46 protein-coding genes (1 of these 46 cut by a window edge) are annotated in these 56,467 nt (G+C 67.9%); 20 read left to right on the top strand and 26 right to left on the bottom strand.

Going from position 1 to position 56,467, the window contains the following annotated elements; translation table 11 throughout:
* The 3 genes from fnr to P3W75_RS13690 all read left to right on the top strand — a co-directional run.
* On the top strand, positions 1–441 hold the 3' portion of the coding sequence (gene fnr / locus P3W75_RS13700; protein ID WP_276227899.1) for a fumarate/nitrate reduction transcriptional regulator Fnr. It extends 285 nt beyond the left edge of the window; 441 of the gene's 726 nt are visible here — the last part of the coding sequence; its start codon lies off the left edge, out of view; its stop codon occupies positions 439–441.
* A gap of 159 nt (positions 442–600) precedes the next feature.
* Positions 601–1,161 (top strand): GNAT family N-acetyltransferase, encoded by a 561-nt coding sequence (locus tag P3W75_RS13695; RefSeq protein WP_276227898.1) that lies wholly within the window; start codon positions 601–603, stop codon positions 1,159–1,161.
* A 14-nt stretch (positions 1,162–1,175) separates the two neighbouring features.
* Positions 1,176–1,373 carry a hypothetical protein gene (locus P3W75_RS13690; protein ID WP_276227897.1) on the top strand — a complete coding sequence of 66 codons (198 nt, stop codon included), beginning with the start codon at positions 1,176–1,178 and terminating at the stop codon, positions 1,371–1,373.
* 20 nt (positions 1,374–1,393) lie between these two features.
* On the opposite strand, the gene P3W75_RS13685 is transcribed toward P3W75_RS13690, so the two are convergent.
* The 3 genes from P3W75_RS13685 to P3W75_RS13675 form a co-directional block, all read right to left on the bottom strand.
* Positions 1,394–1,633, bottom strand: a complete 240-nt coding sequence (locus tag P3W75_RS13685; RefSeq protein WP_276227896.1) for a hypothetical protein — start codon at positions 1,631–1,633, stop codon at positions 1,394–1,396.
* A gap of 9 nt (positions 1,634–1,642) precedes the next feature.
* Positions 1,643–2,539, bottom strand: coding sequence for a universal stress protein (locus P3W75_RS13680; RefSeq protein WP_276227895.1), 897 nt, complete (start codon positions 2,537–2,539; stop codon positions 1,643–1,645).
* A gap of 76 nt (positions 2,540–2,615) precedes the next feature.
* Complete coding sequence (locus P3W75_RS13675) at positions 2,616–3,338, bottom strand: hypothetical protein (RefSeq protein WP_276227894.1); 723 nt, start codon at positions 3,336–3,338, stop codon at positions 2,616–2,618.
* Positions 3,339–3,558: 220 nt separating this feature from the next.
* Between P3W75_RS13675 and P3W75_RS13670 the strand changes: the two genes are divergently transcribed.
* Entirely contained in the window at positions 3,559–4,119 is a 561-nt protein-coding gene (locus P3W75_RS13670; protein WP_276227893.1) for an Hsp20/alpha crystallin family protein, read from the top strand.
* A 58-nt stretch (positions 4,120–4,177) separates the two neighbouring features.
* Here the strand turns inward: P3W75_RS13670 and P3W75_RS13665 are convergent, their stop codons facing one another.
* The 12 genes from P3W75_RS13665 to P3W75_RS13610 form a co-directional block, all read right to left on the bottom strand.
* Complete coding sequence (locus P3W75_RS13665) at positions 4,178–4,867, bottom strand: GNAT family N-acetyltransferase (RefSeq protein WP_276227892.1); 690 nt, start codon at positions 4,865–4,867, stop codon at positions 4,178–4,180.
* Positions 4,868–5,012: 145 nt separating this feature from the next.
* Positions 5,013–5,825, bottom strand: coding sequence for a peptidylprolyl isomerase (locus P3W75_RS13660; protein ID WP_276227891.1), 813 nt, complete (start codon positions 5,823–5,825; stop codon positions 5,013–5,015).
* Positions 5,826–5,836: 11 nt separating this feature from the next.
* Positions 5,837–6,520 carry a respiratory nitrate reductase subunit gamma gene (gene narI / locus P3W75_RS13655; protein WP_276227890.1) on the bottom strand — a complete coding sequence of 228 codons (684 nt, stop codon included), beginning with the start codon at positions 6,518–6,520 and terminating at the stop codon, positions 5,837–5,839.
* A 13-nt stretch (positions 6,521–6,533) separates the two neighbouring features.
* Positions 6,534–7,292, bottom strand: coding sequence for a nitrate reductase molybdenum cofactor assembly chaperone (gene narJ / locus P3W75_RS13650; protein ID WP_276227889.1), 759 nt, complete (start codon positions 7,290–7,292; stop codon positions 6,534–6,536).
* Positions 7,285–8,844 (bottom strand): nitrate reductase subunit beta, encoded by a 1,560-nt coding sequence (narH, locus tag P3W75_RS13645; protein WP_276227888.1) that lies wholly within the window; start codon positions 8,842–8,844, stop codon positions 7,285–7,287. The genes narJ and narH overlap by 8 nt, the downstream gene beginning before the upstream one ends.
* Positions 8,841–12,605 (bottom strand): nitrate reductase subunit alpha, encoded by a 3,765-nt coding sequence (locus P3W75_RS13640; protein WP_276227887.1) that lies wholly within the window; start codon positions 12,603–12,605, stop codon positions 8,841–8,843. Before P3W75_RS13640 ends, narH begins: the two co-directional genes overlap by 4 nt.
* Positions 12,606–12,638: 33 nt before the next feature.
* Positions 12,639–15,287, bottom strand: coding sequence for a nitrate/nitrite transporter (locus P3W75_RS13635; protein WP_276227886.1), 2,649 nt, complete (start codon positions 15,285–15,287; stop codon positions 12,639–12,641).
* A gap of 917 nt (positions 15,288–16,204) precedes the next feature.
* The gene (locus tag P3W75_RS13630; RefSeq protein WP_276227885.1) at positions 16,205–16,834 is read right to left on the bottom strand and encodes a transposase; all 630 of its coding nucleotides are present in this window, start codon (positions 16,832–16,834) and stop codon (positions 16,205–16,207) included.
* A 33-nt stretch (positions 16,835–16,867) separates the two neighbouring features.
* Entirely contained in the window at positions 16,868–17,218 is a 351-nt protein-coding gene (locus P3W75_RS13625) for an IS110 family transposase (RefSeq protein ID WP_276227924.1), read from the bottom strand.
* Positions 17,219–17,411: 193 nt separating this feature from the next.
* Entirely contained in the window at positions 17,412–17,753 is a 342-nt protein-coding gene (locus P3W75_RS13620) for a hypothetical protein (protein WP_276227884.1), read from the bottom strand.
* Positions 17,750–24,241: a DUF637 domain-containing protein gene (locus tag P3W75_RS13615; protein ID WP_276227883.1), complete on the bottom strand. Its 6,492-nt coding sequence runs from the start codon at positions 24,239–24,241 to the stop codon at positions 17,750–17,752. The genes P3W75_RS13620 and P3W75_RS13615 overlap by 4 nt, the downstream gene beginning before the upstream one ends.
* 227 nt (positions 24,242–24,468) lie before the next feature.
* Positions 24,469–25,212 carry a class I SAM-dependent DNA methyltransferase gene (locus tag P3W75_RS13610; protein WP_276227882.1) on the bottom strand — a complete coding sequence of 248 codons (744 nt, stop codon included), beginning with the start codon at positions 25,210–25,212 and terminating at the stop codon, positions 24,469–24,471.
* Between the two features lie 154 nt (positions 25,213–25,366).
* Between P3W75_RS13610 and P3W75_RS13605 the strand changes: the two genes are divergently transcribed.
* The 10 genes from P3W75_RS13605 to P3W75_RS13560 all read left to right on the top strand — a co-directional run bounded on the left by P3W75_RS13605 (position 25,367) and on the right by P3W75_RS13560 (position 35,072).
* Positions 25,367–26,377, top strand: a complete 1,011-nt coding sequence (locus P3W75_RS13605; protein WP_276227881.1) for a GlxA family transcriptional regulator — start codon at positions 25,367–25,369, stop codon at positions 26,375–26,377.
* A 231-nt stretch (positions 26,378–26,608) separates the two neighbouring features.
* Positions 26,609–27,751, top strand: coding sequence for an aromatic ring-hydroxylating oxygenase subunit alpha (locus tag P3W75_RS13600; RefSeq protein WP_276227880.1), 1,143 nt, complete (start codon positions 26,609–26,611; stop codon positions 27,749–27,751).
* Positions 27,748–28,503: an SDR family NAD(P)-dependent oxidoreductase gene (locus tag P3W75_RS13595; protein ID WP_276227879.1), complete on the top strand. Its 756-nt coding sequence runs from the start codon at positions 27,748–27,750 to the stop codon at positions 28,501–28,503. The genes P3W75_RS13600 and P3W75_RS13595 overlap by 4 nt, the downstream gene beginning before the upstream one ends.
* An 8-nt stretch (positions 28,504–28,511) precedes the next feature.
* Positions 28,512–29,441, top strand: coding sequence for a 3-keto-5-aminohexanoate cleavage protein (locus tag P3W75_RS13590; RefSeq protein WP_276227878.1), 930 nt, complete (start codon positions 28,512–28,514; stop codon positions 29,439–29,441).
* Between the two features lie 13 nt (positions 29,442–29,454).
* Positions 29,455–30,885 (top strand): aminobutyraldehyde dehydrogenase, encoded by a 1,431-nt coding sequence (locus P3W75_RS13585; protein WP_276227877.1) that lies wholly within the window; start codon positions 29,455–29,457, stop codon positions 30,883–30,885.
* Positions 30,882–31,631, top strand: a complete 750-nt coding sequence (locus P3W75_RS13580) for an SDR family NAD(P)-dependent oxidoreductase (protein WP_276227876.1) — start codon at positions 30,882–30,884, stop codon at positions 31,629–31,631. The genes P3W75_RS13585 and P3W75_RS13580 overlap by 4 nt, the downstream gene beginning before the upstream one ends.
* The gene (locus P3W75_RS13575) at positions 31,631–32,566 is read left to right on the top strand and encodes a 3-hydroxyacyl-CoA dehydrogenase NAD-binding domain-containing protein (protein WP_276227875.1); all 936 of its coding nucleotides are present in this window, start codon (positions 31,631–31,633) and stop codon (positions 32,564–32,566) included. The genes P3W75_RS13580 and P3W75_RS13575 overlap by 1 nt, the downstream gene beginning before the upstream one ends.
* A 65-nt stretch (positions 32,567–32,631) precedes the next feature.
* Positions 32,632–33,585 carry a PDR/VanB family oxidoreductase gene (locus P3W75_RS13570; RefSeq protein ID WP_276227874.1) on the top strand — a complete coding sequence of 318 codons (954 nt, stop codon included), beginning with the start codon at positions 32,632–32,634 and terminating at the stop codon, positions 33,583–33,585.
* 18 nt (positions 33,586–33,603) lie between these two features.
* Positions 33,604–34,065, top strand: a complete 462-nt coding sequence (locus tag P3W75_RS13565) for a thioesterase family protein (protein WP_276227873.1) — start codon at positions 33,604–33,606, stop codon at positions 34,063–34,065.
* A gap of 65 nt (positions 34,066–34,130) precedes the next feature.
* Positions 34,131–35,072 (top strand): choline ABC transporter substrate-binding protein, encoded by a 942-nt coding sequence (locus tag P3W75_RS13560; protein ID WP_276227872.1) that lies wholly within the window; start codon positions 34,131–34,133, stop codon positions 35,070–35,072.
* A gap of 91 nt (positions 35,073–35,163) precedes the next feature.
* Here P3W75_RS13560 and P3W75_RS13555 read toward each other — a convergent pair whose 3' ends face one another.
* The 3 genes from P3W75_RS13555 to P3W75_RS13545 are packed head-to-tail and all read right to left on the bottom strand — an operon-like array spanning position 35,164 to position 40,867.
* On the bottom strand, positions 35,164–36,540 hold the full coding sequence (locus tag P3W75_RS13555) for an efflux transporter outer membrane subunit (RefSeq protein WP_276227871.1): 1,377 nt from the start codon (positions 36,538–36,540) through the stop codon (positions 35,164–35,166).
* The gene (locus P3W75_RS13550; protein ID WP_276227870.1) at positions 36,540–39,668 is read right to left on the bottom strand and encodes an efflux RND transporter permease subunit; all 3,129 of its coding nucleotides are present in this window, start codon (positions 39,666–39,668) and stop codon (positions 36,540–36,542) included. Before P3W75_RS13550 ends, P3W75_RS13555 begins: the two co-directional genes overlap by 1 nt.
* 11 nt (positions 39,669–39,679) lie before the next feature.
* Positions 39,680–40,867, bottom strand: a complete 1,188-nt coding sequence (locus P3W75_RS13545) for an efflux RND transporter periplasmic adaptor subunit (protein ID WP_276227869.1) — start codon at positions 40,865–40,867, stop codon at positions 39,680–39,682.
* 154 nt (positions 40,868–41,021) lie between these two features.
* Between P3W75_RS13545 and P3W75_RS13540 the strand changes: the two genes are divergently transcribed.
* Both P3W75_RS13540 and P3W75_RS13535 read left to right on the top strand, forming a co-directional pair.
* Positions 41,022–42,416 (top strand): ATP-binding protein, encoded by a 1,395-nt coding sequence (locus P3W75_RS13540; RefSeq protein ID WP_276227868.1) that lies wholly within the window; start codon positions 41,022–41,024, stop codon positions 42,414–42,416.
* A complete protein-coding gene (locus P3W75_RS13535) occupies positions 42,413–43,081 on the top strand; it encodes a response regulator (RefSeq protein WP_276227867.1) in 669 nt (222 codons plus the stop codon). Before P3W75_RS13540 ends, P3W75_RS13535 begins: the two co-directional genes overlap by 4 nt.
* A 7-nt stretch (positions 43,082–43,088) precedes the next feature.
* On the opposite strand, the gene P3W75_RS13530 is transcribed toward P3W75_RS13535, so the two are convergent.
* From P3W75_RS13530 to P3W75_RS13495, 8 genes are all read right to left on the bottom strand, one after another.
* A complete protein-coding gene (locus P3W75_RS13530) occupies positions 43,089–43,844 on the bottom strand; it encodes an IclR family transcriptional regulator (RefSeq protein ID WP_276227866.1) in 756 nt (251 codons plus the stop codon).
* Between the two features lie 42 nt (positions 43,845–43,886).
* Positions 43,887–44,570, bottom strand: a complete 684-nt coding sequence (locus tag P3W75_RS13525; protein ID WP_276227865.1) for a sarcosine oxidase subunit gamma — start codon at positions 44,568–44,570, stop codon at positions 43,887–43,889.
* A 3-nt stretch (positions 44,571–44,573) separates the two neighbouring features.
* Positions 44,574–47,477: a 2Fe-2S iron-sulfur cluster-binding protein gene (locus P3W75_RS13520; protein ID WP_276227864.1), complete on the bottom strand. Its 2,904-nt coding sequence runs from the start codon at positions 47,475–47,477 to the stop codon at positions 44,574–44,576.
* On the bottom strand, positions 47,474–47,788 hold the full coding sequence (locus P3W75_RS13515) for a sarcosine oxidase subunit delta (RefSeq protein ID WP_276227863.1): 315 nt from the start codon (positions 47,786–47,788) through the stop codon (positions 47,474–47,476). Before P3W75_RS13515 ends, P3W75_RS13520 begins: the two co-directional genes overlap by 4 nt.
* Positions 47,789–47,798: 10 nt before the next feature.
* Entirely contained in the window at positions 47,799–49,040 is a 1,242-nt protein-coding gene (locus P3W75_RS13510) for an FAD-dependent oxidoreductase (RefSeq protein ID WP_276227862.1), read from the bottom strand.
* A 6-nt stretch (positions 49,041–49,046) separates the two neighbouring features.
* Positions 49,047–49,934: a bifunctional methylenetetrahydrofolate dehydrogenase/methenyltetrahydrofolate cyclohydrolase FolD gene (gene folD / locus P3W75_RS13505; RefSeq protein ID WP_276227861.1), complete on the bottom strand. Its 888-nt coding sequence runs from the start codon at positions 49,932–49,934 to the stop codon at positions 49,047–49,049.
* On the bottom strand, positions 49,931–50,797 hold the full coding sequence (gene purU / locus P3W75_RS13500) for a formyltetrahydrofolate deformylase (protein ID WP_276227860.1): 867 nt from the start codon (positions 50,795–50,797) through the stop codon (positions 49,931–49,933). The genes folD and purU overlap by 4 nt, the downstream gene beginning before the upstream one ends.
* A gap of 392 nt (positions 50,798–51,189) precedes the next feature.
* Positions 51,190–51,783 carry a helix-turn-helix domain-containing protein gene (locus tag P3W75_RS13495; protein WP_276227859.1) on the bottom strand — a complete coding sequence of 198 codons (594 nt, stop codon included), beginning with the start codon at positions 51,781–51,783 and terminating at the stop codon, positions 51,190–51,192.
* Positions 51,784–52,048: 265 nt separating this feature from the next.
* On the opposite strand from P3W75_RS13495, the gene glnT reads away from it, so the two are divergent.
* From glnT to P3W75_RS13475, 4 genes are all read left to right on the top strand, one after another.
* Complete coding sequence (gene glnT, locus P3W75_RS13490) at positions 52,049–53,383, top strand: type III glutamate--ammonia ligase (protein WP_276227858.1); 1,335 nt, start codon at positions 52,049–52,051, stop codon at positions 53,381–53,383.
* A gap of 88 nt (positions 53,384–53,471) precedes the next feature.
* Positions 53,472–54,377: a class II glutamine amidotransferase gene (locus P3W75_RS13485; protein WP_276227857.1), complete on the top strand. Its 906-nt coding sequence runs from the start codon at positions 53,472–53,474 to the stop codon at positions 54,375–54,377.
* Between the two features lie 11 nt (positions 54,378–54,388).
* Complete coding sequence (locus P3W75_RS13480; RefSeq protein ID WP_276227856.1) at positions 54,389–55,063, top strand: protein glxC; 675 nt, start codon at positions 54,389–54,391, stop codon at positions 55,061–55,063.
* 21 nt (positions 55,064–55,084) lie between these two features.
* Positions 55,085–56,410, top strand: a complete 1,326-nt coding sequence (locus P3W75_RS13475; RefSeq protein WP_276227855.1) for an FMN-binding glutamate synthase family protein — start codon at positions 55,085–55,087, stop codon at positions 56,408–56,410.
* Positions 56,411–56,467: the final 57 nt, after the last annotated feature.

Genomic DNA, 56,467 nt, shown 5'->3' with positions numbered 1-56,467 from the left:
CTGGATGCCATCGGTGCGGCGACCTTCCGTGGCTTCGCCCTGGCCCTGGAAACCTCCATGGTCTGCGCCATCGACCTGGAGCAACTGGAGGATCTCTCCGGGCGCATCCCCGGCCTGCGCCATCAGTTGCTGCACATCCTCAGCCAGGGAATCCATGGCGAGCACGAGCACATCCGCTGCAACCGCGAGCGGGCGGAACAGCGCCTGGCGCAGTTCCTGCTGGGCCTGTCGGTCCGCTACCAGCAGCGGGGCCTGCAGCAGGACCGGTTCTCGCTGCCGATGACCCGCGGCGACATCGGCAACTACCTCGACCTTACCCTGGAAACCATCAGTCGCCTGTTCGCGCGTTTCGTGCAGAACGGGCTGATCGAGTGCCAGGGCCGTGAAGTGCGCCTGCTGGATCGCGCGGCGCTGTGCCGCTTGAGCGGCGTCGAGGCCTAGCCTGCTGACAGGTCCGCCAGGCCGGGCGCGCGGACGCCGGTCGGCGGGCGGCCGCGGGCAGATGGCCGCGGTTTGATCGCGATCAAATCCGGGGGGCCCTCCCGGCGTACAAGTAAGGCAGCGGTTTCCCCGCTTACCGGCTTGCGCCAGGAGGTTTTCATGTCAATCCGTCCCGATGAAGCAGCGTGCGAAAATCCCGATGAACACTGGGTCGAAGCCCTGAACGATGGCAGCCATGTGCTGATCCGTCCCCTGCGTCCGGATGACCGCCAGCGGGAGGCCGATTTCATCGCACGGCTGTCGCCCGAGGCGCGGCATTTCCGCTTTCTCTGCACCCTGAAGGAAGCGACCCCATCCCTGCTCAACCAACTGATGGCGGTGGATTTCAAGGACAGCGTCGCCTATATCGCCCTGGTGCATGAAGACGGGGCGCTGGTCGAGGTTGGCGTCAGCCGCTATGCCCGGGGGCTCGATCCCCAGCAGTGCGAATGCGCGGTGACGGTGGCCGACGCCTGGCGCCATCGCGGGCTGGCGGTGGCCCTGATGCGACACCTGATCGAAACCGCCCGGCGCGAGGGATTTGGGCAGATGTATTCGGTAGACGCCGCGGCCAACAGCGCGATGCACGAGCTGGCGCGGTTCCTGGGCTTCAGCAGTCGCCAGGACCCGATGGACCCGACCCAGACCATCCATACCCTGCAACTGCAGCCGGCGTCGTAAGGCGCGGAGGCCCCATGCGCACGAAACTGCTCTGCACCAGCGATGGCCGTTGCTACGTACAACTCGACCAGTGGCGGGTTCCCTTCGCCGATGAGCGCCAGGCTCGCGAGTTCCTCGCGCGGCTCCGCGAGCGCCTGGCGGCGCCCCACCCGTTACCCAGGGACCTTCCCCTCACCGGCTGCGCCGAGCCGCAACGGCGGCGCGCCGGCTGAGCGCGCCTTCCGGGTCGCCGTCACGGCCTGCGGGCCGTGGGCCCGTCCCTGGGCGCCGATTCCACCCAGAGCGAACGAAGGTCGCAGATGACGCGTGACGGTTCGCCGATGGAAACCAGGCACACGCGATTTTCCCAGCGATCCCAGAGAAACACGTACTGGCTGTCACCACCGGCGGGCGTATAGCGCAGCCCCATCCAGGCGACGCAGGCGATCGCCCAGATGGAGAAGAACAGGAACAGGTACGCGACTATTTTCATGGCTCGGCCTCACGGGCGTACGGCCAGGATGCTGGAGTCGACGCGGTACAGCGCCTGTTCCGTGGTGCTGCCGATGATCTTGGCCAGCCCTGTGTGATAGAGCGTGCCCAGGACCACCACGTCGATGTGCTGCTGCGCGGCGAATTCGGCGATGACGCGCGTGGCCGGGCCCTTGATCCGGTGCTGGCAGGCCGGCTCCACGCCGAAATGCGCGGCGATGCGCTCCATGCGCTGGCGCGAGCGTCCCTCGGCCAGGTCGGCCAGTTCCGGGGTCCAGGCCACGGGGCTGGCGGCATAGGCCAGGAAACTCGCGCTCTCGTCGTAGGCCTGCAGCAGGTGCAGCTCGGCGTCGCATTGCTCCGCGAACTGCTGGGCCAGCCCGACGATCCGCTCGTTCAGGGCGTTCACCTCGGGGGCATCCTGGGACAGGTCGATCGCCGCCGCCACCTTGCGCGGCAGGGGATGCGTCGCGAGGCTGACCAGGTGCAGCGGTACCGGGCACTGGCGCAGCAGCTGCCAGTCCAGGGGGTGGACCAGTGCGCGGCGCAGGGCGGGCTCGTAGTGGGTGTCCTTGACCAGCAGATCGATGCGATGGGTGTTCACCAGGCGGATGATGTCGTCCAGCGGTTCCTCGCTCCAGATGGCTTCCGCGCTGGCGTCGATGCCGTGCCCGCGCAGCAGTTCGAGCTGGTCGTCGAGCCAGGAACGCTGGCGCTCCTGGATTTCATCGCGTACGCGTTGTCGCGTGTTGTAGTCGAGAAAACCCAGCCCGACCGGCAACCCGCCCAGCACCGCGATGTGCAGGCGGGCGCCGGACGAGCCGGCCAGGGCCTGGGCGCGGGCCATGGCGGGGGAATAATGCAGGTCGGGATCGCAGATCAGGAGCAGACGGGCATAGGCGTTCATGATGCCTCCGGCGCGGCGCGGGTGGACGTCCTGCACTGAGCCTGAGCCGCTCCGCCGCGGCGCACTTTGATGCCGATCAAATGCACTCGCGGAGGCGGTCCAGGCGCAGCACCGGCCCCGGCGACAGCGGCGTCGGCCCGGTGCCGGCGGCGGGCAGGCAGCGTTCGTCGCGCAACCAGATGCGGTACGCCGGAACGCCGTGCCACAGGCACATCCGCGCGGCGCGCTGGGCGAGCGCGGTCGGCGCGGCGCAATAGACCAGATCGGGCGGGGCGGCGTCCAGTTGGGCGCGCAGGCGTTCCAGCGGGCAGGTGTCGCGCCTCGTCGCGGCGAGCAAGCCCAGCGATTGCAGCCAGAGCCGGCAGTCCTCGGGAAGGCAGGCCTGACTCGCCGGATCGTGGACGAGGTCAAGGTGCACCCAGGGCATCCAGCAGGCGAATTCGTCGAGGGCCGCGGCCACCGCCAGGAGGCCGCCGTCGCAGGCGAACACCAGCAATCGCGAGGCGCCCAGCGGCAACGGCCAGCCCGCTCCGAACGGGCCGCGATAGCGCAGCCGCTGCCCCACGCCCGGCGACGGCCCCGGCTGGCTGCTGGCCACGATGAAGCGACGATCGCGCCCCGGCAGGCTCACATAGGTGAACGCCCGGGCGGGCTGCTCGTCGCTCTGGAGCAGGCAGTACTGCCCGGGAATGATCGCCGGGGCCTCGTCGCTCTCCAGCAATAGGCGCAGGCAGCGCGTGACGCCCGCCAGGGGCAGTTCCTCGAGTACCCGCACGCGGGAAACGCTCTGCCATTCCATGCCGCGCCTCCACGGCAAGCGCCGACGAAAAGCTTCGGCCATGGATCCAGGCTAAGAAGCGCAGCCACGGGCGTGTTGATCGCCGTCAACTTGCACTCGGGAAGAGGCGCGCCGGCCCTCGCAACGGCAGTTGATCGATATCAAGGCGGATGCTCGCGGCGGTCGCAGAATCGAATGGCCTCGCCAATGAGGCGACCTTCATCCTGCGGAGGAATTCATCATGTCCGAGCCCGCGAAAAAAGTCCCCGTCAGCGCCGTTCCAGGCCAGCCGGCCAAGGCCGGAGGGCAGGGCGCCAATCCCTTCCATCCCTGGCAACCCTTCGAGAGCCTGCGGCGGCAGATCGACAATCTCTTCGATGATTTCGGGCGCACCCCGTTGCGCCTGCCCTTCGGCCACAGCGCCCTGGACGTCGAGCCTTTCTGGCGTCGTGAGCCCTTCGGCCATGGCATGCCCGCGGTGGATGTCAGCGAGCAGGCCGACGCTTTCCGGATCAACGCCGAACTGCCCGGCATGGATGAAAAGGACATCGAGATCAAGCTGGCCAATGGCAACCTGATCATCAAGGGCGAGAAAAAGGAGGAAAAGGACGAGACGCGCAAGGAGTATCACGTCTGTGAACGGCGCTACGGCAGTTTCGAACGGGTGTTCCGAGTGCCCCGCGAAGTCGATCCGGACAAGATCCAGGCGCGGTTCAGCAAGGGCGTGCTGCAAGTGCAATTGCCCAAGCGCGCGGAAGCGGTCCATCCGGAGAAGGTGATTCCGGTCGAAGCCGCCAAGTGACACGGCGACGCGCGCTCCTCTTCGCCACGGAAGGCGGGGAGGGGCACCGCGCCGGCTGTCAGTGCAGCGTAGGGAAACGCTCTTTCAGCAGCGCCTGGGCCTGGTAGGCCAACTGGTCGAGCAGGCGGTCGCGTTTGTGCTCGGCTTCGCTCATGGCCTTGCGGCCGTTCTGTTTCAGCAGGTAGGCGTGGATCTGGCGGACTTCCTTGGACTGGTAGATCGGCGCCAGGTCCTGCACCGCCACCATGCCGTCGGAGCGATGGTCGCGGGTGTTCAGCAGCACCTGCGGCCCTTGCGCCGCCAGCACCCGGAAGCCCAGCGCCTCGAAGGTCGGCACCTTGCTCGCCGCGCAGGCCAGCTCGGCGTGCGGGCGCTGCTCGATCATGCGCTGCAGCAGGGCGCGGGCGATGCCGCGGCGGCGGTGGCTGGCCTGCACGGCCATATATGCCAGGGTGCAGGCCTCGGCGTCGTCCGGGCTCGGCAGGTACAGGGCGAAGCCCAGCACCCGGGACGGGTCTTCGTCGTCCAGGGCGAGGAGCAGCCGCGCGGGGCTTTGCGGCGAACCGTCCATGGCCTGCAGGTACAGGTGCACCTCGAAGCCGATCACGTACTGGTACAGCTGGTACAGCGGGTTGCTGGGCGTCAGCGGCACCGGGCTGAGGTCGCTGAAATAGTCCACCACCATCTGCAGCACCTGGCTCTTCAGGGATTCGGGGGGCGGGGTGTCCAGGGTGACGAGGGTGAACATCTGCGGCGGGCTCCGGGCGTGCCCGATCGGGGGATCGGCGCGGGCGCCATTGTAACGCCCATGGGCACCGAACGTTCGCACGGCCCCACCCGGCGACCGGGACGGGGGCCTGCGTGAAGGGGCGGGCGCCGGTGGCGGGCGATGCTCATGCCGCTGGCAGGCCGTGCTCCAGTTCGTCTTCCAGGCGTATGCCTTGCACACCGATTTCCGCCTCGAGGGCCAGCAGGTACTGGCGCAGCGCCTGGCGGGTGGCTTCTTCGCGCAGGTAGTGCCGCACCCGTTGCTCGACCTGCGCATAGGGCAGCGGCGTGCTTTCGTGGCGCTCGTCGACGGCGACCAGGTGCCAGCCATAGCGCGACGCCAATGGCCGCTCGTAGAGGCCGGTCGGCAGGCGCTGCAGGGCCTGGTCCAGTTCGCTGACGGTCTGCCCGGCGGCCAGCCAGCCGAGGTCGCCGCCCTGCTCGCGGGAGGGGCAGGCGGAATGGCGCTGGGCCAGTTCGTCGAAGCGCTCCGGGTGTTCCCGGAGTTCGTCCAGCAGGCGTTGCGCCAGGTGATAGTGGGCGTCGCGCGCCTTGGCGTCTTCCGGCGCCGCCGGCAGCAGGATGTGGCGGACCTTGACCCGGCCCGGCTCGCAGAAGCGTTCGCGGTGGGTGTCGAAGTAGCGGCGGCACGCGGCCGCGTCCGGTTCGGGGACGTTCAGTTCTTGCTCCAGCAGGGTCGCCAGTGTCTGGTCGGCGTCGGCGTCGCTTTGCATTCTCAGGCCGAGCATGGCCGCCCGTTGCGTCAGCAGCTCGCGTATGACCAGGGCGCGGGCGGCGTTGAGCTGCGCCTCGGCCAGCGACGAGGAGGGGTGGAACGGGGTTTCCCTGGCGATGTCCGCTTCGGTGAGCTGCGTATCGCCGATGCGGATCACCGGCAGCGGGGCGTCGGGCAGGTTCTCGACCGCGATCATGTCCATCTTCTCGCTCCTCAGCCGCGCCGGCGGACGATCTGGTAGTTGCGCCCGAAGTAGCCCAGCGGAATGCTCCACACGTGCACCAGGCGGGTGAAGGGGAACAGCAGGATGATGGTCAGGCCGATGAAGATGTGCAGCTTGAAGATCAGCGGCGCTTCCATCACGAAGCTGGCGGCGTTGCCGCGGAAGAACACGATGGCCTGCGCCCAGTCGGCCAGGGCCAGCATCATGCCGCCGTCCAGGTGGTGCAGCGAGGCGAAGATGGTGGTCAGGCCCAGGCATGCCTGCAGCAGGAGCAGGGCGATGATCAGGTTGTCCATCACGCTGGAGGAGGCGCGCACCCGTGGGTTGGTCAGCCGGCGCCAGAGCAGCATGGCGCCGCCGATCACGCAGAGCACCCCGGCGATGCCGCCGACGACGATGGCCATCAGTTGCTTGTGCCCGGCCGAGAGGAAGGGCGCGTAAACCCAGTGCGGGGTCAGCAGGCCGACCAGGTGGCCGCCGAAGATCGCCAGGATGCCGATGTGGAACAGGTTGCTCGCCAGGCGCATGTGCTTGCTGGAGAGCAGCTGGCTGGAGCCGGTCTTCCAGGTGTACTGGCCGTAGTCGTAGCGCATCAGGCTGCCGAGCAGGAACACGGCGCCGGCGAGGTAGGGGTAGATGCCGTAGATGAAGTTGAGCAGGTATTCCTCGAACATGATGGGCCTCCGTTCATTGGCCGGCTGAGGGCATGACCTGGATGACCTGGGGCAGCGCCTCGTACTTGCGCTCGGCCAGGCGCCGTCCTTCGGCCGATTGCAGGCTGCAGTCCTTGTCGGTCTCGGCGTTGAAGCGCACGGCTTCTTCTTCCCATACCGCGTCCAGTGCCTGGGGGGTGTTGTCCGGCTTTTCCTCTGCGACTACCGGGCGCTGTGCGTCGATGGCCTCGGTGGCGCCGATCAGCGCGAGCAGGGCGCGCGGCACCAGCGCGTAGCGAGTGTTGCGTTCCTCGAGTCGCGCGGTGAGCAGGGCGAGGATGTGCTGGATGTCGCCCAGCCACTGGCCGATCTCCCCGTGCTCGCGAGTGGACAGGTACTCCAGGAACAGCGGCAGGTAGTCGGGCAGCTCGCGGGCGTCGAGCTGGAAGCCCGCGGCCTCGTACTCGGCCAGCAGGTTGACCATGGCCTGGCCGCGGTCGCGGGATTCGCCGTGGACGTGCTCGAACAGCAGCAGCGAGGTGGCGCGGCCACGGTCGAACAGCTCGACATAGGCTTCCTCCAGGTCCAGCAGCGTGGCGCCGGCCAGTTCGCGGCACCACTGGGCGAGCTGTGCGCGCAGCGTCGCCGGCAGGCGTCCCTCGCCATCGAGAATGGCGATGGCCTCGGCGCTGGCGGCCTGCAGCTCGGCGGTTGGGTAGTCCAGCAGCCGCGCCAGCACGCGCAGGCTGAGCAGGCCCAGCTGCGGCCGGTCGTGGGGCTCGTAGTTACCCATGGCGGCTGTCCTCCAGCGGGTCGAAGGTCTCCACCGGCTTGACCAGCGTGGTGGTGTTCTTCCGCCCGCCGAACAGGCTGACCTGGTTGTTGCCGCCGCCGTTGCAGCCGTCGCCGAAGCTGAAGCCACAGCCGCTGCGCTCGGCATAGGCCTCGGGGATGTGCTCGCGGTGGCCGGTGGGGATGACGAAGCGGTCCTCGTAGTTGGCGATGGCCAGGTAGCGGTACATTTCCTCGACCTGGTTCTGGGTCAGGCCGACCTGCTCCAGCACCTCGGTGTTCAGCGTCTGGTCGACGTGCTTGGCGCGCATGTACACGCGCATCGCCATCAGCCGCTTGAGCGCCAGCACCACCGGCGCCTCTTCGCCGGCGGTGAGCATGTTGGCCAGGTAGCGTACCGGGATGCGCAGCGACTCCACTTTCGGCAGCACACCGTCGAACGCCACGTGCCCGGCCTCGGCGGCGGACTGGATGGGGGAGAGCGGCGGCACGTACCAGACCATCGGCAAGGTGCGGTACTCCGGGTGCAGCGGCAGGGCCAGCTGCCAGTCGATGGCCAGCTTGTACACCGGCGAGGCCTGGGCGGCGGCGATCACGTTGTCGGGCACGCCGTCCTTGCGGGCCTGGGCGATCACCTCCGGGTCGTGCGGGTCGAGGAAGATTTCGCATTGGCGGTGGTAGAGGTCGCGGTCGTCGGTGGAGGCGGCCACTTCCGCGATGCGGTCGGCGTCGTAGAGCAGCACGCCGAGGTAGCGGATGCGCCCCACGCAGGTTTCCGAGCAGACGGTGGGCTGGCCGGTCTCGATGCGCGGGTAGCAGAAGATGCACTTCTCCGACTTACCGCTTTTCCAGTTGTAGTAGATCTTCTTGTACGGGCAGCCGCTGATGCACATGCGCCAGCCGCGGCACTTGTCCTGGTCGATGAGGACGATGCCGTCCTCCTCGCGCTTGTAGATCGCGCCGCTCGGGCAGGAAGCCACGCACGCCGGGTTCAGGCAGTGCTCGCACAGGCGCGGCAGGTACATCATGAAGGTGTTTTCGAACTGCCCGTAGATGTCCGCCTGGACCTGGTCGAAGTTGATGTCCTTGCGCCGCTTGGCGAACTCGGTGCCCAGCAGTTCCTCCCAGTTCGGGCCCCACTCGATCTTGTCCATGCGCTGGCCGGATATCAGCGAGCGCGGCCGCGCCACCGGCTGGTGCTCACCCTGCTTGGCGGTGTGCAGGTGCTGGTAGTCGAAGGTGAAGGGCTCGTAGTAGTCGTCGATCTCCGGCAGGTCGGGGTTGGCGAAGATGTTCGCCAGCACTCGCCACTTGCCGCCGATGCGCGGGTTGATGGAGCCGTCGGCGTTGCGTACCCAGCCGCCGTTCCATTTCTTCTGGTTCTCCCACTCCTTGGGGTAGCCGATGCCGGGCTTGGTCTCGACGTTGTTGTACCAGGCGTACTCGATGCCTTCGCGGCTGGTCCAGACGTTCTTGCAGGTGACCGAGCAGGTGTGGCAGCCGATGCACTTGTCGAGGTTGAGGACCATGCCGACCTGGGAACGAATCTTCATTTCACGGCCTCCTGCTGATAGTCGTTGCCTTCGCCGTCCAGCCAGTCGATGTGGCGCATCTTGCGCACGATGACGAATTCGTCGCGGTTGGAACCCACGGTGCCGTAGTAGTTGAAGCCGTAGGAGAGCTGTGCGTAGCCGCCGATCATGTGGGTCGGCTTGGGGCAGACCCGGGTGACCGAGTTGTGGATGCCGCCGCGGGTGCCGGTCATCTCCGAGCCCGGGATGTTCAGGATGCGCTCCTGGGCGTGGTACATCATCGCCATGCCCGGCCGCACCCGCTGGCTCACCACCGCGCGGGCGGCGATGGCGCCGTTGGCGTTGTACAGCTCGATCCAGTCGTTGTCGGCCACGCCGATGGTCCGCGCGTCGTCCTCGGAGATCCACACGATGGGCCCGCCGCGCGACAGGGTCTGCATCAGCAGGTTGTCGCTGTAGGTGGAGTGGATGCCCCACTTCTGGTGCGGGGTCAGCCAGTTCAGGGCGATCTCCGGGTTGCCGTTGCTTTTCGGCGCGGCGACGCTGGCGGCGGCCTTGGTGTCGATGGGCGGCCGGTAGACCATCAGGCTCTCGCCGAAGGCGCGCATCCAGGGGTGGTCCTGGTAGAACTGCTGGCGGCCGGTGACGGTGCGCCAGGGAATCAGCTCATGCACGTTGGTGTAGCAGGCGTTGTAGCTCACGTGCTCGTCTTCCAGGCCCGACCAGGTGGGGCTGGAGATGATCTTGCGCGGCTGCGCGACCAGGTCGCGGAAGCGGATTTTCTCTTCTTCCTTGGGCCTGGCCAGGTGCGTGTGGTCGCGCCCGGTGATCTTCGACAGCGCCGCCCAGGCCTTCACCGCCACCTGGCCGTTGGTCTCCGGCGCCAGGGCGAGGATCATCTCGGCGGCGTCGATGGCCGAGGCGATCTTCGGCCGGCCTTCGGCGGAGCCATCGAGCTTGCGGTAGTTGAGCTTGCCGAGCAGGTCGACCTCGCTCTCGGTCTTCCAGGCGATGCCCTTGCCGCCGTTGCCGATGCTGTCCAGCAGCGGGCCGACGGAGCTGAAGCGCTCGTAGGTTTCCGGGTAATTGCGCTTGACCTCGATGAGCGAGGGCAGGGTCTTGCCGGGAATCGGCTCGCACTCGCCTTTCTTCCAGTCCAGCACCTGCGGCTGGGCCAGCTCGCCGGGGCTGTCGTGCTGCAGCGGCAGGGTGACCAGGTCGGTTTCCTCGCCCAGGTGGCCGACGCACAGACGCGAGAAGGCCTGGGCGATGCCGTCGTAGATCTGCCAGTCGCTGCGCGCTTCCCAGGCCGGGTCGGTGGCGGCGGTGAGCGGGTGGATGAAGGGGTGCATGTCGGACGTGTTGAGGTCGTCCTTCTCGTACCAGGTCGCAGTGGGCAGCACCACGTCCGAGTACAGGCAGGTGGTGGACATGCGGAAGTCCAGGGTCGTCAGCAGGTCGAGCTTGCCTTCGATGGGGTCATCCTTCCAGACGACTTCCTCAGGTTTCTGCTTGCCCGAATCGCCGAGGTCCTTGCCGAGCACGCCGTGCTTGGTGCCGAGCAAATACTTGAGCATGTACTCGTGGCCCTTGCCGGAGGAACCGAGCAGGTTGGAGCGCCAGACGAACAGGTTGCGCGGGTGGTTCTGCGGGTTGTCCGGGTCTTCGCTGGCGAACTTCAGCTGGCCGCTTTTCAGCTGCTCGACGGTGTAGTCCACCGTGCTCTTGCCGGCGGCCTGGGCGGCGGCGGCCAGGCGCAGCGGGTTGATCCCCAGCTGCGGCGCGGAGGGCAGCCAGCCCATGCGCTCGGCGCGCACGTTGAAGTCCACCAGGCTGCCGCTGAAGTCCTGCGGGCGGGCGAGTGGGGAGAGCAGTTCCTTCACTTCCAGCTTCTCGTAGCGCCACTGGCTGGAGTGGTTGTAGAAGAACGAGGTGCCGTTCATGTGCCGTGGCGGGCGGTGCCAGTCCAGTGCGAAGGCCAGCGGCGTCCAGCCGGTCTGCGGGCGCAGCTTCTCCTGGCCGACGTAGTGCGACCAGCCGCCACCGCTCTTGCCGATGCAACCGCAGAGGATGAGCATGTTGATCAGCCCGCGGTAGTTCATGTCCATGTGGTACCAGTGGTTCATCCCGGCGCCGACGATGATCATGGAACGGCCGTGGGTCTTGTCGGCGTTGTGGGCGAACTCGCGGGCGATGCGGATCATCTGCGCCGCCGGTACCCCGGTGATCGCTTCCTGCCACGCCGGGGTGTAGGGCTTGAGCTGGCCGTAGTCCTGGGCGCCGTCGTCCTCGCCGGAGCCGCCGGCCGTGGCTTTCAGGCCGCGGTCGATGCCGTAGTTGGCGGCGGTCAGGTCGAACACCGTGGCCGCCAGCACGTCGCGGCCATCGGCCAGTTTCAGGCGCTTGGCCGGCACGTGGTGGTAGATGACGTCGCGCAGCGGCACGTTGGGGAAGTGCTTGCGCTCGATGCCGCCGAAGTAGGGGAAGGCGACCCGCGCCACGTCGTCGTGGTGCCCGAGTTGCGACAGGCGCAGGCTGACTTCCTGGCCGTCGGCGTCCACCGGCTCCAGGTTCCAGTGCCCGTCCTCGCCCCAGCGGAAGCCGATGGAGCCGCGCGGCACCACCAGGCGCTCGCCGGTCTCGTCCCAGGCGACGGTTTTCCACTCGGGGTTGTTGGCCTGGGCGAGGTTGCCGGCGAAGTCGCTGGCGCGCAGCTGCTTGCCCGGTACCAGGCTGCCATCCTCGCGCGGCTCCAGTTCCACGAGAATCGGCATGTCGGTGTAGCGGCGGATGTAGTCGGTGAAGTAGGCGCTGGGCTGCTCCAGGTGGAATTCCTTGAAGATCACGTGGCCCATGGCGATGGCCAGCGCGGAATCGGTGCCCTGCTTGGCGCTCATCCACTCGTCGCAGAGCTTGGCGATTTCCGCGTAGTCGGGGGTGATGGCGATGGTCTTGGTGCCCTTGTAGCGCACCTCGGTGAAGAAGTGCGCGTCGGGGGTGCGGGTCTGCGGGACGTTGGAGCCCCAGGCGATGATGTAGCCGGAGTTGTACCAGTCGGCGGATTCCGGCACGTCGGTCTGCTCACCCCATACCTGGGGCGAGGCGGGCGGCAGGTCGCAGTACCAGTCGTAGAAGCTCAGGCACACCCCGCCGATCAGCGACAGGTAGCGGGTGCCCGAGGCGTAGGAGACCATCGACATCGCCGGGATCGGCGAGAAGCCGGCGACGCGGTCCGGGCCGTAGGTCTTCACGGTGTAGACGTTGGCGGCGGCGACCAGGGTCTGCATCTCGTCCCAGTCGGCGCGCACGAAGCCGCCACGGCCACGGATGGACTTGTACTGCTTCGCCTTCTGCGGGTCCTCGACGATGCTCGCCCAGGCCAGTACCGGGTCCTTGTGGGTGGCCAGCGCCTCGCGCCAGAGCTGCACCAGCGCCTTGCGCACCATCGGGTACTTCAGCCGGTTGGCGCTGTACAGGTACCAGGAATAGCTGGCGCCGCGCGGGCAGCCACGGGGTTCGTGGTTGGGCAGGTCGGGGCGGGTGCGCGGGTAGTCGGTCTGCTGGGTTTCCCAGGTCACCAGGCCGTTCTTCACGTAGATCTTCCAGCTGCACGAGCCGGTGCAGTTCACCCCGTGGGTGGAGCGGGCGATCTTGTCGAACTGCCAGCGCTGGCGGTAGCCGTCTTCCCAGTCGCGGCTCTCGTCGCGGGTTTCGCCGTGGCCGTCGGCGAACTCCGGTGGGCGTTTGACCAGGTAGCGCAGGCGGTCGATGAAGAAGCTCATGTCTCTCCTCCTTGTCTGGGCGCGCCGCCGGCTTTAGCAGCGCACCTCGGCATTGCCACGGGTGTAGTAGAACCAGGTCAGCGCGATACACAGCCCGTAGAACACGATGAACCCGTAGAGCGCCCACTCGGGGCCTCCAGTGAGGTCGAACGAACTGCCGAACGATTTCGGGATGAAGAAGCCGCCGTAGGCCGCTACCGCCGAGATGAAGCCCACCGCGGCGGCGGACTCCTTCTCGCTCTGCAGGCCCTGCTGCTCGGCGGGCAGGTCGGGGAACAGGCGCGGCGTCTGGATGCGGAAGATCGCCGGGATCATCTGCGTGGTGCTGGCGTTGCCCACCCCGGAGAAGAAGAACAGCAGCAGGAACATCGCCAGGAAGCCCCAGAAGGCGCCCGGCTGGTCCTTGCCGGCGATGAAGAACAGCACGCCGAATACGCAGCCGGCCATGGCGACGAACACCCAGAGGCTGATCCGCCCGCCGCCGAAGCGGTCCGCCAGGCCACCGGTGAAGGCGCGGGCCAGCGCGCCGATCAGCGGCCCGAGGAAGGCGAACTTGAGCACGTCGACACCGGGGAACAGGTGCCCGGCCAGCAGCGGGAAGCCGGCGGAGAAACCGATGAAGCTGCCGAAGGTGCCGGTGTAGAGCACGCTCATCAGCCAGGTGTGCTTGCGCTTGAAGATCGCCATCTGGTCGGCGAAGGACGACTTGGCGCTGGCGATATCGTTCATGCCGAACCAGGCCGCCACGGTGGCGAGGATGATGAAAGGCACCCAGATGAAGCCGGCGTTCTGCAGCCACAGCGGGGTGCCGGCGGCGGTCATCTGCGGCTCGCCGCCCAGGCTGCCGAACACCGCCAGGGTGATGCACAGCGGCACGGCGAACTGCATGACGCTCACGCCCAGGTTGCCCAGGCCGGCGTTCAGGCCCATCGCCGAGCCTTTTTCCTGTTTGGGGAAGAAGAACGAGATGTTCGCCATGCTCGAGGAGAAGTTGCCGCCGCCCAGGCCGCAGAGCAGGGCGAGGATCAACATCACCAGGTACGAGGTGTTGGGGTTCTGCACGGCAAAGCCGATCCACAGCGCCGGCAGCAGCAGCGAGGCGGTGGACAGCGCGGTCCAGCGCCGGCCGCCGAAGATCGGCACCATGAAGCTGTAGAAGATGCGCAGCGTGGCACCGGACAGGCCGGGCAGGGCGGCCAGCCAGAACAGCTGGTTGGCGCTGTACTCGAAACCGGCCAGCGGCAGCTTGGCCACCACCACCGACCAGACCATCCAGATGGCGAACGCCAACAGCAGGCAGGGAATCGAGATCCACAGGTTGCGCGTGGCGATGCGTTTGCCCTTGGCCTCCCAGAACGCCGGGTCCTGCGGATGCCAATCCTGCAGCACGAAGCTGCTGGGGGTGGAAAGCTCCGGCAGGTCCCGGGAGGGGGTGCTCTGGGTCCATTCCACGCGCTCGGCCATGCGGATCGCGTAGTGCATCCAGGCCAGGGCGCCGGCGGCGATCAGGAACAGCAGCATGAAGCAGCTCTGCCAGATGCCGACCACGTCGTTGAGCATCCCAAAGGTCAGCGGCAGCAGGAAACCGCCCAGGCCGCCCATCATCCCCACCAGGCCGCCGACCACGCCGACGTGCTGCGGGTAGTAGGTGGGGATGTGCTTGAACACCGCCGCCTTGCCCAGGGACATGAAGAAGCCCAGCACGATGATGATCGCGGCGAAGCCGACCAGCCCCAGGTGCATGGCGAATTCCACCTCGCCGCGCACACCGGTGACGATGTAGCGGGTGGGGGGATAGCTGAGCAGGAAGGTGCAGATCACCGACAGGCTGAGAGTCCAGTACATCACCCGGCGCGCGCCGTAGCGGTCCGACAGCCAGCCGCCGAGGATGCGGAACAGCGAGGCCGGCACCGTGTACAGCGCGGCGATGAAACCGGCGGCGGCCAGGCCCAGGCCATACACCTCCATCAGGTAGTGCGGCAGCCACAGGGCGAGGGCGACGAAGGCGCCGAAGACGAAGAAGTAGTACAGCGAGAAGCGCCACACGCGTAGCTCGGCCAGCGGCGCCAGTTGTTCGGCCAGCGGGATGGCCTTGGCCTGGCGGGTGGCGGCCTGCGGGTCGGTCTTGGCCAGCAGGATGAAGCCGATGCCCATCGCGCCGAGCACCGACGCGTACACCAGGGCGGCGCCGCGCCAGCCCAGGGCGAGCATCAGCAACGGCGCGGCGAGGTTGGTCAGGCCGGCGCCAACGTTGCCGGCGCCGAAGATGCCCAGCGCGGTGCCCTGGCGCCCCGGCTCGAACCAGGTGGCGGTGTAGGCGGTGCCGACGATGAAACCGCCGCCGGCCAGGCCCACGCCCAGCGCCGCGACCAGCAGCATCGGGAAGCTGTTGGCGAAGGTCAGCAGGTACACGCACACCGCGGAGGCCAGCATCAGGATGCCGAATACCCAGCGGCCGCCGTAGCGGTCGGTCCACAGGCCGAGGAAGATGCGTGAGATCGAGCCGGTCAGCACCGGCGTCGCCATCAGCAGGCCGAGCTGGGTGTCGGTCAGGCCGAATTCGGTCTTTATCTGCAGGCCGAGGATGGAGAACAGCGTCCAGACGGCAAAGCACAGCGTGAACGCCAGGGTCGACAGACCCAGGGCCCGGTACTGGTCCCGCGCGGGGATGGTCGAATTCATGAGCACGCTTTCCTGTAGGTGCGTCACGCGACTCTTGTTTCACCAGCCAGGTGTTACTTCCGCATCGACGATGCACTCCTTGGAAGGGGGGGCACTGGGCTGATCACGGTTGGGGTTGCGCTATCTCGTTATGTCGAAAGAGGCTAGACGGGAGACCGGCGAACCGCCAATTCCGTTTGGCGGCGGATCGGCAATCGGGCGCGAACGGTCAGCCGGGGGGCGAAGGCCACTGGCGAACACGCTGTCGCCAAGGGAGAAAGTCGTCAGGTTGGCGTGCCGTGGACGGCTGCGCCCGAAGAGCACCGGCCACTGTTCAATTCAGGACAGACCCGCCGGGCGGCGATGACCACGCCCATGTCGAGGGTGCTCCCACAGCACGCGGCTCACCCGCTGCAGGGTAGTCGGGCGACGCAGCGAGCGAGAACTGGCCGGGACGTTGCCGTCGCTGGGGTGGAAAGAAGAGGAGAGATCGCACCTGGTGTCAGCGAGCAGCATGAGAAAAAGAGGACACCCATTAGCCGGCCTGACGTCAAGACCCAAAGCCCACACGTCCCGCTTTTCTCTAGCGGAATGATCTGCACTTCCAACCCGGCCGACGGAACCGTCCGTACCCGTTTCCTCGTGTATGGCTACGACCGCGTCGTGCCAGTCACCCATCAGGTTCAAGTGGCGAAGCGTACGCCCTGCCACCCTGGCGCCGGAGCGCCCCAGAGAAACGTTGGTGCCGCCTTGATGTCCAGGGGGGGGCGCACAGAGCGCTGGCTCGCATCAAGACGCACGCGTCCAGTCTCACTGGGCTCATCTGGCGGACGACCCGGTTACCGCCACTCAGGCGGTGAGAGCAGACCTCCACTCAGATTTATGGGCTCTCGGCCCAGTCCCTTTGCGAGCGGATCTGTTCTCACCTTGACCATCACTCAGACGAAGCAGCGCTTGGCATCGAAGGGTTTGTGCGCCTTGAGGATGTGATAACTCGCGCGCGCCAACTTGTGCGCCAGCGCCTTGGTCGCTACCACGTTATTGGTTTTGGAGCGTTTCTTCTCGAAGAAGCGCTTGGCCTCCGTACTGAAGCGCCGTGCATAGTTCGCCGCCTCGATAAGGGCCCAGATCAGGTAGGCGTTGCCATTCTTGCTATTGCCTTCGCCCTTCTTCTTGCCATTCGAATAATGGGCGCTGGCCACGCAGCGGGCATAGGAGGCGAACGTGCCGGCATAGGCAAAACGCTCGATATCTCCCGTCTCGAGCATGATAACCGTGGCTAGCACTTCGCCAATACCCGGCATCGATTTCAACAGAGCGAACTCCTCCCGCAATTGGCTACGTTGCAGCAGATACCGCTCCAGAGCGTCAATTTGCACATTGAGCGTTTCGATGACCGCCACATTGGCCTTTATCGCCAAAGCGACCTCGGTTGGCAGGCTCAGCCGGTCAACCAAGGTCGCTGAAAGCTGTTTGATCAACGTGCCGCTGAACTGCTGTCCCGACTGGCGAGCCAGAATGTTCTCCACCGCCAGGACATGTTGCGTGCGGCTGCGCACCAACTGCATGCGTTTGCGTGCCAGATCCCGTAGCGCACGCTGCTACGGTAGATGGATGTAGCCGGTCGGCAGAATCCCCAGGCGCAGCAAGTGCGCCAGGAAGGCGGCATCGTCCTTGTCGTCGGAGTGCTTCAGACTGTCATAACGCTTCATGGCCACGGTGTTGGCCAGCTTTACCGGATAACCCGCCGCCATGAGCCCATTCACCAGCCAATACCCGTTGTAGGTCGACTCGACCACCACGCCGGCCAACTCGTCCCGATAGGGCGCCAGCACGTGAAGGATCTTCGCCCGTTCATTGGGGCAGCGCCGGCTGACCATGACCTGGTCCCCTTCGTCGGTAACCACTACGACACTGTTGTTCGAATGCAGATCGATGCCACAGAATTTCATCACGGCCTCCTCCTCGCAAAAGACAATGTTCGCACCTTGAATTTTGCGCCACCTCCACGAGGTGGGGAGGCCGGCTAGATGATTCTCAGATTTATTTAATGCACTCTAATCCTGCTCGACCGGTCAGCTTTAGAGTAGAAAAAATAAATCTGTTCCCTTTTCCTGTCTCCTTTTCCTTCGAATAGAACCAGTGTTACTTCCCTGTTGCCAAGGCTACTGCTATCGCCAATTTCAATTGCGAGCGACGCCCTCGAAGAGCCTTGCGATACTCATGCACACTTGTAGTGGTAAAACTTTTCGGCTCAGCATTACCGACCCTGGAAACTTCAAATCTAGCAATTACGGAGCCATTCACAAGCACTACATAAAAATCCTCACCCTGATCAGGAGTATGACCAAGAACATAGACAGATGAGAGCGCACCAAGCATTTTCTCAAGAAACACAATGATAGTTAAATTTCCAAAAATATAGGAGGCAGACGAAATCAGCGCCTCTCTAATCTCTTTTTCAGTAGCACTCCCTATCAGCTTCATTTGAGCACCCCCGGGAACGCTGAAACCAAATTTCCCACCTCGTCTGTGAGCACCGTCATCTTGGTTGTCTGAGAGAAATTATTGAATTTATCGGTTCCAATGCTTCTTCCCAAATCAACCTCACGGACATATCGCGGACCATCAGCGCTCGACAGTATCTTTGTAATTGGCGTATTAACAACCTCTTTGCTCTGCAAAATTTGGCGTAGTTCTTCCTGCAGGACAGTGAACTGGCTTTTATTTTTTACTGGGGAATAGTGTTCATTTGTCAGGTGATTCCAACCAGCCCCCTCAGCTTGACTCCCATTTCGTAGATTTACTCGACTCTGTACTCTCCCAGGCACTTGCAAGGTTGCTTCTGCAGTTTGTGCAACTTTTGCACCCTGCCCCTTCAGTGCCCCTACCACCTTGCTGAGCAGCTGGCCGCCGCCCGCCAGTACAGCCTTCGCCAGTGACGCTGTCGAGATTCCGGCAGCGGCTAGCTCTGCATCCTCAAGGATGTCCAGCCTTTGCTGTTCAGAGGCCGAAGGAGAGAACAGATCGTTCCGCAGCGTATCCGCGAGGTCCGGGTTGGCCAGGAACTGGTTTACCAGCCGGAGGGCTTCTGGCTTGACCTTTTCGATACCCTGGCCATGCGCCGCAGTAGCAGCCAGCGCATCCATCATGTCCTGCTCGCTGACCTGATCGGCCCCAGGGCCACAGTACGCCGGTTGCTTCTTGCAGAAGTCCAAGGCGCCTTCGGCAAAACTCTCCGCATTTTTTCGATGCAGTTCGTGGTTGTACTGCGTCGAGTTCTTCGCGACCCAGGCGCCGGTTTCCAGCTTGGCCGCATCTGCAGTCGGGTCCTGCGCCACCGTGGCCACCAGGCCCAGTAGTTGCGAACTCATGCTCAGCAAGGCTTCGCGGTTCTCCGGCGAGTAGCTGCCGACCAGCGCGTCGAGGTCCTTTACCACGGCCTCGTTGAGGCCCGCCGCAACGGCGCCGGTGGAGAAGCTTTCACCCCGTGCCTCGGCGGCCAGGCCGCCCATCAGGGCGTGCAGCACCATCATCTGGCCGCTGCCGGTCTCCAGTTTGTGGGCCTGGCCGAAGTCGCCCACCGCGTTGAAGCCGGCCGCCGCGAGGGTGTTGTAGAGGCTGTCCTTGAGCGCGTCGCCGAAGTTCGCCGGGCCGCCGGCTGCCTTGTTCAGGGCCGCGCTGGTCAGGTTCTGCAGGGCCTGGTTGGCGGCGAAGGAGGCGACGCCGTTGGCGCTGCTCAAGTCCACGACCACCTTGCCATCGACGAACTTGGTCTTGGTGCCGGCCAGGTCGTCGAAGTAGCCCGTGGTCAAGCCGCCTACCGCTCCGGCGATCATCGCTTGCCGCAGGCTGTCGCTGCTCAGGGTGTCCTTCAGCGCCGCGCCGAGATCGCCCTTGTTGTTGATGGTCGAAACCGCCCCGGTGGAGGCCAGCGAGCTGCTGGCGCTGGCGAGGGCGACGTTGGCCCATCCGGCTGCTACCGCGTCGGTGGTAGCTGTCGCGGCGACGCCCGCGCTCATGGCCGAGCCGGCGGTGGCACCTGCACCAATCGCGGCGCTGGCGGCGCCATAGGTCATCACGCTGACGACGATCGCCACCGCCAGTTGCGCCGCCGGCCCCATCCCCGAGTTGCTGTATTTGAAGGAGTCATGCACCTCCTTCACCCGCCGCCAATCCACGTCCCCGCGCGCCTCGGCGTCCTTCAGCCAGGCCAGGTTCGGGTCGGCCTGGACCATGGCGTTGATGGTCTGGCTGACGTTCTTCCGGTCGATCTGCTTCAGGTCGATGTTCAGGCCATCGACGGCGCGGATGGCCAGTTCGCCCTGGGCAACCAGTTGGCTCTGGCGCAGGGTTTCGTCGGTCTGGCCCTTGCCCTTGGCCGATTGCCAGGCGAGGTTGACGCTGCTCTTCTCGTGGCTTTCCTGGTGCAGGTCCTTGACCACTTCGAAGGTCACCTCGCCGCCGCTGACGAGGGCGATGTCGTGGCCGCTTTCGAGCGTGGCGCCCTGGTATTTCTGGTCGCCGCCGCTGAGCAGGGTGAGGTCGCCGCCGGCGCTGATCTGGCTGCCGATGGCTTTCACGTCGGTGACTTCGTCGCGCCGGGTCTTCTTGCTGCCGAAGCTGCCTTTGCTCTTCTTGTCGTAGAGGCTGTAGTCGCTGTCGTAGTCCGCCAGCAGTTCCAGCTTGTCGCCGGCGACCAGATAGGCCTCGTTGCCCGCGCCGATCTTGCTGGCCTTGAGGGTGAGGTTCTCGCCGGCGCTGACGGTGACGTCGCCGCCGGCGGTCAGCGTGGTGCCCTGCTGTTCGACATGGTCGTGCTGGGCGGTGATTTTCTTGGTCTTGCTGTAGCTATGGCTCTCGTTGGCCGCTGAACTCAGGGTGACGTCGCGCCCCGCGCTGAGTGCCGCGTCACGCCCTGCGCCCAGGTGGCTGGCGGTGGCGGTCAAATCGCGGCCCGCGTTGAGGTCGAGGTCCCGGCCGGCGCTGACTTCGCCGCCCAGCTGTTCGATCTGCTGGTCGCGGTGGCGGCTGCCGTTGACCTGGCCGTTGGTGGTTTGTGCCGCGTTGAGGTTGAGGTCGCGCCCAGCGCTCAGGCTCAGGTCGTTGCCCGCCTTGAGCACGCCGCCAATGTTGTTGAGGTCGCGGCCGGCGCTGATCGTCAGGTCGTTGTCCGCTTCGATACGCGCAGCGCTGTCGGCGAAGCTGGCGGTCCAGCTGCGTTTGCCCTGGGCGCTGTCGATGCGGGTGACGCTGCGCTCGTTGATCACATCGCCGGTCAGCGCGGTGAGGCTGAGGTCGCGGCCCTTGATAACGCCGCCCTGGGCGTTGCGGATGCTGTCGGTGGCCAGCAGTTGCAGGCGGCGGTTGGCTTCCAGCAGGCCGCTGTTGCCGATGTTCAGCGCTGTGGCGCTGAGGTCATGACTGGCGCGCAGGGTGCCCTGGTTGTTGAGGCCGCCGCCGCTGATCAGGCTGACGTCCCGGCCCTGGATCAGCGCGCCATTGGGGGCCAGGCGGTGCTTTGCCTGGGCCAGGTAGAGCACCGGCACTAGCACGTGCTCGCCGTTCACCACCTGGTCCTGCAGCCAGACGATGTCGTGGGTCAGCGCCGCCACCTGTTCGGCGCTCAGCGCCACGCCCAGGGTCAGGTCGAGGCTGTCCTTGTAGGCGATGGCGTTGTCCATCAGGTACTTGAACAGCGCTTCGTCGCTGGCTATGCCATCGATGTAGCGCTGGCCGGTGCGGGCCACCACGGCCTGCTGGATCAGGCGCTGTTCGTAGAGGCCGTCGCCCAGGCGTTTCTGCGCCTGGGCCGGGTCGTAGCCGAGCAGGCCCAGCAGGTAGTCGGAGCCGAGGAAGTGTTTCATCCCGGTCAGCGCCGGGTTGGTTTCGATCAGGTAGGCCTGGCCGGGTGGGCTGACGTGGAACAGGCCGTTGTTGCCCTGGGGCAGTTGGAAGCCCGGCAGGCTCAGCGGGTCGACCGCCTGCTGAGCCTGGTCCGGCGGCAGCTGCGGGTTGAGCGGCAGCGGTGTGCTGACGCCGGTGTCGAGGGTCTTGTCGCCCGGGTTGACGTAGCTGTAGTGGTTGCGGATGACGCTGTTATCGATCAGCTCGCTGGCGTTGATCTCGACGTTGCCGGCGGCCTGGATGATCGCCGCGTAGGTCTGGCTGTCCTGGGTCAGCTGGGTGGTCTGGTGGTACTGCGTCAGTTCGCGTTCGGTGCGGGCGAGGAAGTGGCTGAGGCCGCTGACCAGCCCGGCCGGATCGTCGACGTAGTTGGGGCTCAGGTACCAGTAGCGGTCGCTGAAGGCGTCCGCCTCGTCGCGCCAGCTGCCCATGTTGTTGGTGCGTTGCGAGACGAACACGCGGAACGTCTCGCTCTCGCCGGTGACCACGCCCTGGTTGCTCAGGCGCCTGACCGTGGCGTAGAGATCGCCGCCGGCGGCGATCTGGCTGCTGGTGTTGCTCAGTAGGTCGGCGTCGATGCGCAGGTCGCCGCCGGCGCTGATCGAGGACGCTGCGCTGGCCTGCAGCACGTCGAGCTTGTCGCGCTCGGTGATTTCCCAGACGCCGTTGCGCTTGCCGGAGCAGTCGGCGATGGAGTCGTTGAGGTACTTGTAGCAGTTCACCTCGACGATCTGCGCCGTGTACTTGCCGGCGTCGTTGACCACCAGCACGGCGCGGGCGTTGTTCAGCGCGCTGACGCTCAGGCGCATGTCGCCCTGGCTTTCCAGGGTCGCGGAGAGGTTGTCCAGGCGCGCGGCGCGGTTGCCGGCATCGTCGGCGGCGAGGTCCAGCGCGCCCAGGCTGAAGACGTCGGCGAAGCGGTTGGTGAAGCTGCCGACGCGCAAGGTCATGTCGGCACCGCTGAAGATCAGGCCGTTTTCGTTGAGCAACGTCGGGGTTTCGACGCGCAGGTTGGCGCCGCTGCCGAGGGTGCCGTGGTTGTTCAGGCTGGCGGCGCGGACGTTGAGGTCGCCGTCGCTGGTGAGGCGGCCGCTGTTGTCCAGCTGGCCGCTGAGGTCGATGCGGGTGGCGGTGCCGCCGGCGAGGGTGCCGGCGTTGTTCCAGTCGCCGCCGGTGCCGTTGAAGGTGCTGCTGGCGAGCAACTGGCCGCTGGCGGTCTGGGTCAGTTGGCCGATGTCGAGGCTCAGGTCGCGGGCCTGGATCAGGCTGGCGTTGGTCCAGCGGGAGGCCTGGTAGCTGAGGCTGCCGTTGGAGATGAAACTGCCGCCGGCGAGGCCGGCCTGGGCCAGGTCGAGGCCGAAGTCACCGCTGCCCAGGTGGCGCACGCTGCCGCCGTCGTTCAGCAGTGAACCGCTGGTGATCAGCAGGCTCTGCGCGGCGCTTTCCAGGCTGCCGTTGCGGTTGTCCAGCAGGCCACTGGTGGTGATCCGGGTGGTGCCTTGCGGGCCCAGGGCGCGCAGGCGGCCCTGGTCGTTGTTCAGGCTGGCCGCCGCCAAGGTGAGCTGGTCAGCGGCTTCGATCAGACCAGCGCTGTTGTCCAGCGCACCGCGCAGGCTGAAGTCGATGGACCGGGCGCTGACTTGACCACCCGCATTGAAGAAGTCGCCGCCGCTGATGGCCACGCGGCCGTTGGCGAACAGGCTCCCGGCCTGGTTGTCCAGCGCGCCGACACGTCCGTCGATCTGGCCCCGGCTGCTGAGCAGGCCCTGCTCGCGGTTGTCCAGGTGGTCGAGGTCGAACGTCAGGCCCTGGCCGGCGGCGAACAGGCCCTGGCGGTTGTCGAGGCTGTCGCCGCTGATGCGGATCAGTTGGCCGCCGATGCGGCCGTTGCGGTTGTCCAGCGTCGCGGCGCTAGCGTTCAGATTGCGTGAGGCGATCAGGCTGCCGGTGTTGCGCAGGGTCCGGGCGGTGATCGAGAGATCGCCCTTGCCTTGCGGACTGACGCCGGCTTCGATCACCCCGCTGTTGCTGAGGCTCGCGGCGCTCAGCTGGACACTGGAGCCAGCCGCCAGGCTCTGCGCATTGCTCAAGGCGCCAGTGGCCTGCACCGAAGCGCTGCCACCGGCATAGGCCGGGCCGCTCAGCGCCACATCCTGGCCCTTCAGCGAGAGGTCGGCGCTGGCCGAGGCCTGGGCCAGCTCCAGCTTGCCGTTGGCGTCGATGCGGATATCGCCGGCACTGGCCGCCATATTGCCGGCCAGCTTCACGCCGACGCCGGCTTCGGTGCCCACCAGGCGGATGCTGTTGGCGTACATGCCGCCGAGTGCGGAACTGTCGATGGCCAGTTGCGGCCTGGCGCTGCCGTCCTCGGGCTTGGCGGTGGCGGCCAGGGTCTCGGCGTCCACCTGGTTGCGCCCCGCCACCACGCTGAGCTGCTTGGCGTACAGGTCAGCGTTGAGCTTGGCGCTGCGGGTGATCAGTTCGAACTGGTCGACGTTACCAGCGTTGAGCTCGGCGCCCTCGATGCTGATCGCGCCACCGTCGACGTCGTAGCCCTGCAGGCGCTCGCTGGCGAGGATCGGTTTGCCGGTGGTGAGCGTGACGCGAGGGGTGTTGATGAAGCCGCAGCCGCTACAAGTCACGCCGCCTGGCGCCGCCACGATCACGTGCGCGCCTTGCCCAGCCACCTCGGTATAGCCGCGTAACTGCGCCGGGCTGCCGCTGGTGACTTCGTTGAGGATCTTCTGCGCCGCCTGGCCCCGGAGGTTCGGGTTGCCGAGCACAATGCCGCCCAGCTGGGTGCTGGCGGTCTTGCCGGTGGCATTGTTGAGGATCAGGCCCTGCTGGCCGACGTTGAAGGATTCAAAACGGTTGTGCGAAAGCCCACTGCCATTCGGCGTGGCGATATTGACGATGGGCACCCCGTTGCCCGCCGCGCCCAGGCTGGTGTTGCCACCAGCGGCGGCGTCCACCGCGAGCTGTGCCGCCGTGGCGACGAGGGGATTGAGGAACAGCAAAGCGGCCAGGGCGCTGGCCAGCGCCTGGTTGAGGGGGTGACGAGTGTTCATGATCGGCAGGCTTCGCGGAGCTGGCAAAAGGCCGCCGCACTCTAGCCAGCCGCTCTACGGCGGGCTGTGAGGCGCTCCCGCGACTTTTCGTAGGGCATTTCCGAAGTGTGCTCGGATGCCCTTGCGGCGCATTCACACGCCCCGTTCGAGCCGGTCCGTCATGCCTTCCGCGCCTGGCCGAAAACGGAGGCCGGGATCGACCGACGCAACCGTCGCGCTGCCGGTCGCTAGCGCTTCACGCAGACGAACAACGCATTCCCGGACGCGCCGCCCCAGGGCGTGATGCGTTCGTAGTCGTGTTCGAAGACCTGCACTTCGAAGTGCGCTTCGAGCAGCTGCCGCAGTTCGGGGAAGCTCAGGGCGACCATCGGGTGTTCGTCCTGCCAGGCCTGGGTGACGCCGGCCGTGGTCTTCTCGATGCTCAGGCGCAGCGCCTGGCGTTCGCCTTCGCCGCCGTAGTGCCAGCCGGAGCCGAAGCTGAACCGGCTGCCGTCGTGTTCCACCTCGTGGCGCACGAACGAGTTGTTGTCGATCTGCCGTTTGTCCACCGTGTTGAAGCAGAACACGCCGCCGTCCGCGAGCGCCGCGTGCACCCGGGCCAGGCAGGCGCGCAGCGGTTCCAGGCCGGCGTTGTAGTGGATCGAGTAGAGGAAGCAGGTGATCAGGTCCTGCGCCTCGTCCACCTGGAAGGCGGCCATGTCCTGGCGAGTGAAGTTCGCCTCGGGGCAGCGCTGCGCGGCGAGGTCGAGCATCGGCTGGTTGATGTCCAGGCCGGCGCTGCGGTAGCCGAAGTCGAGGAAGTGGCGCACGTGCGGGCCGGTGCCGCAGGCCAGGTCCAGGTGCCGGCGCCCGTCGTTGCCGAACAGCTGGTGCAGCCGGCGCACGGCGTGGCTCTGCGCGCGGTAGTCGATGTCGGCGCACATCAGGTCGTAGTAGGAGGACAGGTCGGTGTAGAGCGCGTTGGAGGACATGGGCGGCCAGCGGGGTCGGCGGGGATTTCGGCGCGGCATGGTACCTCAGTTGCGCGCGCCGCCCGTGGAAATCCGACCTGGCGCAGCCGTCGCCGGGCGGGGAGTTGTGGTATTTGTTGGCGACGACCTTCCTTCCCGTCCCTGGTGATCGCGCATGCCGGCCGCCCCCGTCGCTACCTTCTCGATCCTCGTGGTGGTCTTCCCGCACTACAACCTGGCGGCCACCTCCGCCTTCATCGACCCGTTCCGCGCGGCCAACTACCTGGGCGGGCACACCCATTTCCACTGGGAGGTGGTGTCCCTGCCCGGCGGCGCGGTGGTGGCCAGCAACGCCATGGCCACCGAGACCAAGGCCCTGGGCGAGGTGCCGGGTGTCCCGGACCTGGTGATGCTGTCCTCCAGCTGGAACCCGGAAACCCTCCACAGCCCGGCGCTCGGCGCCGCGCTGCGCAAATGGGCGCGCTCCGGGGTGACGCTGGGGGCGCTGGACACCGGGGTCTACCTGCTGGCCGAAGCCGGGCTGCTCGACGGCAAGCGCGCCACCGGGCATTACGAGCACATCGACTCGCTGAAGGAACTCTACCCGGCGGTCGACATCCGCGAGGACATGCTGGTGATGGACGGCAAGCGCATCACCTGCTGCGGCGGCGCCGCGTCCACCGACTGCGCGCTGCACATCATCCGTTCGCTGCACGGTGACACCCTGGCCAACGAGACGGCTCGCTACCTGTTCCACGAGCGCCTGCGCCCGCTGGGCACCCAGCAGAACCCGGAGGCGCCGCAGCCGCTGGGCAATACCGTGCCCGACCTGGTGAAGCAGGCCATCCGCCTGATGGAGCAGAACCTCGAGGAGGCGCTGCCGATCCCGACGCTCTGCGAGCGCATCGGCATCTCGCAGCGCCAGCTCGACCGGCTGTTCAACCAGATCGTGCAGAAAAGCCCGGCGCTCTACTACCGCGACATCCGTCTGGACCGCGCGCGCTGCCTGGTGACCCAGACCGACATGTCGCTGATGGAGATCGCCGTCGCCTCGGGCTTCCCCAACCAGTCGCACTTCAGCCGCATCTACCGCGAGCGCTTCGGCCTGACGCCGCGCCGCGACCGGCTCGACGGGCGCATTCCGTTCGAGTTCCGCGCCTGGCCGATGCACCAGGTCACGCCCTGACGCCACCTCGGCACCCCCGTCGCTGCACGACGCCCTGAACGAGGGGGGAGGGCGCGCGCGTCCGGCGCCGGAGAACGTCGTGATCCGGCTGCGCATATCTAAAAACGACGCCGGCGAAAAGAGAAAAAATCGCGGCGAATCCTGCACATTTCACCGCCGGGCGGACGACCAATATCGGTCCCGAGACAAGAACATCAACTCCAAAAATTCTTGTACCGGAAGGCCGCCGACATGTCTGAAGTCATCTCGAAAAACCAGTTCGAGCTCATCGCCCGGGGCTACCACCCGGACCCCCTGGTGTCGCACTCCCTGCGCTCGGAGGCCTACGTCGACCCGCAGTGGTTCGGCCTCGACGAGCAGCAGATCATCGCCAAGTCCTGGCAGTGGGTCTGCCACGTGGAGAAGGTCCGCGAGCCGGGCACCTACACCACCGCCGAAATCGCCGGCAACCCCATCGCCGTGGTGCGCGACAACGACGGCAGGCTGCGGGCCTTCTACAACGTCTGCAAGCACCGCGCGCATCCGGTGCTGTCCGGCGAAGGCAAGGTCAAGCGCATCAGCTGCCCGTACCACTCCTGGTGCTACGCCCTCGACGGCCAGCTCACCGGCGCGCCCCACGTCGGCGGCCTGAAGGACTTCGACAAGAGCGAAATCCACCTGAGCCCGGTGCAGGTCGAGGAGTTCTGCGGCTTCGTCTTCGTCAACCTCGACCCCGCCGCGCGGCCGCTGCACGAACAGTCCGGCGAGCTGCGCGAGGAAGTCCTGCGCTGGGCGCCGGACGTGGCCAACCTGACGTTCGGCCACCGGCTGACCTACGCCATCAAGTCGAACTGGAAGAACGTCGTTGACAACTTCCTCGAGTGCTACCACTGCCCGACGGCGCACAAGGACTTCTGCACCCTGGTCGACATGGACACCTACAAGGTGCAGACCCACGGCATCTACTCCAGCCACATGGCCGAGGCCGGCAACGGCCAGAACAGCGCCTACGACACCTCCCAGGCCAAGGTACGCACCCACGCGGTGTGGTGGCTGTGGCCGAACACCTGCCTGATGCGCTACCCGGGGCGCAGTTCGATGATCGTGCTGCACATCATCCCCGCCGGCCCCGATCTGACCTACGAGACCTACGACTTCTTCCTCGAAACGCCGGAAGCCAACGAGATGGAGAAGGAAGCCATCCGCTACCTGGACGAGGTGCTGCAGGTGGAGGACATCTCCCTGGTGGAGAACGTGCAGCGCGGCATGCGCACGCCGGCCTTCGAGCAGGGGCGGATCGTCACCGACCCCAACGGCTCGGGCAAGTCGGAACACGCGTTGCACCACTTCCACGGCCTGGTGCTGGACGCCTACCGCAAGGGGATGACGGCATGAGCGGCGCACTGGAGGGCAAGGTCGCCCTGGTTACCGGGGGGCTGGGCGGCATCGGCCGGGCCATCTGCGCGCGCTTCGTGAAAGAAGGCGCGACCGTGTTCGCCGCCGACCTGCGCGAGTCGGAGGGCGTGCCGGGGGCGCGCTTCGTCCCGCTCGACGTCAGCTCGGAGGAGGGCGCACGCCAGGCTCTGGCGGCGGTCGACGAGCAGGCCGGCAAGCTCGACATCCTAGTCAACGCCGCCGGCATCGAGATCGAGAAGACCATCGAGGACACCAGCCTGGCCGACTGGAACCGGATTTTCGCGGTGAACGTCACCGGCACCTTCCTGGTCTCGAAGTTCGCCCTGCCGCTGCTGCGCCGGAGCGGCTCGGCGAGCATCGTCAACTTCGGCTCCTACGACGGTTTCATCGCCGACCCCGGGCTGGCCGCCTACTGCGCCAGCAAGGGCGCGGTGCACGCGCTGACCCGCGCCATGGCCTGCGACCACGGGCCGCAGGGCATCCGCGTCAACGCCGTGTGTCCCGGCTACATCGACACGCCGATGCTGCGCAGCTTCTTCCGCGACCACGGCGACATCCAGAGCCTGGAGGCGGCCGTGCGCGACGTGCACCCGGTACGCCGCTACGGCACCCCGGAGGACGTCGCCAACCTGGTGAACTGGCTCAGCAGCGACGAAGCCCGCTACGCCTCCGGGCAGCTGTGGGTGCTCGATGGCGGCCTGACCGCACAAGTCCAACAAATGAAACTGTGAGAGCGACCATGCCCAAGTCCGTGATCATCACTTGCGCCACCACCGGCGGCGTGCACACCCCGAGCATGTCGGAATACCTGCCGATCACCCCCGACGAGATCGCCGCCTCGTCCATCGAGGCGGCCGAGGCCGGCGCCTCGATCATCCACCTGCACGCCCGTCATCCGCAGACCGGCAAGCCGGACCCGCGCCCCGAGCTGTTCCGCGACTTCATGGGGCAGATCAAGGGCCGCAGCGACGCGGTGCTCAACGTCTCCACCGGCGGCGGCCTGGGCATGACCCGCGAGGAGCGCCTGCGCGCCGCGGTGAGCCTGAGCCCGGAAATGGCCTCGCTGAACGTCGGCTCGATGAACTTCGGCATCTTCCCGATGAAGGCCCGCTACCCCAGCTGGAAGCACGACTGGGAGCCGGCGTTCCTCGACAGCACCCGCGACTTCATCTTCCGCAACACCTTCACCGACATCGAATACATCGTGAAGGAACTGGGCGAGGGCCACGGCACCCGCTTCGAATTCGAGTGCTACGACCTGGGCCACCTCTACAACCTGGCCTGGGTCATCGACCAGGGCTGGATCAAGCCGCCGTTCTTCGTGCAGATGGTGTTCGGTGTGCTCGGCGGCGTGGGCGCCGACCTCGACAACCTGATGCACATGCACACCATCGCCCAGAAGCTGTTCGGCAAGGACTACGAGTGGTCGGTGCTGGCCGCCGGGAAGAACCAGATGCACTTCGCCACCCAGGCCGCGCTGCTCGGCGGCAACCTGCGGGTCGGCCTGGAAGACAGCCTGTACATCGCCCCGGGCGAGAAGGCGAAAAGCAACGCCGAGCAGGTCCTGAAGATCCGCTCGGTCGTCGAGAGCCTCGGCCTGAAGGTCGCGACCCCCGCCGAAGCCCGCGCTCGCCTGGGCCTCAAGGGCGGCGACAAGGTCGAGTTCTGAGGGAGAGAGACTCATGCAGACCCGAATGCTGATCGACGGCGAGCTGGTGGCGGGCGAGGGCGAGGCCCTGGCGGTGCTCGACCCCGCCAGCGGCGAGCGCCTCGCGCAGGTCAACGAAGCCAGCGCGGAACAGGTGGACGCCGCCGTCCGTGGGGCGGAGGAGGGCTTCCGACGCTACGCCCGCAGCACGCCGGCCGAACGCGCCGCGCTGCTGCTGGAGATCGCCGAGGTGGTCGAGGCCCACGCGCCGGAACTGGCCGCGCTGGAAAGCGCCAACGCCGGCAAGCCCTGGCCCTCGGCGCTGGACGACGAGATGCCGCTGACCCTCGACACCTTCCGTTTCTTCGCAGGAGCGGCGCGCACCCTGGCGGGGGTTGCGGCCGGCGAGTACGTGGCCAACCACACCAGCCTGATCCGCCGCGACCCGCTGGGGCCGGTGGCCGCCATCGCGCCCTGGAACTACCCATTGATGATGGCCGCCTGGAAACTCGCCGCGCCCCTGGCGGCGGGCTGCAGCGTGGTGCTCAAGCCCTCGGAGCTGACGCCGCTGTCGACCCTGCGCCTGGCCGAGCTGCTGCGCGACGTGGTGCCCAGGGGTGTGGTGAGCGTGATCAACGGCAGGGGAGCGAGCATCGGTGATCGTCTTGTCAATGCTGCGGGCCTGGAAGGTGTCAGCGTCACCGGTTCGCCCGCCACCGGAGCGGCCGCCCTGCGCGCCGCCGCGCGACAGCTGCGCCAGGTCCATCTGGAACTGGGTGGCAAGGCGCCGGTGATCGTCTACGCCGACGCCGACGTCGAGCAACTGGTGACCACGCTGCGCGCCACGGCCTTCTTCAACGCCGGCCAGGATTGCGCGCAGCCCTGCCGGCTGCTGGTGGCCGAGGCGATCTACGAGCGGGTGGTCGCCGCCCTGGCCGAGGCGGCCGGCTCGATCCGCGTCGGCGCGCCACGCGAGGCGGGCACCGAGATGGGTCCGCTGATCAGCGCCGCGCACCGCGAGCGGGTGGCCGGCTTCGTCGAGCGCGCGCGGGGGCGCGCCGAGGTGGTCAGCGGCGGCTTCGCCGAGGACCGGCCGGGCTTTTTCTACCGTCCCACGGTGGTGGCCGACGTCGACAACGACGCGGAGATCGCCACCCAGGAAATCTTCGGCCCGGTGCTCAGCGTGTCGCGCTTCGGCGCCGGCGACGACCCGGTGGCCATCGCCAACGCCGGCCGCTACGGCCTGGCGTCGTCGGTGTGGACGCGCGACGGCGCGCGCGCCATGGCCGCCACCAGCCGGCTGCGCTACGGCTTCACCTGGGTGAACACCCACGGGGTGGCGACGCCGGAAATGCCCTGGGCGGCGATGAAAGGCTCGGGCCATGGCTGCGACATGTCGGTGTTCGCCCTGGAGGCCTACACCGCCGTGCGCCACGTGATGTTCGCGCACGGGGGATCGGTATGAGCCAGGACATCGTGATCGTCAGCGGCGGCGGGCGCGGCATCGGCCGGGCCATCGTCGAGCGCTTCCGCGACCAGGGCGCGCGGGTCGTCACCTGCGGCCGTGGCGAGCGCCCGGTGGACCTGGATGAAGCCGTGCTCTGGGTGACCGCCGACGTGGCCCGGGTGGCCGACGCGCAGCGGCTGCTGGCGCAGACCATCGAGCGCTTCGGGGTGCCGAACGTGCTGGTCAACAACGCCGGGGTGCAGCTGGAGAAGACCCTCGACCAGACCAGCGACGAGGACTGGGAGCGGGTCATGGGGAGCAACGCCAGGGGCACCTTCAACCTCTGCCGCGCACTGTTGCCGGTCATGGCCGAGCGCGGCGGCAGCATCGTCAACATCGGCTCGATATCCGGGCTGAACGCCGACCCGTCGATGGCCCTGTACAACGCCTCCAAGGCCTTCGTGCACGGCCTGACGCGGGCCATTGCGGTCGACCACGGCCCACGGGTGCGCTGCAACGCGGTGTGCCCGGGCTGGATCATGACCGCCATGGCCGAGGACGGCTTCGCCCTGGCCCGCGACCCCGAGCGCGCCAAGGCCGACGCCCTGGCCCGGCATCCCGCCGGGCGCTTCGGCCGGCCGCGGGACGTCGCCGAGCTGGTGGCCTGGCTCGCCAGCGAACAGGCCGGCTTCGTCACCGGCCAGTGCTATGTCATCGACGGCGGCCTGACCGCCGCTTCTCCACTCCAACCGAGGTTGTCCTGATGAATGAATTCGCGAATGTGGCGGTACTGGGCGCCGGCGTCATCGGCGCCAGCTGGACGGCGCTGTTCCTCGCCTCCGGGCGCAACGTGGCGGTCTTCGACCCCGCCGAGGGCATGGAAGGCGACGTGCGCGAGTACGTGAAGAATGCCTGGCCGACCCTGGTCGAGCTGGGCCTGGTGAGGGACGGCGCGCCAGGCGAGCTGAGCTTCCATCGCACGGCCGGCGAGGCGGTGAGCAACGCCGACTTCATCCAGGAAAGCGTGCCTGAGCGTATCCACATCAAGCATGCGCTGTACGCGGAGATCGAGCCGCTGCTCAAGCCCGGCGCGATCGTCGCCTCGTCCGCCTCCGGCCTGCCGCTGAGCGAGATGCAGGCCGGCTGGAAGGACCCGTCGCGCTTCGTCCTCGGCCACCCGTTCAACCCGCCGCACCTGATCCCGCTGGTGGAAGTCATGGGCAATCAGCGCACCGCCGAGGCGGCCGTCGAAGGCGCGGAACGCTTCTACGAACAGGTCGGCAAGGTGACCATCCGGGTGCACCGGGAAGTCCCCGGCCACGTCGCCAACCGCTTGCAGGCGGCGCTCTGGCGCGAGGCCATCCACCTGGTGAAGATCGGCGCGGCCAGCGTCGAGGACGTCGACACCGCCGTCTGGGCCGGCCCCGGCCTGCGCTGGGCGGCCATGGGCCCGACCCTGCTGTTCCACCTGGGCGGCGGCCCCGGCGGGCTGGCGTCGTTCTGCCAGAAGTACACCGAGAGCTTCCACCGCTGGTGGGACGACCTGGGCGACCCGCGCCTGGACGCCGAGACCGCCGCGCTGCTGGTGCGCGGGGTGGTTGCCGAGTCTGCCGACGGCAGCCAGGCCGAGCTGTCCCAGGCCCGCGACGACCTCATCACCGCGATGCTCAAGACCACCGCGCAGCTGCGCCGCAAATGACGCAGCGGCGTCCCGCCGGCGCGGGCCGGCGGGGCGCATCAACTCCGCACAGGGCAGAGGTAATCATGGCGAGCGAACGTCTGAGTTTGCAGGTAACGGCGATCCTCGACGCCGCCCGGGACGCGCGGGTCATCGAGCTGCGCGACCCCGCCGGCGGCGAGCTGCCGGCCTACGACGCCGGCGCGCACATCGAACTGCACCTGCCCAACGGCCTGGTGCGTCAGTACTCGCTGTGCGGCGACTCCCGGCAGCGCGATCGCTACCGCGTCGGCGTCGGGCTGGCGCCGGCCAGCCGCGGCGGTTCGCGCTACCTCCACGAGGCGCTGCGGGTCGGCGACGCGCTGCCGGTGACGCCGCCGCGCAACAACTTCCCGCTGTTCGAGGACGCCGCCGAGTTCGTGTTCATCGCCGGCGGCATCGGCATCACCCCGATCCGCTCGATGATCCACTGGTGCGAAGCCAACCGGCGCCCCTGGCGGCTGTTCTACCTGATGCGCAGCCGCGAGCGCGCGGCCTTCCTCGACGAGCTGGAAGGCCATGGCCCGCGGGTCACCGTGCACGCGGACGAGGAGGCCGGTGGCCTGTTCGACCTCGCCGCCGCGCTGGCCGGGCTGCCCGAGCGGGCGCACCTCTACACCTGCGGGCCGACCCCCTTGATGCTCGCGGTGGAAGCAGCGGCCACGGGCTTCCCGGCGGAGCAGGTGCATTTCGAGTGGTTCGCCCCCCGGCAGCCGGACAAGCCCCGGGCCGACGGCGCCTTCACCCTGAAGCTGGCCCGCAGCGGCAAGACATTGGACGTGCCGGCGGACAAGAGCGTACTGCAGGTGCTCGAAGCCAACGGCGTGCGCGTGGAGAACTCGTGCCGCGAGGGCACCTGCGCCTCTTGCGAGACCCGCGTGCTGTCCGGCACGCCCGATCACCGCGACAGCGTGCTGAGCGACGCGGAGAAACGCTGCAACGCGACCATGATGGTCTGCGTGTCGCGGGCGCTGTCGACCACGCTCGAACTGGACCTCTGACCCCACGGGACGCCCACGATGCTGACTTACCGGACACCGGTCCTGCGCGACTGGATCGATTACAACGAGCACCTGCGCGACGCCTTCTACCTGCTGATATTCAGCTACGCCACCGACGCCCTGATGGCGCGCATCGGCCTGGACGAGGCGGGGCGGGCGGACACCGGCCACACCCTGTTCACCCTGGAGGCGCACATCAACTACCTGGCCCAGGCCCGGCTGGGCGAGCCGCTGGAGGTGCGCACCCGCTTCATCGACCGCGACCTCAAGCGCCTGCACATCGTCCACGAGCTCTACCGGGAGGGTGGCGACGCGCCCTTGGCGGTCAGCGAGCAGATGCTCATGAACATGGACTTCCGGGCCGGCCGGGCCTGCGTCTTCGCCGCGCCGGTGGAGGCGCGGATCGCCGAGTGCTTCAGGCAGTACCAGGGCGCCAGGCACCCCGGCTATTGCGGGAGAACCATCGCCATTCGCCGGTGATGAACGCCCCGGCTCCAGGGGCACGACAAGAAACCATCGACAGCGACTGCCTTGAGGATCATCAGATGAAAGCTTCACCGTTGCTTTTCCTGGGTGCCCTGGCGTGCCTTCCCGCCCTGGCCCAGGCCAGCGATCCCGCCCAGTGCCAGACCGTGAAAATGTCCGACCCCGGCTGGACCGACATCCAGTCGACCACGGCGATCGCCAACACCCTGCTCAAGGGCCTGGGCTACAAGACCAAGGTGACCCTGCTGGGCGTGCCGCTGACCTACAAGGCCCTGGCCGACGGCAAGAGCATGGACGTTTTCCTCGGCACCTGGATACCGACCATGGAGCCGGACCTCAAGCCCTACCGCGACGCCGGCAAGATCGACATCGTGCGGGTCAACCTGCAGCACGCCAAGTACACCCTGGCGGTACCCGAGGAGTTGTGGAACCGGGGGCTCAAGGATTTCGCCGATATCCCCAGGTTCAAGGACGAGCTGAACGGCAAGATCTACGGCCTGGAGCCCGGCGACGGCGGCAACAACGCGGTGCTCAAGGCCATCGAACAGAACGCCTTCGGCCTCAAGGACGCCGGGTTCAGCGTGGTGGCGTCGAGCGAGTCGGGCATGCTCTCGCAGGTCGACCGGGCGGTCCGGCGGAACAACCCGATCCTGTTCCTGGGCTGGGAGCCGCACCCGATGAACACCCGCTTCAAGATCAGGTACCTGACCGGCGGCGACGCCTTCTTCGGCCCCGATTTCGGCGACGCCACCGTCTACACCAGCACCCGCAAGGGCTACGTGGACGAGTGCCCGAACGTTGGGCAGCTGCTGAAGAACCTCAGCTTCACGCTGAACATGGAGAACACCATCATGGGCTCGATCCTCGACGACAAGATGGAGCCCGAGGACGCCGCCAAGGCCTGGATCAGGAACAACCCGCAGGCGCTGGAGCCGTGGCTGAAGGGCGTGGCGACGGTGGACGGCAAGCCCGGCCTGGAGGCGGTCAAGGGCAGCCTGTAGCGACGCATCCACCTCGGCGGGTGAAGCCAGACTCACCGGCCCTTCGGCCCCCGGCGCGAGCGCGCCGGGGGCTTTTTTGCGGGCCGGCGCCTCAGCCCGACCAGCCGCCGCCGAGGGTCTTGTACAGGGTCACGCGGTTGGCCTGTTCGGACAGCTCCAGGCTGATCAGCGTCTGCTGCGCCGAGTACAGCGAGCGCTGGGCGTCGAGCACTTCGAGGAAGCTCTGCGAGCCCTGCTTGTACAGCGCCAGGGACAGGTCGTAGCTCTTCTCGGTGGCTTCGGTGAGGGCGCGCTGGGCGTCGAGGCGTTCGTTGATGTGGGCGCGCACCGAGAGGGCGTCGGCCACTTCGCTGAAGGCGGTCTGCAGGGTCTTCTCGTAGCTGGCCACGTCGATGTCGCGGCTGATCTGCGCGGCGTCGAGCTGGGCCTTGTTGCTGCCGGCGTTGAAGATCGGCAGGCTGATCGACGGGGCGAAGCTCCAGGCCTGGCTGCCGGACTTGAACAGCCCGGACAGCTCGCTGCTGGCGGTGCCGCCGGCGGCGGTCAGGCTGACGCTGGGGAAGAAGGCCGCGCGCGCCGCGCCGATGTCGGCGTTGGCCGCCTTGAGCGTGTGCTCGGCGGCGAGCACGTCCGGGCGCCGTTGCAGCAGGCTCGACGGCAGCCCGGCCGGCACCGTGACCAGCGCGGCGGCGTCGAGCTTGGCGTCGCCCGGCAGCAGGCGTTCTTCCAGGCGCTGGCCGACCAGCAGTTCCAGGGCGTTGCGGTCCTGCTCGACCTGGCTGGAGTAGGCCGCCACTTCGGCGCGCGCCGATTCCACGGTGCTGCGCGACTGCGCCAGGCTCAGCCCGGATTCGCCGCCCAGGCCGTGGCTCTGCTGCACCAGGGTGTAGGTCTTCTGCTGGCTGGCGTAGGTGTCCTGGGCCAGGGTCAGCAGTTGCTGGTCGGCGGCGAGGGTCATCCAGGCGCTGGCCACCTCGGCCACCAGGCTGATCTGCGTGCTGCGGCGGGTCTGCTCCAGCGCCAGGTAGTCCTCCAGCGCCGCGTCCTTGAGGTTGCGCAGGCGGCCGAACAGGTCCAGCTCGTAGCTCACGCCGAGGCCGACCGAGTACTGGCTGCTGACCGCCGTGCTGTCGCCGCTGACGGCGCGTTCGCGGGTGCCGCTGGCGTCGCCGGTCACGGTCGGGAACAGGTTGGCGCGCTGGATGCGGTACTGCGCGCGCTGGTATTCGACGTTCAGCGCCGCCACGCGCAGGTCGCGGTTGTTGGCCAGGGCCTGGGCCACGGTTTCGCGCAGGCGGGCGTCGACGAAGAACTCGCGCCAGTCGATGTCGGCCTGGGTGGCGCTGGCTGGCGCGGCGCCGGACCACTGCGCGGCCACCGGGGCGGCTGGGCGCTGGTAGTCCGGCGCCAGGTTGACGCAGCCGCCCAGGGCCAGGGCGATGAGCAGGGAGAGTGGGGCAAGGCGCATCAGGCGTCTCCTTCTACGACGGCTGTCGTGGCGCGGCGCGCGGCGAGGCGCTGGACCAGGACATAGAACAGGGGGATGAACACCAGGCCGAGCACGGTGGCGGCGAGCATGCCGCCGAGCACGCCGGTGCCGATCGCCTGGCGGCCGCCGGCGCCCGCGCCGCTGCTCAGGGCCAGCGGCAGCACGCCGAGCATGAACGCCAGCGAGGTCATCAGCACCGGGCGCAGGCGGATGCGCACGGCTTCCAGGGTCGCCGTGAGCAGGTCCTGGCCGCGCTCGTAGCCTTCCTTGGCGAATTCCACGATGAGGATCGCGTTCTTCGCCGCCAGGCCCACGGTGGTCAGCAGCCCGACCTGGAAGTAGACGTCGTTGGACAGCCCACGCAGGCCGGTCAGGGCCAGGGCGCCGAGGATGCCCAGGGGCACCACCAGCATCACCGCGAAGGGCACCGACCAGCTCTCGTAGAGCGCGGCCAGGCAGAGGAACACGAAGAGGATGGAGATGGCGTAGAGCAGCGGCGCCTGGTTGCCGGCCAGGCGTTCCTGGTAGGACTGGCCGGTCCAGGCGTAGCCGATGCCTTCGGGCAACTGGGCCATGATCTGTTCCACCGCGGCCATGGCCACGCCGGAGCTGACCCCGGCCGCCGGCTCGCCCACCAGCTCGTAGGAGCCGAAGCCGTTGTAGCGCTCCAGCAGCGGCGAGGCGGTGCTCCAGCGGCTGCTGGTGAAGGCGGCCAGCGGCACCATGGCGTCCTGGTCGTTGCGCACGTACCAGTCGCCGATGTCCTCGACCTGCATGCGCTTGGCGGCCTCACCCTGCAGGTAGACCTTCTTCACCCGGCCGCTGTCGAGGAAGTCGTTCACGTAGCTGCCGCCCAGGGCGACGCTTAAGGTGTCGTTGATGTCGCTGGAGGCCACGCCCATGGCGCCGGCCTTGCGGTCGTCGATGGCGACGCTCAGCTGCGGGGTGTCTTCCAGGCCCTGGGCGCGCACGTTGGCCAGGCGCGGGTCCTGGGCGGCGAGCTGGAGGAACTGGTCGCGCGCCTTGAGCAGCTCGGCGTGGCCGAGGCCGGCGAGGTCCTGCAGTTCGATGTCGAAGCCGGCGCTTTCGCCCAGGCCCTGGACGGCCGGCGGGGCGATGACGAAGACGTTGGCGTCGAGGATTTTCGACAGCGCCTGGTTGGCGCGCATGGCCACTGCCGAGGCGCTGTGCGCCTCGCCCTCGCGCTCGCTCCAGTCCTTCAGCTTGATGAAGCCGCGGCCGCTGTTTTGCGCGTTGCCGCCGTTGCCCAGCCCGCGCACGGTCAGCACCGAGGCGACCTCCGGCTGTTGCAGCAGGTAGTCCTGCACCTGGCGGGTGACCGCCTGCAGGCGCTCGTCGGTGCCGCCCACCGGCAGGGTCATCTGCATCATCAGCATGCCCTGGTCTTCCTCGGGCAGGAACGAGGTCGGCAGCTTGTGGAACAGCAGCCCCACGCCGCCCAGCACCAGGGCGTAGACCAGCAGCGCGCGCAGCGGCCGCGCGAGGATCGCGCCGACGCCGCGCTGGTAGCGCCGCGAGCCGTTGTCGAAGCTGCGGTTGAACCAGCCGAAGAAGCCGCGCTTAGCCTCGCCGTGGGCCACGCCGGGCTTGAGCAGGGTGGCGCACAGCGCCGGGGTGAGGGTCATGGCCACCAGCACCGAGAGCGTCATGGCCGCGACCATGGTCACCGAGAACTGCCGGTAGATGACCCCGGTGGAGCCGCCGAAGAAGGCCATGGGGATGAACACCGCCGAGAGCACCACGGCGATGCCGACCAGCGCGCCGCTGATCTCGCCCATCGACTGGCGCGTCGCCTCGCGCGGCGTCAGCCCCTGTTCGGCGATGATCCGTTCGACGTTCTCGACGACCACGATGGCGTCGTCCACCAGCAGGCCGATGGCCAGGACCATGCCGAACATGGTCAGGGTGTTGATCGAGTAGCCCATCAGCGCCAGCACGCCGAAGGTGCCGAGCAGCACCACCGGCACGGCGATCGCCGGGATCAGGGTGGCGCGGAAGTTCTGCAGGAACAGGTACATGATCAGCACGACCAGGACCACGGCCTCGAACAGTGTCTTGACCACTTCCTCGATGGAAATCTTCACGAAGGGCGCGGTGTTGTAGGCCACCTCGCTGCGCAGTTGCAGCTTGCTCGGGAAGAACTTCTCCAGCTCGCCGAGCTTGGCCTGCACCGCCTCGCTGACGTCCAGGGCGTTGGCGCCGGTGGCCAGGCTCACCGCCAGGCCGCCGGAGGGCCGGCCGTTGTGCTCGGCGACCACGTCGTAGCTTTCGCTGCCCAGTTCCACCCGCGCCACGTCGCCGAGGGTCACCACGGCGCCGTTGCTGGCGTACTTGAGCACCACCTCGCGGAACTGCGCGGCGGTCTGCAGCTTGCTGCGCGCGGTGATGGTGGCGTTGAGCTGCTGGCCGGCCCTGGCCGGCAGGGCGCCGAGCTGGCCGGCGGAGGTGTCGACGTTCTGCGCCTGGAGGGCGCTGCTGACGTCCGAGGGCATCAGCGCGTACTGCTTGAGCTTGTCCGGGTCGAGCCACACGCGCATGGCGTAGCTGGAGCCCAGGGTGGTCACGTCGCCGACGCCGTCGACCCGGCTGATCTGGTCGAACAGGGTGCTGGAGATGAAGTCGCTGATGTCGGTGGCGCTGATCTCGGGGTTGTCCGAGACCAGCGAGAGAATGATCAGGAAGTCGCTGGACGAGTTGCTGATCTCGATGCCCTGTTGCTGCACCGCGTCGGGCAGCCGCGACTTGGCCTGCTCCAGCTTGGTCTGCACCTGCATCTGCGCGGTGTTGACGTCGGTGCCGGCCTCGAAGGTCAGGGTGATGCTGGCGCTGCCCGCCGAGCTGCTGCTGGAGGACATGTAGGTGAGGCCGTCGAGGCCGGTCATCTGCTGCTCGATGACCTGGGTCACCGAGTCTTCCATGGTCTTGGCCGAGGCGCCGGTGTAGGTGGCGCTGAGGCGGATCTGCGGCGGCGCGATGTTGGGGTACTGCGCCAGCGGCAGCTGGAAGATCGCCAGGGTGCCGCCGAGCATCACCAGGATGGCGATGACCCAGGCGAAGATCGGTCGGTCGATGAAGAAACGTGCCATGGGAATCCGCCTCAGTCTGCGCTGTCGTTGCGCGCGGTCAGGCCGGCGCCGGCGTTCGGCTCGACGACCTGCACCTGCTGGCCGACGCGGACCTTCTGCAGGCCCTGGACGATCAGCTGGTCGCCCTCGGCCAGGCCCTTGCTGACCCACCAGCGGTCGCCCACGGCGCGGGCCAGGGTCAGCTCGCGCTGCTCGACCTTGCCGCCCACCACCACCAGCGCGGTGGCGTCGCCGCGCTCGTCGCGGCTCACGCCCTGCTGCGGCACGAGGATGGCGTCCTGCTGCACGCCTTCTTGCAGCGTGGCCTTGAGGTACATGCCCGGCAGCAGCAGGCCGTCGGGGTTCGGCACCAGGGCGCGCAGGGTCACGCTGCCGGTGCTTTCGTCGACGCTCACGCCGTTGAAGGTCAGGGTGCCGGCGTGCGGGTAGGCGCTGCCGTCTTCCAGCTCCAGGCTGATGCGGGTGGCGTCCTTCTGCTCGGCGGGGGCCAGCTTGCCTTCGGCCAGCTCGCGCTTGAGGCGCAGCAGGGTGCCGCTGGGCTGGGTGAAGTCGACGTAGATCGGGTCGAGCTGCTGCACGGTGGTCAGCGCGGTGGTCTGCTCGGCGGTGACCAGCGCGCCGGGGGTGACCGACGAGGTGGCGGTGCGCCCGGCGATGGGCGCGTCGATGCGCGTGTAGCCGAGGTTGATGCGCGCGGTGCGCAGGGTGGCCTGGGCCGATTGCAGGCTGGCGCGGGCTTCGAGCAGGGCGGCCTGGGCGCTTTCGTTGTCCTCGGCGCTGATCGCGTCGATCTTCACCAGCTGCGCGTCGCGCCTGGCCTTGAGCTCGGCGGCCTTGAGCGTGGCGCGCGCCGAGGTGACGCTGGCCTCGGCCTGGGCCACGGCGGCTTCGTAGGTCTGCGGGTCGATCTGGTAGAGCGCCTGGCCGGCCTTCACCGTGGCGCCTTCCTCGAACAGTCGCTTGAGCAGGATGCCGCCTACCTGCGGGCGAATCTCCGCCACCAGGTGTGCGCTGGCGCGGCCGGGCAGGGTGGTGCTCAGGGCCTGCGGCGCGGTGGCGACGCGGTATACCGCGACCTCCTGCAGCGGGCGGGCCTGGTCGGTGGGGGCGCTGTCGTTGCAGCCGGCCAGTGCGGTCAGGCCGGCGCCCAGCAGCAGGGCGCGGGCCAGGGGGGAACGAGTGAGGGAGACGGAAGGCATCCGAGGGGCTCCGGAGCAGGTGGTTTTCAGCCTGCAGCGTGCTCGGCAAATGTGCAGTCAATGTGGAGAAATCTGGGAGATTGGCCGCCGCGCCTTGCCCCGGCGCGGGGCCGGCGCTTCAATTGGGGGCAGGTTCGATCGACCCGGCGGAGCCATGAGAGTCAGCCTTTCCAGCAAGTTCTTCCTGGCCATGCTCGCGGTGTGCGCCTTCGCCGTCCTGGGCATGGTGTTCGCCGCCTACCTGAGCCTGAAATACGGCTTCCTCGGCTACCTCAACCAGCAGGCCGAGGAGCGCATGGAACGCATCGTCCCGCGCATCGAACAGGCCTACGCCCAGCACGGTGGCTGGGACTTCATCCGCCGCGACCAGGACCAGTGGTTCGAGCTGCTGCGCCCGGACGACATCAACGCCGACAAGACCTTCGACCCCACGCTGCTGACCGTCTCCGACCTGACCGGCGCCTTCGTCCGCTTCGCCCTGCTGGACGAGCAGCACAAGCCGATCATCGGCTACCGCGCCGCCGCCGGGGAAATGCTCGAACGGCCGATCCACCACCAGGGCCGGGTGGTCGGCTGGATGGCCCTGGCGCCGCTGCAGTCGGTGACCAGCGTCGGCGACAAGCGCTTCCAGCTCAACCAGCTGCGCTCCAGCCTGCTGATCGGCCTGGCCTGCCTGTTCGCCACGGCGGTCATCGCCTGGTGGCTGACCCGCGCGCTGCTGCGGCCGATCCGCGAGGTGGCGCGCGCCACCCACCGGCTGGCCGCCGGCGACTACGCGATCCAGGTGCCGGTGCGCTCGCGGGACGAGGCCGGGCAGCTGGCCGGCGACTTCAACCGCATGGCCGCCACCCTGGCCAGCAACGAACGCATGCGCCGCGACTTCATAGCCGACATCTCCCACGAGCTGCGCACCCCGCTGGCGGTGATGCGCGCCGAGCTGGAGGCGCTGGAGGACGGCATCCGCCCGCTGGACGGCACCGCGCTGCGCTCGCTGCAGGGCGAGGTGGGCGCGCTGACCAAGCTGGTCAACGACCTCTTCGACCTGTCCCTGGCCGAGGTCGGCGGGCCCACCTACCGCCGCGAACGCATCGACCTCCGCGTGCTGCTGCCGGTGGTGGCCGAGGCCTTCAGCGCCAGCTTCGCCGAGCGTGGCGTGGCCCTGAGCGTGGAAGTGCCGGACGCGCCGCTGTGGGTGATGGGCGACGAGTCGCGCCTCGGCCAGCTGCTGCACAACCTGCTGGAGAACAGCCGCCGCTACACCGACGCCGGCGGCCGCACGGTGCTACGCGCGCTGCGCGACGGCGAGCGGGTGCTGGTGCAGTGCGAGGACAGCGCGCCGGGGGTGGACGCCGCCTCGCTGGAGCGCCTGTTCGAACGCTTCTACCGCGCCGAGCGCTCGCGCAACCGCGCCAGCGGCGGCACCGGCCTGGGCCTGGCGATCTGCCGGGGCATCGCCGAAGTGCATGGCGGCCGGCTGAGCGCCCAGGCCTCGGCAATGGGCGGCCTGCTGCTGACCCTGGAACTGCCGACGGCGGAGGGCGCGCAATGAGCCATGGCGAGATTCTGCTGGTGGAGGACGAGCCCAAGCTCGCGGCGCTGGTGGGCGACTACCTGCGCGCCGCCGGCTACGCGGTGGAGCACCTGGCCGACGGGTTGCAGGTGATCCCGGCGATCCGCCGCAAGGCCTACGACCTGATGCTGCTCGACCTGATGCTGCCGGGCCGCGACGGCCTCGACATCTGCCGCGAGCTGCGCGGCTTCAGCCGCATGCCGCTGATCATGATGACCGCGCGGGTCGAGGAGATCGACCGCCTGCTCGGCCTGGAGCTGGGCGCCGACGACTACATCTGCAAGCCCTTCTCGCCGCGTGAGCTGGTGGCGCGGGTCAAGGCCGTGCTGCGGCGCAGCAGTAGCCAGGCGCAGAGCCTGGGCCTGGAGCTGGACGCGCGCACCTTCCTGGCGCGCTACCAGGGCGTGGCGCTGGACCTGACTCCGGTGGAGTTCCGCATGCTCGCCGCCCTGGCCGAGTACCCCGGCCAGGTGCTGTCGCGCGACCAACTGATGAACCACATCTACCAGGACCACCGCGTGGTGGCCGACCGCACCGTGGACAGCCACGTGAAGAACCTGCGGCGCAAGCTCACCGCCATCACCCCCGGCCTCGACCCGATCCGCTCGGTGTACGGGGTGGGCTACAGCCTGGAGTGCGAGTAGCCGCCGGCTAGGGGATGATTTCCCGGGAGATCGCCGCGGCGGTCTCGCGCAGCAGTTGCAGGTGCCGCTCCTCGGCGTTCGGCGCCTCCAGCACGGCCTCGGGGCCGGATAGGTTGATGGCGGCGACGACCCGCCCGGAATGGTCGCGGATGCCGGTGGCGATCGCGGTCGAGTAGTCCGAGCGGTGCAGCACCCAGCCGCGCGCGCGGTCCTCGGCGATGGTGTGCTGCAGCTCCAGCAGGGTGCGTGGCGCCGGCGCCGGGTAGTCGTCCAGGCGCACCTGCTGGTACAGCTGCGCCAGTTCGTCCTCGCCCAGCGCGGTGAGCAGCACGCGGCCGAGGGCGGTGTTGTGGCACGGCAGGCGGGTGCCCACCGGGATGTTCACCGTCAGCCGCTGCGGCGCGAAGGCGCGGTAGATGTACAGGCTGTCGGTCTGCTCGCGGATGCTCAGGTGGCAGGACAGCGAGGTGCTGTCGCGCAGGGCGTTCAGGTGCGGCAGGGCGACCTCGACGATGTCGCGGCTGCACAGGTAGGCGAAGCCGTCGGAGATCACCCGCGCGCCCAGCTCGTACTGGTTGCGCTCCAGGCGGTTCAGGTAGCCCATGTCTTGCAGGGTCTGGACGATGCGGTAGAGCGCCGAGGGGCTGACGCCCAGGCGCTCGGCCATCTCGTTCATGCCCAGGCTGCGCTCGCGCGCGTTGAACAGCCCGAGCAGGTTGAGGCCGCGCTCCAGCGCCGGCACCCGGTAGTCCATGTCACTCATGGCGTCTCCCTGGCGGCGCCCGCGCGGGGCGCCGCCGGCTGGTCAGTCGAGCAGGGCGTCGATGCCCACCGGGCGGCCGCCGAACTCGTCCATGGCGTCGAGCATGGCTTCCCAGAAGTACTGCACCGAGGCACGGTCGCAGAGAATCTGCAGGCTGGGCAGTTCGGCGCTGCCGCTGTTGATCACGATGGCGTTCAGGCGCGCCACCGAGGTCTGCGCCACCGCGCCGCTGGCGAAGGCCTGCGGGCGCAGGTCGACGCCGCAGAGCTTGGCCATCACCTGCGCGCAGTGTGCGCCGCTGAGCTGCAGCCAGGCGTGGCTGTCCTGGCGCGGCAGCAGGTAGTTGGCGCTGTCGTCGAGGCGCCAGGCGGCTTCCTCGGCGGCGACGCGTGCGCCCATGTCGTGCAGGCCGCCGAGCAGCAGGTACTCGGTCTGCGACAGCCGCGCCACCAGGCCGCCGTCGGCCTGGCGCAGGGCCCGGTTGGGCGCCTCCGGCAGCGTGTAGCCACGGGCTTGCAGGTAGGCCGCGGCGTCGGCGCCACGGAAGCCCGCGCGCGGCAGGTTGCTCAGGTCGATCAGCGCGCAGCGTTGCAGCTGCGCGTGCTCTTCCTGCTCGCCGTAGCGGGCGACGATGGCGCTGCTGCCCAGGATGGCCAGGCGCGCGCCTTGCTGCAGCGGGTACAGCGGGCTGCGTTCGATGAAGTCTTCGGCTTTCAGGCTGGACATGGCTCAGAGCTCCTGGCGCTGGTTCTGCGGGTCGTAGAAGGGCAGCTGGACGACGGTGGCGCGCACCATTTCGCCGCCCTCGACGCGGATCGGGATCTGCATGCCCGGGGTGGCCTGGTGGGCGCCGGCGTAGGCCAGGCCGACGATCTGGCCGAGGCTCTGCGAGTACTCGCAGGAGGTGACGTTGCCGCTGATGTCGGCGCCGTCGAGCACCAGGTGGCCCTCCAGCGGCTGGGCGCTGCCCCTGGGCAGGGTGAAGCCCACCAGCTTGCGCTTGAGCGGCTGCGCCTCGAGGATTTCGATCGAGCGCTTGCCGACGAAGAACGGCTTCTTGCGGCCGATCGCCCACTGCATGTCGATCTCCGCCGGGTGGGTCATGCCGTCGGTGTCCTGGCTGATGATCACGTGGCCCTTCTCCAGGCGCAGCAGGCGCTGGGTTTCCACGCCGAAGGGGCGGATGCCCTGTTCGGCGCCGGCTTCCATCAGCGCGTCCCACAGGCGTTCGGCGAAGCGCGCCGGCACGTGCACCTCGTAGCCCAGCTCGCCGACGAAACCGACCCGCAGGATGCGCGCCGGGATGCCGGCCACGCGGCCCTGGCGCACGCCCAGGTAGGGGAAGGCGGCGGCCGACAGGTCGACATCGCCGCAGAGTTTCTCCAGCACCCGGCGCGACAGCGGCCCGGCGAGGTTGACCGCGGCCAGCGCGGCGGTGACGTTGGTGATGTCCACGTTCAGCCGCCACTGCGCGTTCCACTTGAGCATCTGCTGGTAGATGCGGTCGACGCCGCTGGTGGTGGCGGTGACGTAGAAGTGCCGCTCGCCGAGGCGTGCGCAGACGCCGTCGTCGATCACCACGCCGTGCTCGTTGGTCATCAGCGCGTAGCGGGTGCGGCCGACGGCCAGCTTGGCGAAGCCGAAGGTGTACAGGCGCTCCAGCAGCTCGGCGGCGTCGGGGCCGCGCACGTCGAGGCCGCCGAGGGTCGAGACGTCGATCAGGCCGACCTTCTCGCGCACGTGCAGCGCCTCTTCCTGCATGCAGCGTTCGCGGTCCTCGGCCTTGCCGTAGAACGCCGGGCGCTGCCAGATGCCGGCGGGCATCATCTTCGCCCCGGCTTCAAGGTGGCGGCGGTGCATCGGTGTCTGTCGGTAGGGGTCGAAGGCGCGGCCGGCGACATGGGCGAGCTTCTCCGCCTCGAACGGCGGGCGCGCGGTGGTCACCCCGGTTTCGCCGATGCTGCGGCCGGTGGCCTGGGCCACCAGGCGCGCGGTGGGCAGCGCCGAGTGGCGGCCCTGGGACGGGCCCATGCCGACGGTGGAGAAGCGCTTGACCAGCTGCACGTCGCGGTAGCCGCTACGGGTGGCGTTGACGATGTCGCGCACCTGCAGGTCCTCGTCGAAGTCGACGAAGTCCTTGCCCTTGGGGTGGGGGAAGATCGGCCAGGGGAAGTTGACCTCGGCTTCGGCGACGAAAACCCCCGGCAGCGGCGCCGCGAGGTTCAGCGCGGCGAGCGCCTCGGCGGCGCCACGGGCGCCGTCGACCAGCACGTTGCCCAGGGCGTGGCGGCCGTTCACCGAGCCGGCGATGTCCAGCCCGGCGGGCAGGCCGCTGATGGCGAACTCGGCGCGATGCTCCTCGTAGGCCAGCTTGCCGCCGGCCTGGCACAGCAGTTGGTAGACCGGCATGTAGCCGGCGGACATGCACAGCAGGTCGCAGGCCAGCTGGGTGCCTTGCGCGGCAACCTCGCCCTGGCCGTCGATGCGGCGGATGTCGACGCCGCTGACGTGGCGCAGGCCCGGCTCGTGCAGGGCCTCGTAGACGGTGCTGGCGGTGTGCAACGGGATGTGCCGGCGTTGCAGTTCGGCGGCCAGCTCGGCGTCGGCCGGGGCGGCGCGCATGTCCACCACGGCGGCCACGTCGACGCCCTGTTCCTGCAGGTCGAGGGCGGCCAGGTAGCCGTCGTCGTTGCCGGTCAGGACCACGGCGCGCTTGCCCGGTTTCACCGCGTAGAGCTTCATCAGGCGCTGCGCGGCGCTGGTCAGCAGCACGCCGGGCAGGTCGTTGTTGCGGAACACCACCGGTTGGTCGAAGGAGCCGGCGGCCACCAGGCAGCGGGTGGCGCGCACCTTGTACATGCGCTTGCCCTGGATCACCGGCAGGTAGTTGTCGGTGAACCAGGCGTTGCAGGTGGCCTGCTTGAGCACCTGGATGTTCGGGTGCGCCTCCACCGCGCCGACCAGCTCGGCGCGCAGTTCGGCGGCGCGGCGCCCGGCGATGTCGAAGCGCGCGTAGGTCAGCGAGCCGCCGAGCAGCGGCTGCTGTTCCACCAGCAGCACCTTGGCCCCGGCGTCGGCGGCGTCCAGCGCGGCGCGCAGGCCGGCGGGGCCGGCGCCGATCACCGCCAGGTCGACGAACAGGTAGGCCTTGTCGTAGTACTGCGGCTTGAACGCCAGGTCGAGCACGCCCAGGCCGGCTTTCTTGCGGATCAGCGGTTCCCAGACCTTCCACATGCCCTTGGGCTTGTAGAACGAGCGGTAATAGAAGCCCACCGGCATGAAGCGCGAGAACCTGCCCAGGTAGGCGTCGCGGTCGTGGTCGAGGCTGCCGGCGTAGTTCTGGCCTGCCACGGCCAGGCCGTCGCGGGCCGGGTGCATGTCGGCCAGCACGTTGGGTTCGTCGGGCAGTTGCACCAGGGCGTTGGCGTCCTGCCCGGCGAGGGTCAGTGGGCCGCGCGGGCGGTGGTACTTGAAGGAGCGCGAGAGCAGCCAGCGGCCGTTGCCGAGCAGGGCGCTGGCGATGCTGTCGCCCTCGAAGCCCTGGTAGTCGCGGCCGTCGAAGGAGAAGCGCAGCGGCCGCGCGCGGTCGATCAGCAGGCCCATGGGGGCGGGCAGGCGGGTGAGTGCGCTCATTGGGCGGTCTCCTGTGCGGCGGCCTGGGGCGGAGAGAGGAAATCGATGCGCCGGTCGAAGATTTCCTTCGCGTCGAAGGTGCGGATCACCTGGTCGGTGACCGTGTGGCGCTCGGCCAGGAACCAGTAGCTGGAGGCGTTGTGCAGCCACCACTCCAGCACCACCCCGGCGGCGTTGTCGCTGTTGAACACGTAGTCGGCCCACTCCAGGTCGCTGCAGGTGGCCGGGTCGGGCATGCGCTTGAACTCGCCGCCGTAGGTGAATTCGCTGATGTTGCGCGGCCCGTTCAGCGGGCAGGTCAGGATCTTCATCGCTCGTTCCTCAATGGCTGGCCGCGGTGGCGCCCATCTCGTTGACCTGCTGGAAGCGGCTGAAGCGCTCCAGGGCGAAGGGCGCGATCAGCTCCGGCACCTTGCCGCCGCTGGCCACCAGTTCGGCCATGGTCTTGCCGCAGATGGGCGTGGCCTTGAAGCCCCAGGTGCCCCAGCCGGCGTCGAGGTAATAGTTCTCGACCGGCGACAGGCCCATGATCGGGCTGTAGTCGGGGGTCATGTCGGTGATCCCGGCCCACTGGCGCATCAGCTTGGCGTTGGCCATGAACGGGAACATCTCGATGGCGTGGGCCAGCAGGCTTTCCTTCAGGTCCAGGGTCGAGCGCGTGTTGTACAGCGGGTAGGGGTCGGAACCGCCGCCGAACACCAGCTCGCCACGGCTGGTCTGCTGCACGTAGCAGTGCAGCGCCGAGGAGCTCACCAGCGGGTCGAGGAACGGCTTGAACGGCTGGGTGACCATGGCCTGCAGCGGGTAGGTGTGGATGGGGGCGCGGATGCCGGCCTTGGCCATCAGCAGCGAGCTGGCCCCGGCGATGGCCTGGACCACGCAACCGCACTGCACGGTGCCACGGTTGGTCTTCACCGCCTCGATGCGGCCGTCGCGCACCACCAGGTCCTGCACTTCGGTGAGCTGGTGGATTTCCACGCCGCGCTTGGCCGCCTGCTTGGCGTAGCCCCAGGCCACGGCGTCGTGGCGCGCGGTGGCGCCGTCGATGTGCCAGAGCCCGGCGATCACCGGCAGGTGGCCGGGGTCGAGGTTGAGCGTGGGCACCAGCTCGCGGATCTGCTGGCGGTCGATCATCTCGGTGCGCCCGCCGAAGTGCTTGTTCACCTCGGCGCGCTGGCGGAAGGCGCGCACCGTGGCGTCGGTGTGGGCCAGGGTCAGCTGGCCGCGCTCGGAGTACATGATGTTGAAGTCGAACTCGTTGGACAGCCCCTGGAACATCCGCACCGATTCGGCGTAGAACTTCACGCCTTCGCTGGTGAGGTAGTTGGAGCGGATCACCGCGGTGTTGCGCGCGGTGTTGCCGCCGCCCAGGTAGGCTTTCTCCAGCACCGCGACGTTGGTCACGCCGTGGTACGTGGCCAGGTAGTAGGCGGTGGCCAGGCCGTGGCCGCCGCCGCCGATGATCACCACGTCGTAGCGCGGCTTCAGCTCGCGCGGCGGCGGCAGGTCGACTTCCACCGGGTAGTCGGCGCTCAGGCCGTATTTCAGAAGGGCGAAAGGCATGCTGCTTTACTCCGCGACGGCGCTGGCGCGTTGCAGGCGCGCGGCGACCAGGGTGTTCTTCATCAGGTAGGCGATGGTCATCGGCCCGACGCCGCCGGGCACCGGGGTGATGGCCGCGGCCTGGGCGAGGGCGCTGTCGAAGTCGACGTCGCCGACCAGCTTGCTGCGGCCGTCCTCGTCGATGCGGTTGATGCCCACGTCTATCACCACCGCGCCGGGCTTCAGCCAGCTGGCGTCGACCAGGCGCGGCTTGCCCACGGCGGCGACCACGATGTCGGCCTGGCGGCACAGCTCGCGCAGGTTGGCGCTGCGCGAGTGCACCACGGTCACCGTGCAGTGCGCCTTGAGCAGCAGCGCGGCCATCGGCTTGCCGACGATGTTGGAGCGGCCGATCACCACCGCGTGCTTGCCGGAGAGGTCGCCGCAGGTGTCGTGCAGCAGGCGCATGCAGCCGGCCGGGGTGCACGGCGTGAGCACGTCGCGGCCCTGGCTGAGGCCGCCGACGTTCTCGCTGTGGAAGCCGTCGACGTCCTTCAGCGGGTCGATGGCCTGGAGCACGCGGTTCTCGTCGATATGCCCGGGCAGCGGCAGTTGCACGAGGATGCCGTTGACCGTCGGGTCGGCGTTCAGCTCGGCGATCAGCTGGAGCAGGACGCCTTCGCCGGTGTCGGCCGCCAGCTTGTGTTCCAGCGAGCGGATGCCGACTTCCTCGGCGCGCAGCACCTTGTTGCGCACGTAGACCTGGCTGGCCGGGTCGCTGCCCACCAGCACCACGGCCAGGCCCGGCTGGATGCCGTCCTCGCGCAGGGCCAGGACTTCCTCGCGGACCTCGGCGAGCACGCGCGCCGAGGTGGCCTTGCCGTCGATGAGTTTGACGCTGGGAATGGCGTTCATTTGAAGATCACCGTGCGGTCGTGGTTGAGGAAGACGCGGTGTTCGAGGTGGTACTTCACCGCGCGGGACAGCGCGATGGTCTCGGTGTCGCGGCCGATGGCCACCAGGTCGTCGGGGGCGTAGGCGTGGTCCACGCGCTGCACTTCCTGCTCGATGATCGGGCCCTCGTCGAGGTCGCTGGTGACGTAGTGCGCGGTGGCGCCGATCAGCTTCACGCCGCGCTCGTAGGCCTGGTGGTAGGGCTTGGCGCCCTTGAAGCCGGGCAGGAACGAGTGGTGGATGTTGATGGCCTTGCCGGAGAGCTGTTTGCACAGGTCGTCCGAGAGGATCTGCATGTAGCGGGCGAGCACCACCAGTTCGGTGCCGGTCTCGGCGACGATCTTCAGCAGCTCGGCTTCCTGCTGGGCCTTGGTGTCCTTGGTCACCGGCAGGTAGACGAAGCGGATGCCCTCGCGCTCGGCCATGGGGCGCAGGTCGAGGTGGTTGGAAACGATGGCGGTGATCTGCATGTCCAGCTCGCCCTTGGCGTGGCGATAGAGCAGGTCGGACAGGCAGTGGTCGAACTTGCTGACCATCAGCAGCACGCGCATCGGCTTGGCGCTGCTGTGCAGGCTCCAGTCCATGTCGAAGCGCGCGGCCACATCGACGAAACCGGCTTCCAGGTTGCCGATGTCGCCCGCCAGGCCTTCGTTGAAGCGGAACACGGCGCGCATGAAGAAGCGGCCGCTGCCTTCGTCGTCGAACTGCGCCATCTCGCTGATGTAGCAACCCTGCTCGGCCAGGAAGGTGGTCACCGCCGCGACGATGCCGGATACCGCCGGGCAACTGATGCGGATGATGAAATGGCTGGGGGCGTGGTGCATGTCGGGTCCTCGGGGTGAGTGAGAGGCAGCTCGGCGCGCAAGGGCGAAAGTTCGGGGGTGAAGGTGGATTTCACCGGTGGAGAACTATTTACTGCTGGGAATATAAATTTCCTTTTGCGCTTTTATAGGCGAAGCGAATCCCTGGGTCCATACCCTGGGGAAAATTTTTATCCTGTCAGGAAAGTTTTCGGCTGAACGGTGGGGGATAGCGCAGGCGCTTCCCGTAGGGCGAATAACGCCCCAGCGTTATCCGCCATTGGCCGTGGGCGCCGGGGCCATCGGCGGATAACCGCGAACGGTTATGCGCCCTACGTACGAATCACGCCTGGCCGGGCAGGTGTGTGGTGCGCAGGGTGGGGGATCGTGGCGCGCTCCTGCTGGGCGGCGCAGGCTCAGTCGTTGCCGTAGTTCATGATCGACAGCAAGCGGATCGGCACCTGCACCAGCTTCTCCGGCCCGTGCGGGGTGTCGCCGTCGAAGGTCAGGCTGTCGCCGGCCTGCATGTGGTAGAGCTGGTTGCCGTGGCGGTAGACCAACTCGCCTTCGAGCAGGTGGAGGAACTCGGTGCCCGGGTGGGAGAAGGTCGGGAACTCCTCGCTGGCGTCGTCCATGCTCACCATGTAGGCCTCGAAGTTCTTCTTCGGCCCACGGGTGTGGTTGAGCAACTGGTAGGTGTGACCCTTCTCGGTGCCGCGACGCACCACTTCCAGGCCGTCGCCGGCCTTCACCAGCAGCGCGTTGCCGTCCGGCTGGTCGTACTGGCTGAAGAGTTTCGACATCGGCATGCCCAGCACGTCGCACAGGCGGCTCAGGGTGTCGAGGCTGGTGGAGACCTGGGCGTTCTCGATCTTGCTCAGCATGCCCTGGCTGATCCCGGCGATGCGCGCCACGTCGGCCAGCTTGAGCTCCTGCGCCTGGCGCTGGCGCTTGATCTGCATGCCCAGGTACTGCTCCAGGCGAAGGCGCGGTTGGGTCTCGGTCGACATGGTCGGAGGTTCCTGCACGGTTTCAGTTCAAGAATATTAGTTTCGCACCTGGAAAGTGCATGAGGGGCCGCGGCTGTCCCGCCGGTTTCCCACAGTGAAAGCTAGTTTCCCATATATACAGCACAAATGCGCCGCTCGGCGCCAGCGCTCCCCGCGCGTTCGACTTGGCAAGGGCATTGCATTCCTATTGGGAAAGTAACTTTCCTGAGCGGAATCAGAGCCGCCCAGGGCACCGAAAACGCCTTGCCCTTACGGAGTGTTCCCCATGTTGCCAAGCGAAACCCAGCGCACCATCGACCAGCACGGCATCAAGTACGTGCTGGCGCAGTTCGTCGATATCCATGGCTCGGCGAAGACCAAGTCGGTGCCGGTGTCCGGCCTCAAGGCCGTGGCCGAGGAGGGCGCCGGGTTCGCCGGGTTCGCCATCAGCGGCATGGGCATGGAGCCCCACGGGCCGGACTTCATGGCGCGCGGCGACCTCTCCACGCTGATCCCGGTGCCCTGGCAGCCGGGCTACGGGCGGGTGGTGTGCATCGGCCACGTCGACGGCAAGCCGCACCCCTACGACAGCCGCTACGTGCTGCAGCAGCAGGTGCAGCGCCTGGCCGACAAGGGCTGGGTGCTGAACACCGGCCTGGAACCGGAATTCAGCCTGTTCCGCCGCGACGCCCAGGGCAAGCTGCAACTGGTGGACGCCTCGGACAACCTCGACAAGCCCTGCTACGACTACAAGGGCCTGTCGCGCTCCCGCGAGTTCCTCGAACGCCTCACCGAGGCCCTGCAGCCGGTGGGCTTCGACATCTACCAGATCGACCACGAGGACGCCAACGGCCAGTTCGAGATCAACTACACCTACAGCGACGCCATGGAGTCGGCGGACCGCTTCACCTTCTTCCGCATGGCCGCCGGCGAGATCGCCAACGACCTGGGCATGATCTGCTCGTTCATGCCCAAGCCCGATCCCAAGCGCGCCGGCAACGGCATGCACTTCCACCTGTCGATCGCCAGCGCGACCAACAAGAACCTCTTCCACGACCCGTCCGACCCCAGCGGCATGGGCCTGTCCAAGCTGGCCTACCACTTCGCCGCCGGCCTGCTGGCCCACGGACCTGCGCTGTGCGCCTTCGCCGCGCCGACGGTGAACTCCTACAAGCGCCTGGTGGTCGGCCGCTCGCTGTCCGGCGCCACCTGGGCCCCGGCGTTCATCGCCTACGGCGCCAACAACCGCTCGGCGATGGTGCGCATCCCCTACGGCCGCCTGGAGTTCCGCCTGCCCGACGCCGGCTGCAACCCCTATCTGGTGAGCGCCGCGATCATCGCCGCCGGCCTCGACGGCATCGACCGCCAGCTGGAGCCGGGCGAGATGTGCAACGAGAACCTCTACAACCTGAGCCTGGAGGAGATCGCCGCGCGCGGCATCAAGACCCTGCCGCAGTCGCTGAAGGAAGCCGCCGACGCGCTGGAGGCCGACCCGCTGTTCCGCGAGGTGCTCGGCGCCGAGATCGTCGACGAGTTCATCAAGCTCAAGCGCATGGAGTGGGTGGAGTACAGCCGCCACGTCTCCGACTGGGAGATCCAGCGCTACACCGAATTCTTCTGACCGCCGCGCCCGCCGGGCGCGCGACCAACCCTCTGGGCGACCGTGACAACCAAGCGGCGGTCGCCTGCTGCCTCGAAGGAGACGAAACATGTGCGGAATCGTAGGCCTCTACCTGAAGAAACCGGAGCTCGAAGCCCAGCTGGGCAAGCTCTTCGAACCCATGCTGCTGGCCATGACCGATCGCGGCCCGGACAGCGCCGGCTTCGCCATCTACGGTGACGAAGTGGCCGACGGCTGGGTCAAGCTGACCCTCCAGGCGGCCGACGCCAGCTACCCCTGGGCCGAGCTGATGGGCGCCCTGGAAGCGCGCCTGGGCTGCTCGCTGGACTGGTTCCAGAACGCCAGCGCCGCGGTGCTGAAGATCCACGCCGAGGAAGCCGCGGTGCGCGCCGTCCTGGCCGAGCTGGCGCCGGCGGTGCGCATCATGAGCGCCGGGCAGAGCATCGAAATCCTCAAGGGCATGGGCCTGCCGGTGGACATCTCGCAGCGCTTCGGCCTGGCCGGGATGAAGGGCAGCCACATCATCGGCCACACCCGCATGGCCACCGAAAGCGCGGTGACCATGGAGGGCAGCCACCCGTTCTCCACCGGCGCCGACCTGTGCCTGGTGCACAACGGCTCGCTGTCCAACCACTTCCGCCTGCGCCAGGAACTCAAGCGCCAGGGCATCGCCTTCGAGACCGACAACGACACCGAAGTGGCCGCCGGCTACCTGACCTGGCGCCTGCAGCAGGGCGACAGCCTGAAGCAGGCCCTGGACAAGTCCCTGGAGGACCTCGACGGCTTCTTCACCTTCGCCATCGGCACCCGCAACGGCTTCGCCGTGATCCGCGACCCGATCGCCTGCAAGCCGGCGATCCTCGCCGAGACCGACGATTACGTGGCCATGGCCTCGGAGTACCAGGCCCTGGCCAGCCTGCCGGGCATCGACAAGGCCAAAGTCTGGGAGCCGGCCCCGGCCACCATGTACATCTGGGAACGCGAGAGCGCCTGAGGAGCATTTGCATGAAAACCATCGACCTTTCCAGCGCCTCGGTGCGTGAACTGAACCAGGCCCTGCACGGCGACGTACAGGACCGCGAATGGCTGGTGACCCAGCCCGGCGGCAAGCACAACCTCGCGGTGGGCGTGAACCAGGCCGTGAGCATCGATATCCAGGGCCACGCCGGCTACTACTGCGCGGGCATGAACCAGAAGGCCAGCGTCACCGTGCACGGCAACGTCGGCGTGGGCGTGGCGGAAAACATGATGTCCGGCAGCGTGCGGGTGAAGGGCAGCGCCTCCCAGGCCGCCGGCGCCACCGCCCATGGCGGGCTGCTGGTGATCGAGGGCGACGCCGGCGCGCGTTGCGGCATCTCGATGAAGGGCGTGGACATCGTGGTCGGCGGCAGCATCGGCCACATGAGCTGCTTCATGGCCCAGGCCGGGCGCCTGGTGGTCTGCGGCGACGCCGGCGACGCGCTCGGCGATTCGCTCTACGAGACGCGCATCTACGTCAAGGGCACGGTCGCCTCGCTGGGTTCGGACTGCATCGAGAAGGAGATGCGCGCCGAGCACCTGGAAGAGCTCAAGGAGCTGCTCAACCGCGCCGGCTTCGACGAGGACCCGGCCAGCTTCAAGCGCTACGGCTCGGCTCGCCAGCTGTACAACTTCAAAGTCGACAACGCTTCGGCCTACTGATCGCGCCGCGAGGAGACCCCCATGAGCGAGAAACACACCCCGGTGCTGCGCGAATCCGCCACCTTCGACCGCCTGACCATCCAGGAAATCCAGCGCGCCGCCGAGACCGGCATCTACGACATCCGTGGCGGCGGCACCAAGCGCAAGCTGCCGCACTTCGACGACCTGCTGCTGCTCGGCGCCAGCGTCTCGCGCTACCCGCTGGAGGGCTACCGCGAGAAGTGCGGCACCGACGTGGTGCTGGGCACGCGCTTCGCCAAGAAACCGATCCACCTGAAGATTCCGGTGACCATCGCCGGCATGAGCTTCGGCGCGCTCTCGGCCAACGCCAAGGAAGCCCTGGGCCGTGGCGCGACCATCGCCGGCACCAGCACCACCACCGGCGACGGCGGCATGACCCCGGAGGAACGCGGCCAGTCGCAGCACCTGGTGTACCAGTACCTGCCGTCGCGCTACGGCATGAACCCGGACGACCTGCGCAAGGCCGACGCCATCGAGATCGTCCTCGGCCAGGGCGCCAAGCCCGGCGGCGGCGGCATGCTGCTGGGCATGAAGGTCACCGAGCGGGTGGCCGGCATGCGCACCCTGCCGATCGGCGTCGACCAGCGCAGCGCCTGCCGCCACCCGGACTGGACCGGCCCGGACGACCTGGCGATCAAGATCGCCGAGCTGCGCGAGATCACCGACTGGGAAAAACCCATCTACGTGAAGATCGGCGCCAGCCGGCCGTACTACGACGTCAAGCTGGCGGTGAAGGCCGGCGCCGACGTGATCGTCCTCGACGGCATGCAGGGCGGCACCGCGGCGACCCAGGAAGTGTTCATCGAGCACGTCGGCATCCCCATCCTGCCGGCCATCCCGCAGGCGGTGCAGGCGCTGCAGGAAATGGGCATGCACCGCCAGGTGCAGCTGATCGTCTCCGGCGGCATCCGCAACGGCGCCGACGTGGCCAAGGCCATGGCCCTGGGCGCCGACGCGGTGGCCATCGGCACCGCCGCGCTGGTGGCGCTCGGCGACAACCACCCGCGCCTGGACGAGGAACTGAAGAAGATCGGCTCGGCCGCCGGCTTCTACGACGACTGGCAGAACGGCCGCGACCCGGCCGGCATCACCACCCAGGACCCGGAGCTGTCCAAGCGCCTGGACCCGGTGGAAGCCGGCCGCCGCCTGGCCAACTACCTGCGCGTGCTGGTGCTGGAAGCCCAGACCATGGCCCGCGCCTGCGGCAAGTCGCACCTGCACAACCTCGACCCCGAGGACCTGGTGGCGCTGACCGTGGAAGCCGCCGCCATGGCCCGCGTGCCGCTGGCCGGCACCAACTGGGTGCCGGGGCAGCTGCAGTACTGACCGACAACGGGTGACAGGCAAAGGCCGGCGAGCGATCGCCGGCCTTTTTGTTTGCCG

Origin of the sequence: Pseudomonas citronellolis, from assembly GCF_029335315.1 — a bacterium.
In the GTDB taxonomy this organism is placed as follows: domain Bacteria; phylum Pseudomonadota; class Gammaproteobacteria; order Pseudomonadales; family Pseudomonadaceae; genus Pseudomonas; species Pseudomonas citronellolis_A.
This window is presented reverse-complemented; position numbering and strand designations above follow the sequence as displayed.

What these genes read in the sequence shown, in the direction of transcription:
- P3W75_RS13695 (WP_276227898.1), top strand. Translation starts at nt 601, where the DNA reads ATGTCAATCCGTCCCGATGAAGCAGCGTGCGAAAATCCCGATGAACAC.
- P3W75_RS13690 (WP_276227897.1), top strand. Translation starts at nt 1,176, where the DNA reads ATGCGCACGAAACTGCTCTGCACCAGCGATGGCCGTTGCTACGTACAA.
- P3W75_RS13685 (WP_276227896.1), bottom strand. Translation starts at nt 1,633, where the DNA reads ATGAAAATAGTCGCGTACCTGTTCCTGTTCTTCTCCATCTGGGCGATC.
- P3W75_RS13680 (WP_276227895.1), bottom strand. Translation starts at nt 2,539, where the DNA reads ATGAACGCCTATGCCCGTCTGCTCCTGATCTGCGATCCCGACCTGCAT.
- P3W75_RS13675 (WP_276227894.1), bottom strand. Translation starts at nt 3,338, where the DNA reads ATGGAATGGCAGAGCGTTTCCCGCGTGCGGGTACTCGAGGAACTGCCC.
- P3W75_RS13670 (WP_276227893.1), top strand. Translation starts at nt 3,559, where the DNA reads ATGTCCGAGCCCGCGAAAAAAGTCCCCGTCAGCGCCGTTCCAGGCCAG.
- P3W75_RS13665 (WP_276227892.1), bottom strand. Translation starts at nt 4,867, where the DNA reads ATGTTCACCCTCGTCACCCTGGACACCCCGCCCCCCGAATCCCTGAAG.
- P3W75_RS13660 (WP_276227891.1), bottom strand. Translation starts at nt 5,825, where the DNA reads ATGGACATGATCGCGGTCGAGAACCTGCCCGACGCCCCGCTGCCGGTG.
- narI (WP_276227890.1), bottom strand. Translation starts at nt 6,520, where the DNA reads ATGTTCGAGGAATACCTGCTCAACTTCATCTACGGCATCTACCCCTAC.
- narJ (WP_276227889.1), bottom strand. Translation starts at nt 7,292, where the DNA reads ATGGGTAACTACGAGCCCCACGACCGGCCGCAGCTGGGCCTGCTCAGC.
- narH (WP_276227888.1), bottom strand. Translation starts at nt 8,844, where the DNA reads ATGAAGATTCGTTCCCAGGTCGGCATGGTCCTCAACCTCGACAAGTGC.
- P3W75_RS13640 (WP_276227887.1), bottom strand. Translation starts at nt 12,605, where the DNA reads ATGAGCTTCTTCATCGACCGCCTGCGCTACCTGGTCAAACGCCCACCG.
- P3W75_RS13635 (WP_276227886.1), bottom strand. Translation starts at nt 15,287, where the DNA reads ATGAATTCGACCATCCCCGCGCGGGACCAGTACCGGGCCCTGGGTCTG.
- P3W75_RS13630 (WP_276227885.1), bottom strand. Translation starts at nt 16,834, where the DNA reads ATGCAGTTGGTGCGCAGCCGCACGCAACATGTCCTGGCGGTGGAGAAC.
- P3W75_RS13625 (WP_276227924.1), bottom strand. Translation starts at nt 17,218, where the DNA reads ATGAAATTCTGTGGCATCGATCTGCATTCGAACAACAGTGTCGTAGTG.
- P3W75_RS13620 (WP_276227884.1), bottom strand. Translation starts at nt 17,753, where the DNA reads ATGAAGCTGATAGGGAGTGCTACTGAAAAAGAGATTAGAGAGGCGCTG.
- P3W75_RS13615 (WP_276227883.1), bottom strand. Translation starts at nt 24,241, where the DNA reads ATGAACACTCGTCACCCCCTCAACCAGGCGCTGGCCAGCGCCCTGGCC.
- P3W75_RS13610 (WP_276227882.1), bottom strand. Translation starts at nt 25,212, where the DNA reads ATGTCCTCCAACGCGCTCTACACCGACCTGTCCTCCTACTACGACCTG.
- P3W75_RS13605 (WP_276227881.1), top strand. Translation starts at nt 25,367, where the DNA reads ATGCCGGCCGCCCCCGTCGCTACCTTCTCGATCCTCGTGGTGGTCTTC.
- P3W75_RS13600 (WP_276227880.1), top strand. Translation starts at nt 26,609, where the DNA reads ATGTCTGAAGTCATCTCGAAAAACCAGTTCGAGCTCATCGCCCGGGGC.
- P3W75_RS13595 (WP_276227879.1), top strand. Translation starts at nt 27,748, where the DNA reads ATGAGCGGCGCACTGGAGGGCAAGGTCGCCCTGGTTACCGGGGGGCTG.
- P3W75_RS13590 (WP_276227878.1), top strand. Translation starts at nt 28,512, where the DNA reads ATGCCCAAGTCCGTGATCATCACTTGCGCCACCACCGGCGGCGTGCAC.
- P3W75_RS13585 (WP_276227877.1), top strand. Translation starts at nt 29,455, where the DNA reads ATGCAGACCCGAATGCTGATCGACGGCGAGCTGGTGGCGGGCGAGGGC.
- P3W75_RS13580 (WP_276227876.1), top strand. Translation starts at nt 30,882, where the DNA reads ATGAGCCAGGACATCGTGATCGTCAGCGGCGGCGGGCGCGGCATCGGC.
- P3W75_RS13575 (WP_276227875.1), top strand. Translation starts at nt 31,631, where the DNA reads ATGAATGAATTCGCGAATGTGGCGGTACTGGGCGCCGGCGTCATCGGC.
- P3W75_RS13570 (WP_276227874.1), top strand. Translation starts at nt 32,632, where the DNA reads ATGGCGAGCGAACGTCTGAGTTTGCAGGTAACGGCGATCCTCGACGCC.
- P3W75_RS13565 (WP_276227873.1), top strand. Translation starts at nt 33,604, where the DNA reads ATGCTGACTTACCGGACACCGGTCCTGCGCGACTGGATCGATTACAAC.
- P3W75_RS13560 (WP_276227872.1), top strand. Translation starts at nt 34,131, where the DNA reads ATGAAAGCTTCACCGTTGCTTTTCCTGGGTGCCCTGGCGTGCCTTCCC.
- P3W75_RS13555 (WP_276227871.1), bottom strand. Translation starts at nt 36,540, where the DNA reads ATGCGCCTTGCCCCACTCTCCCTGCTCATCGCCCTGGCCCTGGGCGGC.
- P3W75_RS13550 (WP_276227870.1), bottom strand. Translation starts at nt 39,668, where the DNA reads ATGGCACGTTTCTTCATCGACCGACCGATCTTCGCCTGGGTCATCGCC.
- P3W75_RS13545 (WP_276227869.1), bottom strand. Translation starts at nt 40,867, where the DNA reads ATGCCTTCCGTCTCCCTCACTCGTTCCCCCCTGGCCCGCGCCCTGCTG.
- P3W75_RS13540 (WP_276227868.1), top strand. Translation starts at nt 41,022, where the DNA reads ATGAGAGTCAGCCTTTCCAGCAAGTTCTTCCTGGCCATGCTCGCGGTG.
- P3W75_RS13535 (WP_276227867.1), top strand. Translation starts at nt 42,413, where the DNA reads ATGAGCCATGGCGAGATTCTGCTGGTGGAGGACGAGCCCAAGCTCGCG.
- P3W75_RS13530 (WP_276227866.1), bottom strand. Translation starts at nt 43,844, where the DNA reads ATGAGTGACATGGACTACCGGGTGCCGGCGCTGGAGCGCGGCCTCAAC.
- P3W75_RS13525 (WP_276227865.1), bottom strand. Translation starts at nt 44,570, where the DNA reads ATGTCCAGCCTGAAAGCCGAAGACTTCATCGAACGCAGCCCGCTGTAC.
- P3W75_RS13520 (WP_276227864.1), bottom strand. Translation starts at nt 47,477, where the DNA reads ATGAGCGCACTCACCCGCCTGCCCGCCCCCATGGGCCTGCTGATCGAC.
- P3W75_RS13515 (WP_276227863.1), bottom strand. Translation starts at nt 47,788, where the DNA reads ATGAAGATCCTGACCTGCCCGCTGAACGGGCCGCGCAACATCAGCGAA.
- P3W75_RS13510 (WP_276227862.1), bottom strand. Translation starts at nt 49,040, where the DNA reads ATGCCTTTCGCCCTTCTGAAATACGGCCTGAGCGCCGACTACCCGGTG.
- folD (WP_276227861.1), bottom strand. Translation starts at nt 49,934, where the DNA reads ATGAACGCCATTCCCAGCGTCAAACTCATCGACGGCAAGGCCACCTCG.
- purU (WP_276227860.1), bottom strand. Translation starts at nt 50,797, where the DNA reads ATGCACCACGCCCCCAGCCATTTCATCATCCGCATCAGTTGCCCGGCG.
- P3W75_RS13495 (WP_276227859.1), bottom strand. Translation starts at nt 51,783, where the DNA reads ATGTCGACCGAGACCCAACCGCGCCTTCGCCTGGAGCAGTACCTGGGC.
- glnT (WP_276227858.1), top strand. Translation starts at nt 52,049, where the DNA reads ATGTTGCCAAGCGAAACCCAGCGCACCATCGACCAGCACGGCATCAAG.
- P3W75_RS13485 (WP_276227857.1), top strand. Translation starts at nt 53,472, where the DNA reads ATGTGCGGAATCGTAGGCCTCTACCTGAAGAAACCGGAGCTCGAAGCC.
- P3W75_RS13480 (WP_276227856.1), top strand. Translation starts at nt 54,389, where the DNA reads ATGAAAACCATCGACCTTTCCAGCGCCTCGGTGCGTGAACTGAACCAG.
- P3W75_RS13475 (WP_276227855.1), top strand. Translation starts at nt 55,085, where the DNA reads ATGAGCGAGAAACACACCCCGGTGCTGCGCGAATCCGCCACCTTCGAC.